50 protein-coding genes, 2 tRNA genes, 2 pseudogenes and 1 riboswitch (1 of these 55 running past the window's edge) are annotated in these 56,981 nt (G+C 70.7%); of the genes and pseudogenes, 22 read left to right on the top strand and 32 right to left on the bottom strand.

Translation table 11 applies throughout. The features are described 5' to 3' along the window. Window positions 1–1,466, bottom strand: the 5' portion of a protein-coding gene (locus tag ABT369_RS45440) for an HSP90 family protein (RefSeq protein WP_350622636.1). The gene continues 310 nt to the left of window position 1, outside the view; 1,466 of the gene's 1,776 nt are visible here — the first part of the coding sequence; its start codon is at window positions 1,464–1,466; the stop codon falls past the left edge of the window. 113 nt (window positions 1,467–1,579) lie between these two features. Here ABT369_RS45440 and ABT369_RS45435 point away from each other — a divergent pair, with 113 nt between their 5' ends. The 3 genes from ABT369_RS45435 (at window position 1,580) to ABT369_RS45425 (ending at window position 6,008) form a co-directional block, all read left to right on the top strand. Further along, window positions 1,580–2,458 carry an ADP-ribosylglycohydrolase family protein gene (locus ABT369_RS45435; protein WP_350622634.1) on the top strand — a complete coding sequence of 293 codons (879 nt, stop codon included), beginning with the start codon at window positions 1,580–1,582 and terminating at the stop codon, window positions 2,456–2,458. Between the two features lie 207 nt (window positions 2,459–2,665). Continuing rightward, window positions 2,666–5,068 (top strand): glycosyltransferase, encoded by a 2,403-nt coding sequence (locus tag ABT369_RS45430; RefSeq protein ID WP_350622632.1) that lies wholly within the window; start codon window positions 2,666–2,668, stop codon window positions 5,066–5,068. Then, the gene (locus ABT369_RS45425) at window positions 5,058–6,008 is read left to right on the top strand and encodes a glycoside hydrolase family 130 protein (RefSeq protein ID WP_350622630.1); all 951 of its coding nucleotides are present in this window, start codon (window positions 5,058–5,060) and stop codon (window positions 6,006–6,008) included. Before ABT369_RS45430 ends, ABT369_RS45425 begins: the two co-directional genes overlap by 11 nt. 19 nt (window positions 6,009–6,027) lie before the next feature. Here the strand turns inward: ABT369_RS45425 and ABT369_RS45420 are convergent, their stop codons facing one another. The 4 genes from ABT369_RS45420 to ABT369_RS45405 are packed head-to-tail and all read right to left on the bottom strand — an operon-like array spanning window position 6,028 to window position 8,742. Next, complete coding sequence (locus tag ABT369_RS45420; protein ID WP_350622628.1) at window positions 6,028–6,888, bottom strand: sulfurtransferase; 861 nt, start codon at window positions 6,886–6,888, stop codon at window positions 6,028–6,030. 41 nt (window positions 6,889–6,929) lie between these two features. Further along, a complete protein-coding gene (locus ABT369_RS45415) occupies window positions 6,930–7,355 on the bottom strand; it encodes an arsenate reductase ArsC (protein WP_350622734.1) in 426 nt (141 codons plus the stop codon). Next, complete coding sequence (locus ABT369_RS45410) at window positions 7,349–8,062, bottom strand: aquaporin (protein ID WP_350622626.1); 714 nt, start codon at window positions 8,060–8,062, stop codon at window positions 7,349–7,351. The genes ABT369_RS45415 and ABT369_RS45410 overlap by 7 nt, the downstream gene beginning before the upstream one ends. A 5-nt stretch (window positions 8,063–8,067) precedes the next feature. Continuing rightward, complete coding sequence (locus tag ABT369_RS45405) at window positions 8,068–8,742, bottom strand: arsenate reductase/protein-tyrosine-phosphatase family protein (RefSeq protein WP_350622624.1); 675 nt, start codon at window positions 8,740–8,742, stop codon at window positions 8,068–8,070. Window positions 8,743–8,828: 86 nt separating this feature from the next. Between ABT369_RS45405 and ABT369_RS45400 the strand changes: the two genes are divergently transcribed. Together ABT369_RS45400 and ABT369_RS45395 are read left to right on the top strand one after the other, a co-directional pair. Beyond that, a complete protein-coding gene (locus tag ABT369_RS45400) occupies window positions 8,829–9,431 on the top strand; it encodes a hypothetical protein (protein WP_350622622.1) in 603 nt (200 codons plus the stop codon). 85 nt (window positions 9,432–9,516) lie between these two features. After that, window positions 9,517–9,942: a CBS domain-containing protein gene (locus ABT369_RS45395; protein ID WP_223100327.1), complete on the top strand. Its 426-nt coding sequence runs from the start codon at window positions 9,517–9,519 to the stop codon at window positions 9,940–9,942. A gap of 41 nt (window positions 9,943–9,983) precedes the next feature. Here ABT369_RS45395 and ABT369_RS45390 read toward each other — a convergent pair whose 3' ends face one another. After that, window positions 9,984–10,556, bottom strand: coding sequence for a GNAT family N-acetyltransferase (locus tag ABT369_RS45390; RefSeq protein ID WP_350622620.1), 573 nt, complete (start codon window positions 10,554–10,556; stop codon window positions 9,984–9,986). Between the two features lie 23 nt (window positions 10,557–10,579). Here ABT369_RS45390 and ABT369_RS45385 point away from each other — a divergent pair, with 23 nt between their 5' ends. Then, the gene (locus ABT369_RS45385) at window positions 10,580–11,023 is read left to right on the top strand and encodes a SufE family protein (RefSeq protein WP_350622732.1); all 444 of its coding nucleotides are present in this window, start codon (window positions 10,580–10,582) and stop codon (window positions 11,021–11,023) included. Here the strand turns inward: ABT369_RS45385 and ABT369_RS45380 are convergent. From ABT369_RS45380 to ABT369_RS45370, 3 genes are all read right to left on the bottom strand, one after another. Beyond that, window positions 10,982–11,500, bottom strand: coding sequence for a YbaK/EbsC family protein (locus ABT369_RS45380; protein ID WP_350622618.1), 519 nt, complete (start codon window positions 11,498–11,500; stop codon window positions 10,982–10,984). The genes ABT369_RS45385 and ABT369_RS45380 overlap by 42 nt on opposite strands. Before the next feature lie 43 nt (window positions 11,501–11,543). After that, window positions 11,544–13,205: a substrate-binding domain-containing protein gene (locus ABT369_RS45375; protein ID WP_350622616.1), complete on the bottom strand. Its 1,662-nt coding sequence runs from the start codon at window positions 13,203–13,205 to the stop codon at window positions 11,544–11,546. A 193-nt stretch (window positions 13,206–13,398) separates the two neighbouring features. Next, window positions 13,399–14,127, bottom strand: a complete 729-nt coding sequence (locus ABT369_RS45370; protein WP_350622614.1) for an arginase family protein — start codon at window positions 14,125–14,127, stop codon at window positions 13,399–13,401. A 263-nt stretch (window positions 14,128–14,390) separates the two neighbouring features. On the opposite strand from ABT369_RS45370, the gene ABT369_RS45365 reads away from it, so the two are divergent. Beyond that, complete coding sequence (locus ABT369_RS45365; protein WP_350622612.1) at window positions 14,391–15,161, top strand: SGNH/GDSL hydrolase family protein; 771 nt, start codon at window positions 14,391–14,393, stop codon at window positions 15,159–15,161. 9 nt (window positions 15,162–15,170) lie between these two features. Here the strand turns inward: ABT369_RS45365 and ABT369_RS45360 are convergent, their stop codons facing one another. Next, window positions 15,171–15,668, bottom strand: coding sequence for a GNAT family N-acetyltransferase (locus ABT369_RS45360; protein ID WP_350622610.1), 498 nt, complete (start codon window positions 15,666–15,668; stop codon window positions 15,171–15,173). Further along, window positions 15,665–15,985 (bottom strand): ArsR/SmtB family transcription factor, encoded by a 321-nt coding sequence (locus tag ABT369_RS45355; protein ID WP_350622730.1) that lies wholly within the window; start codon window positions 15,983–15,985, stop codon window positions 15,665–15,667. The genes ABT369_RS45360 and ABT369_RS45355 overlap by 4 nt, the downstream gene beginning before the upstream one ends. Window positions 15,986–16,089: 104 nt before the next feature. On the opposite strand from ABT369_RS45355, the gene ABT369_RS45350 reads away from it, so the two are divergent. Then, entirely contained in the window at window positions 16,090–16,557 is a 468-nt protein-coding gene (locus ABT369_RS45350; protein ID WP_350622608.1) for an ArsI/CadI family heavy metal resistance metalloenzyme, read from the top strand. A gap of 617 nt (window positions 16,558–17,174) precedes the next feature. Here ABT369_RS45350 and ABT369_RS45345 read toward each other — a convergent pair. The 6 genes from ABT369_RS45345 to gyrB all read right to left on the bottom strand — a co-directional run bounded on the left by ABT369_RS45345 (window position 17,175) and on the right by gyrB (window position 22,934). Then, window positions 17,175–17,247 (bottom strand) — tRNA-Ala (locus ABT369_RS45345). A gap of 19 nt (window positions 17,248–17,266) precedes the next feature. Beyond that, the gene (locus ABT369_RS45340; protein ID WP_345120593.1) at window positions 17,267–17,395 is read right to left on the bottom strand and encodes a DLW-39 family protein; all 129 of its coding nucleotides are present in this window, start codon (window positions 17,393–17,395) and stop codon (window positions 17,267–17,269) included. A gap of 1 nt (window position 17,396) precedes the next feature. Beyond that, a tRNA-Ile gene (locus ABT369_RS45335) sits at window positions 17,397–17,470 on the bottom strand. 128 nt (window positions 17,471–17,598) lie between these two features. Further along, a complete protein-coding gene (locus ABT369_RS45330) occupies window positions 17,599–18,432 on the bottom strand; it encodes a DUF3566 domain-containing protein (RefSeq protein ID WP_350622606.1) in 834 nt (277 codons plus the stop codon). Window positions 18,433–18,435: 3 nt separating this feature from the next. Next, window positions 18,436–20,958, bottom strand: a complete 2,523-nt coding sequence (gyrA, locus tag ABT369_RS45325) for a DNA gyrase subunit A (protein WP_350622604.1) — start codon at window positions 20,956–20,958, stop codon at window positions 18,436–18,438. Window positions 20,959–20,990: 32 nt separating this feature from the next. Next, window positions 20,991–22,934 (bottom strand): DNA topoisomerase (ATP-hydrolyzing) subunit B, encoded by a 1,944-nt coding sequence (gene gyrB, locus ABT369_RS45320; RefSeq protein WP_350622602.1) that lies wholly within the window; start codon window positions 22,932–22,934, stop codon window positions 20,991–20,993. Between the two features lie 438 nt (window positions 22,935–23,372). Between gyrB and ABT369_RS45315 the strand changes: the two genes are divergently transcribed. After that, the gene (locus ABT369_RS45315; protein ID WP_350622600.1) at window positions 23,373–23,930 is read left to right on the top strand and encodes a hypothetical protein; all 558 of its coding nucleotides are present in this window, start codon (window positions 23,373–23,375) and stop codon (window positions 23,928–23,930) included. Between the two features lie 16 nt (window positions 23,931–23,946). Here ABT369_RS45315 and ABT369_RS45310 read toward each other — a convergent pair whose 3' ends face one another. The 5 genes from ABT369_RS45310 to dnaA all read right to left on the bottom strand — a co-directional run bounded on the left by ABT369_RS45310 (window position 23,947) and on the right by dnaA (window position 30,123). After that, complete coding sequence (locus tag ABT369_RS45310; RefSeq protein WP_502891907.1) at window positions 23,947–24,510, bottom strand: DciA family protein; 564 nt, start codon at window positions 24,508–24,510, stop codon at window positions 23,947–23,949. Next, entirely contained in the window at window positions 24,446–25,558 is a 1,113-nt protein-coding gene (gene recF, locus ABT369_RS45305; protein ID WP_350622596.1) for a DNA replication/repair protein RecF, read from the bottom strand. The genes ABT369_RS45310 and recF overlap by 65 nt, the downstream gene beginning before the upstream one ends. Window positions 25,559–25,560: 2 nt before the next feature. Further along, window positions 25,561–26,433, bottom strand: a complete 873-nt coding sequence (gene gnd / locus ABT369_RS45300) for a phosphogluconate dehydrogenase (NAD(+)-dependent, decarboxylating) (protein ID WP_350622594.1) — start codon at window positions 26,431–26,433, stop codon at window positions 25,561–25,563. 15 nt (window positions 26,434–26,448) lie between these two features. Then, entirely contained in the window at window positions 26,449–27,579 is a 1,131-nt protein-coding gene (gene dnaN, locus ABT369_RS45295) for a DNA polymerase III subunit beta (protein ID WP_350622592.1), read from the bottom strand. Between the two features lie 837 nt (window positions 27,580–28,416). Next, complete coding sequence (gene dnaA / locus ABT369_RS45290) at window positions 28,417–30,123, bottom strand: chromosomal replication initiator protein DnaA (RefSeq protein WP_350622590.1); 1,707 nt, start codon at window positions 30,121–30,123, stop codon at window positions 28,417–28,419. Window positions 30,124–30,664: 541 nt separating this feature from the next. Between dnaA and rpmH the strand changes: the two genes are divergently transcribed. From rpmH to ABT369_RS45235, 11 genes and pseudogenes are all read left to right on the top strand, one after another. Then, complete coding sequence (rpmH, locus tag ABT369_RS45285) at window positions 30,665–30,802, top strand: 50S ribosomal protein L34 (RefSeq protein ID WP_033360019.1); 138 nt, start codon at window positions 30,665–30,667, stop codon at window positions 30,800–30,802. A 47-nt stretch (window positions 30,803–30,849) separates the two neighbouring features. Continuing rightward, window positions 30,850–31,245 (top strand): ribonuclease P protein component, encoded by a 396-nt coding sequence (gene rnpA, locus ABT369_RS45280; protein WP_350622587.1) that lies wholly within the window; start codon window positions 30,850–30,852, stop codon window positions 31,243–31,245. After that, window positions 31,242–31,513 (top strand): annotated as a pseudogene (gene yidD, locus ABT369_RS45275) (membrane protein insertion efficiency factor YidD). Before rnpA ends, yidD begins: the two are co-directional and overlap by 4 nt. 11 nt (window positions 31,514–31,524) lie before the next feature. Further along, window positions 31,525–32,583 (top strand): membrane protein insertase YidC, encoded by a 1,059-nt coding sequence (gene yidC, locus ABT369_RS45270; RefSeq protein WP_350622728.1) that lies wholly within the window; start codon window positions 31,525–31,527, stop codon window positions 32,581–32,583. A gap of 112 nt (window positions 32,584–32,695) precedes the next feature. Beyond that, window positions 32,696–33,310, top strand: coding sequence for a Jag family protein (locus ABT369_RS45265; protein ID WP_350622585.1), 615 nt, complete (start codon window positions 32,696–32,698; stop codon window positions 33,308–33,310). A 230-nt stretch (window positions 33,311–33,540) separates the two neighbouring features. Then, window positions 33,541–33,623, top strand: a riboswitch (ZMP/ZTP riboswitch). Between the two features lie 241 nt (window positions 33,624–33,864). Continuing rightward, entirely contained in the window at window positions 33,865–34,692 is an 828-nt protein-coding gene (locus tag ABT369_RS45260; protein WP_350622583.1) for a bifunctional 5,10-methylenetetrahydrofolate dehydrogenase/5,10-methenyltetrahydrofolate cyclohydrolase, read from the top strand. 1,464 nt (window positions 34,693–36,156) lie between these two features. Then, window positions 36,157–36,924 carry a 16S rRNA (guanine(527)-N(7))-methyltransferase RsmG gene (gene rsmG, locus ABT369_RS45255; RefSeq protein ID WP_350622726.1) on the top strand — a complete coding sequence of 256 codons (768 nt, stop codon included), beginning with the start codon at window positions 36,157–36,159 and terminating at the stop codon, window positions 36,922–36,924. Between the two features lie 512 nt (window positions 36,925–37,436). Then, the gene (locus ABT369_RS45250) at window positions 37,437–38,822 is read left to right on the top strand and encodes a ParA family protein (protein ID WP_502891910.1); all 1,386 of its coding nucleotides are present in this window, start codon (window positions 37,437–37,439) and stop codon (window positions 38,820–38,822) included. Then, the gene (locus tag ABT369_RS45245) at window positions 38,819–39,853 is read left to right on the top strand and encodes a ParB/RepB/Spo0J family partition protein (protein WP_350622581.1); all 1,035 of its coding nucleotides are present in this window, start codon (window positions 38,819–38,821) and stop codon (window positions 39,851–39,853) included. Before ABT369_RS45250 ends, ABT369_RS45245 begins: the two co-directional genes overlap by 4 nt. A gap of 482 nt (window positions 39,854–40,335) precedes the next feature. Next, the gene (locus ABT369_RS45240) at window positions 40,336–41,094 is read left to right on the top strand and encodes a hypothetical protein (protein WP_350622579.1); all 759 of its coding nucleotides are present in this window, start codon (window positions 40,336–40,338) and stop codon (window positions 41,092–41,094) included. 215 nt (window positions 41,095–41,309) lie between these two features. Further along, a complete protein-coding gene (locus ABT369_RS45235) occupies window positions 41,310–41,990 on the top strand; it encodes a GNAT family N-acetyltransferase (protein ID WP_350622577.1) in 681 nt (226 codons plus the stop codon). Between the two features lie 433 nt (window positions 41,991–42,423). Here ABT369_RS45235 and ABT369_RS45230 read toward each other — a convergent pair whose 3' ends face one another. From ABT369_RS45230 to ABT369_RS45195, 8 genes and pseudogenes are all read right to left on the bottom strand, one after another. Then, window positions 42,424–43,602: an N-acetylmuramoyl-L-alanine amidase gene (locus ABT369_RS45230; RefSeq protein ID WP_350622575.1), complete on the bottom strand. Its 1,179-nt coding sequence runs from the start codon at window positions 43,600–43,602 to the stop codon at window positions 42,424–42,426. Window positions 43,603–43,844: 242 nt separating this feature from the next. After that, on the bottom strand, window positions 43,845–44,180 hold the full coding sequence (gene trxA, locus ABT369_RS45225; RefSeq protein ID WP_350622573.1) for a thioredoxin: 336 nt from the start codon (window positions 44,178–44,180) through the stop codon (window positions 43,845–43,847). Between the two features lie 30 nt (window positions 44,181–44,210). After that, a complete protein-coding gene (trxB, locus tag ABT369_RS45220) occupies window positions 44,211–45,137 on the bottom strand; it encodes a thioredoxin-disulfide reductase (protein WP_350622722.1) in 927 nt (308 codons plus the stop codon). Between the two features lie 92 nt (window positions 45,138–45,229). Next, complete coding sequence (locus ABT369_RS45215) at window positions 45,230–46,159, bottom strand: RsmA family anti-sigma factor (RefSeq protein WP_350622571.1); 930 nt, start codon at window positions 46,157–46,159, stop codon at window positions 45,230–45,232. Window positions 46,160–46,332: 173 nt separating this feature from the next. Further along, window positions 46,333–46,890 (bottom strand): annotated as a pseudogene (sigM, locus tag ABT369_RS45210) (RNA polymerase sigma factor SigM); the annotation flags it as partial. A 66-nt stretch (window positions 46,891–46,956) separates the two neighbouring features. After that, window positions 46,957–48,474, bottom strand: a complete 1,518-nt coding sequence (locus ABT369_RS45205; protein WP_350622569.1) for a protein kinase family protein — start codon at window positions 48,472–48,474, stop codon at window positions 46,957–46,959. 502 nt (window positions 48,475–48,976) lie between these two features. After that, entirely contained in the window at window positions 48,977–51,037 is a 2,061-nt protein-coding gene (murJ, locus tag ABT369_RS45200) for a murein biosynthesis integral membrane protein MurJ (protein WP_350622567.1), read from the bottom strand. Window positions 51,038–51,086: 49 nt separating this feature from the next. Beyond that, complete coding sequence (locus ABT369_RS45195) at window positions 51,087–51,506, bottom strand: hypothetical protein (protein WP_350622565.1); 420 nt, start codon at window positions 51,504–51,506, stop codon at window positions 51,087–51,089. Between the two features lie 390 nt (window positions 51,507–51,896). On the opposite strand from ABT369_RS45195, the gene ABT369_RS45190 reads away from it, so the two are divergent. Next, window positions 51,897–53,348, top strand: a complete 1,452-nt coding sequence (locus ABT369_RS45190) for a CCA tRNA nucleotidyltransferase (protein WP_350622563.1) — start codon at window positions 51,897–51,899, stop codon at window positions 53,346–53,348. Here the strand turns inward: ABT369_RS45190 and ABT369_RS45185 are convergent. Then, window positions 53,326–54,372: a peptidylprolyl isomerase gene (locus ABT369_RS45185; RefSeq protein ID WP_350622561.1), complete on the bottom strand. Its 1,047-nt coding sequence runs from the start codon at window positions 54,370–54,372 to the stop codon at window positions 53,326–53,328. The genes ABT369_RS45190 and ABT369_RS45185 overlap by 23 nt on opposite strands. Before the next feature lie 203 nt (window positions 54,373–54,575). Between ABT369_RS45185 and ABT369_RS45180 the strand changes: the two genes are divergently transcribed. Then, a complete protein-coding gene (locus ABT369_RS45180) occupies window positions 54,576–55,442 on the top strand; it encodes a hypothetical protein (RefSeq protein WP_350622559.1) in 867 nt (288 codons plus the stop codon). A gap of 2 nt (window positions 55,443–55,444) precedes the next feature. On the opposite strand, the gene ABT369_RS45175 is transcribed toward ABT369_RS45180, so the two are convergent. Continuing rightward, window positions 55,445–56,812: an MFS transporter gene (locus ABT369_RS45175; RefSeq protein WP_350622557.1), complete on the bottom strand. Its 1,368-nt coding sequence runs from the start codon at window positions 56,810–56,812 to the stop codon at window positions 55,445–55,447. Window positions 56,813–56,981: the final 169 nt, after the last annotated feature.

Raw genomic sequence — 56,981 nt, 5'->3', positions numbered from 1 at the left:
CTGGTCAGGTACATCGCCGGGACCCCCGCCGGGTCGAAGGAGCGCAGCACCACCTCGCACCCGAGGCGGTCCAGCGCGCGCTGGGCCAGCTGCACGAACGGGCGCTTGGCCAGCTCGACCTCGGGCTCGAGCGCGTCGAAGGCGGTGCTGAGGTCGCCCGGCTCGACCCGCTCGATGAGCGCGCCCGGCTCCACGTGCGGCAGCCGCTCGATGATCTCGGTGTCGTAGATGTATCCGGCGTTGACCAGCGGCAGCCCCTGCGCCGCGGCGACCGCGCCGATCTGGCGGAACTCGTCGAGCTGGGCCGAGTAGCGCACGAGCCCGTGCTGGGCCCGGAAGTCGGCGAGCGTCATCCGGCCGGTGTTGGTCTCCATCGGCCACCAGCGGTCGACCAGGCGCAGCATCTCGTCGTCGTGCAGCGCGAGCGCCTTGACCCCGAGGTGGTGCACGTCGAGGAACTCGCCCAGCCGGCGCGGGTTGCGCCCGGCGAGCTGCATCAGCCAGCCCCGCAACTGGTCGCCGAGGGCCTCGCGGGTCGCCTCCAGCAGCGAGTCCTCGTAGAGCGCCTCGCGGCTCGCGGTCGGGCGCAGCTCGCTGGTGTCGATCACGCAGCGGGCGAAGAACGCCCAGGGCGGCAGCACCCCCTCGGCCCCCTCGGCGAGCAGCATCCGCTTGAGATAGACCCGATGTCCGGCCCGAGCCGCCGGGTTGGCCGGCGTGGGCAGCACGAACGCGACCCCGGTGAGCCCGGACTCGGGCACCTTGAGGTCGATCACGTCGAAGGGAACAAAACCGAAGACTTCCCGGCAGTACTCACTGAGCCGCTCCCGGCGCCCCGCGGCCCCCGGCCGCCAGGGCAGCCCCTCGCCGCTGATCGGCACCCCGGCGATCTCGACCCGGAAGGGCAGCAGCGAGCCGTAGAGCGCGGCCAGCTCGGCGACGGTCAGCCGCTTCAGCCACTCCTCGGCGTCGCGGCGCGGGACGAGCGTGACCGTCGTGCCGATCTCGGCCCGATACTGGTTGTCGGTCTCGACGCTGTAGCGCCCGTCGGCGTAGCCCCGCCACAGCACCGCCGGCCCGTCCGCGGACCGGGTCAGCACCCGGATCTCGTCGGCGACGAGGAAGCAGGACAGCAGGCCGATGCCGAACTGCCCGAGGAAGTCGTGGCGGGCGAAGCCGAGGTCGTCGCGCTTGGAGCTGCGCCCGATGGTGGCGAGGAACTGGTGCACCTGCTCCTCGGTGAGCCCGATGCCGGTGTCGATGACCCGCAGGGTGCCGTCCCCGGTGACGTCGGGCGGCTCGATGGTGATCGCGGCCGGGGCGCCCGGGTCGGCCGAGCGGCGGGCCGTGATCGCATCGACGGCATTCTGCAGCAGCTCCCGGACGTAGACCCGGGGGCTCGCGTAGAGGTGGTGGCTGAGCAGGTCGACGATGCCGCGCAGGTCCACTTGGAACGTCCGATCCACGCGGGCACGCTACCTCGTGGGTGTGACATTTCCCGACCCGTTTCGGTCGCGGTGATCGTTCTGCTGGCGGTACACCTGGAAAATCTCCGGCCGTCATCGACTATCTTCGGCCGGTGAATCTTCCCGCCGCGGCCGCGAGCCTGACCGGTCTGTCCGTCGGGGACGCGCTGGGCGCCCCGTTCGAGATGAAGCCCGCGATGGCCGACGGCGCGGTGTTCGAGCCGCCGCCCGCGCCCTGGCGGTGGACCGACGACACGGAGATGGCCTGCACGCTGTTCGAGGCGCTGCGGCGCGACGGGCACGTGGACCAGGATCGCCTGGCCGTCGCGTTCGCCCAGCGCTGGAGCGCCGACCGCGGGTACGGCCGCGGCTCCGTCTCCCTGCTCGCCGACATCCGCGCCGGGGTGCCCTGGCGCTCGGCCGCGAGCGCGCTGTTCTCCGGGCGCGGCTCGGCGGGCAACGGGGCCGCGATGCGGGTCGCTCCGCTGGGCGCCTTCTTCCGCGCCGACCCCGATCTCGCCGCGCGCGAGGCGGTGCTGTCCGCCGAGGTGACCCACCGGCACCCGGAGGGCGTGGCCGGCGCGGTCGCGGTCGCCCTGGCCGCCGCGCACGCCGCCGGCGACCGGCCCGGGGGCACGCCGAGCCTCCTGCGCCAGGTGCTGCACCACCTGCCGCCGTCGGACGTGCGGGACGGGATCGCACGGGCGACCCGGATCGCGCCGGACACCGACTCGCGGGAGGCCGGGGCCGATCTCGGCAACGGCTCCCACGCGCTGGCGCAGGACACGGTGCCGTTCGCGCTGTGGGTGGCGGCGGCGCACCTCGAGGACTACCCGGCGGCGCTGGAGGCCTGTGTGCGGGCGGGCGGCGACGTCGACTCGGTCTGCGCGATCGTGGGCGGGGTGGTCGCGGCTCGGGTCGGTACGGCCGGCATTCCCGCCGAATGGATCGGCGCCCGTGAACCGCTTCCTGATTGGCTCCAGAGGCCGTAGTCACACTACGTGAGCAATGGGCTGTTGCGCAGGCGAATGCGATATATTGACCATTATCCTTGATTCTCTCGGGTGATATCGGGCATGAGCTGCGTAGGAGCTTGATCAGCGCGGGTCCCTCATCCCGGCGAATGAAGGTTTTTCGGAGTCGCCCGGGGTAACAATGTGCTCATGCCACACCCTGCCGCGACCTATCGACTCGGTATCGTGTCGACCTATCTGCCCCGCCAATGCGGTCTCGCGACCTACACCGCGGACCTGCGCGAGGCGCTGGGTGTCGCCACCGACGACCTGGAATCAGTCGTCGTGGCCATCGACCGTGACGGGCACACCTACGGCGACGAGGTCGTCGCCACCATCACCCAGGACCGCATCGAGGACTACTCCTCGGCGGCCCGCATGCTGCGCGAGGCCGGCGTCCAGGTCGTGCTGATCCAGCACGAGTACGGGATCTTCGGCGGGCCCGACGGCTCACACCTGCTCGAGCTCACCCGCGCGCTCAACGCGTGCGGCATCCCGTACCTGCTGACGCTGCACACCGTGCTCCCGCACCCGTCGCCGGGCCAGGCCGCCACGCTGCGCGCCCTCTGCGCCCGCGCCGCCCGCGTCACGGTGTTCACCGAGACCGCGCGCCGGGTCGCGATCCGCACCGGCATCGCCGCCGGGCACCAGCTCGTCGTGGTGCCGCACGGCGCGCCGGACGCGATGCGCCGCCCGCCGGAGCCGTCCACGCTGCGGCCGGAGCTGCGCGAGCTGCTCGACAAGGTCCGGGACAAGCCGACGCTCACCACCTTCGGCCTGCTGGGCAAGGGCAAGGGCATCGACATCGCGATCGACTCCCTCGCCGAGGTGGTGGGCAAGCACCCCGACGTGCAGTACATCGTCGCCGGCACGACTCACCCCGAGATCAAGCGGCAGGAGGGTGAGACCTACCGCGACGGCCTGCACGAGCAGGTGCGGCGGCTCGGACTGGCCGACAACGTGCACTTCGTCGACGCCTTCCTGGCCCTCGACGAGCTCTCCGCGATCCTGCACGCGAGCACGCTGTTCGTCACGCCGTACCGCCAGCCCGAGCAGATCTGCTCGGGCGCCCTCACGTTCGCGCTGGGCGCGGGGCTGCCCGCGGTCTCGACGGCGTACTCCTACGCGGAGGACATGCTGGCCGGCGGGGCCGGTCGCGTGGTGCCGATCGGCGACGGGGCCGCCCTCGCCGCCGAGATCATCGACCTGCTCAGCGACGCCCGGGCGCTCGCCGCGGCCAAGACGGTCGCCGAGGCGTGCGCGTCCTGGCTGCCCTGGCCGGCGGTCGCGGCCCGCGAGGCGGATCTCGTCGCCGACGTCGTGCGCCAGGCCGAGGCGGCCACCGCGCGCCCGGGCCACGCGACCGCGGCCGCGCCGCCGCTCAACCTCGACCACCTGAGCCGGCTCACCGACGAGATCGGCATCATCCAGTTCGCCAGTGGCCCGATCCCCGACCCGTCCTCCGGCTACTGCGTCGACGACGTGGCGCGGCTGGCGATCGTGGCCGCGGACCTGCTCGCGGTCGGCGCGGAGACGCGCCCGACCACGGCGGCGACCCGCTGGCTGCGGCAGTCGATCCGGTTCCTGACCGCGGCCTACGACCCCTCCGGGGCGATGCACAACGTGCTCAGCTACGGCGGCACCTGGCAGGACTGGCCGCACATGGGTGACCACGTCGGTCGTACGGTCTGGGCGCTGGGCGTGCTCGTGGGGACCCCGGCCGTCCCGGACGACATCCGGCGCCCGGCCGCGGCCCTGCTGGACGAGCTCGGCCCGCGCACCGAGGGGCTCGCCGGGCTGGGTCTGCGGGCGGCGGCGTACGCGCTGATCGGCCTCGCCCGCGCCGGCCGCACGGAACAGGCCGCCCCGCTGCTCTACCGGCTCGACGAGGCGCTGACGGAGACGTCGGCCGCCGACCCGGCCTGGCGCTGGTTCGAGCCCGAGCTCACCTACGACAACGCCCGCCTGCCCCAGGCCATGCTCCTGGGCGCGGCCCTGCTCGAGGACGACGCCGCGGCCGCCCGGGCCATCGCCGCCCTCGACTGGTACGTCCAGCACGTGGGCCTGGCCGACGGCACCCTGCGCTGCGTGGGCAACAAGTGGCACCAGCGGGACGAGCCCGCCGCGCACTGGGTGGCCGACGACGGCGACGAGCAGCCCCTCGACGCGGCCGCCGTGACCGAGGCGCTCGTGGACTCGTGGCAGCACACCGCCGACCCGCACCACGCGCGGCTGGCCGGCTGGGCCTTCGCCTGGTTCCTGGGCCGCAACCGGGCCGGAGCCCGGATGTACGTGGACGCGACCGGGGCCTGCCACGACGGTTTGTCTGCCACTGAGCCAAATGGGAACCAAGGGGCCGAGTCCACGCTAGCCTATTACCAAGCGCTTCTCAGCCTGCTCAGGGCCGGTTTGGCCGCGCTGCCGCATCCAGTGGCGGCTACGACCCCGGTCCCGACCTCCCTGCCGACGACCACGCTCTCCAAGCCCACCAACAAGGGCCGCGTGGTCGGGCGGGCATCGGCCGGCTTCAGCGCGACGGCCACACCGCCCCGCCTGCGCACCACGGAGGACCATTCCGATGCACTTTGACGCGGAGCTCTTCCATCGGGAAGCGAGCAACCCCCTGGTCACGGCCAGGGACTTCCCGTATCCGATCAACAGCGTCTTCAACCCGGGCGCCTGCATGCACAACGGCGACACGGTCCTGCTCTGCCGGGTCGAGGATCGCCGCGGCATCTCGCACCTGACCGTCGCCCGCAGCAAGGACGGGCGAACCGGGTGGACGGTCGAGGGCAAGCCGCTCATCGCCGACGACCCGACCGACGCCCACAGCTGCTGGGGCGTGGAGGACCCTCGGGTCACGTACGTCGAGGAGCTCGGCGGCTATGTGATCGCCTACACGGCGTACGGCCCGGGCGGCCCGTGCGTCGCGCTGGCCAGGACCGAGGACTTCCAGACCGTCGAGCCCCTCGGCATCGTGATGCCGCCCGAGGACAAGAACGCGTCGCTGCTCCCGCGGCGAATCGACGGCGACTACGTGCTGTTCCACCGCCCGGTCTCCGTCCTGTCCGCCCGCGCCGACGTGTGGCTGTCCAAGTCCAAGGACCTGCGTTCGTGGACGACGCCCGAGCCGGTGATGCAGTCGCGCTCCGGCCCCTGGTGGGACGCCACCCGGATCGGCATGGGCCCGCCGCCGATCGAGACGCCGCACGGCTGGCTCGCGGTGTACCACGGCGTGAAGCAGATGGTCGCGACGTCGATCTACCGCGTCGGGCTGGTCATGCTCGACCTGGACGATCCGACCAAGGTCATCCGCCGTACCCCGAGCTGGCTGCTCGGCCCCGACGCGGACTACGAGCGCGTCGGGGACGTGCCGAACGTGGTCTTCCCCACCGGTCTCGTCCACGACGAGGCGCGCGACGAGCTGCGGATGTACTACGGCGCGGCCGACCTCACCGTGGCGATGGCGAGCGCCCGGTACTCAGAGGTCGTCGACTACCTGGTCTCGCTGCCACCCGAAGACGAGTGACCCGAGGGGACCGCGCCCGCTACCTGGGCGCGGTCCCTTTCGCTACGGGCACCCGCACGAGGTTGCCCCACTCCGTCCACGATCCGTCGTAGTTGCGCACGTGCTCGTAGCCGAGCAGGTGGGTGAGGACGAACCAGGTGTGGGACGAGCGCTCCCCGATGCGGCAGTACGCCACGATGTCGTCGTCCGGCCGCAGCCCGAGCTCGTCGGCGTAGATCGCGCGCAGCTCGTCGGCCGGCTTGAACGACCCGTCGTCGCGGGTCGCCTGCTTCCACGGCTTGCTGAGCGCCCCCGGGATGTGGCCGCCCCGCAGCGCCCCTTCCTGTGGATAGTCCGGCATGTGGAGCAGTTCGCCGGTGTACTCCCCCGGCGACCGGACATCGACGAGCGGACGATCGGCCTTGATGTGCTCGAACACGTCCTCGCGGAAGGCCCGAATCCGCAGGTCGTCCCGCTGCGTGACCGGGTAGTCGGTGGCCTCCCGCACGGGGACGTCCCGCGTCATCGCCCGCCCCTCGGCGACCCACTTCGACCGGCCGCCGTCGAGAATGCGCATGTCACGGTGCCCGAACAGCTCGAACACCCACAGCGCGTAGGTCGCCCACCAGTTGAAGTTGTCGCCGTAGAACACGATCGTGTCGTCGGCCTTGATCCCCTTGCGACGGCAGAGCGCGGCGAAGTTCTCGGCGTCGAGGTAGTCGCGCGTGACCTGGTCGTTGAGCTCGGTGTGCCAGTCGACCTTGACCGCACCGGCGATGTGCCCGGTGTCGTAGAGCAACACGTCCTCGTCGGACTCGACCACGACGAGGCCTGGCTCTCCGAGATGTTCAGCCAGCCAGTCGGTGCTGACAACCCGCTCCGGGTGCGCGTACGCAGTCATTGTTCGATTGTCCCTCGCCCGGCGCCCCTCCGGGCTCGCCTTCAGCTCTGCGACTCCGCGGTCGGGGGTCGGCGCAGCTCGTCGAGGAGCTGCTCCACGTGGTGGCGGATCTCGTCGCGGATCGATCGTACGGCCTCGAGCTCCCGGCCGGCGGGGTCGTCGAGCTGCCAGTCCAGGTAACGCTTGCCGGGGAAGACCGGGCAGACGTCGCCGCAGCCCATGGTGATCAGCACGTCGGACGACTCGGCCGTGTCCCAGTCGAGCTTGCGCGGGGTGTTGGCGGTGATGTCGATGCCGACCTCGCGCATGGCCTCGACCGCGACCGGGTTGATCCGCTCGGCCGGGTCGGAGCCGGCCGAGCGGACCTCCACCGAGTCGCCGGCCAGGTGGCGCAGCCAGCCGGCGGCCATCTGCGAGCGGCCCGCGTTGTGCACGCAGACGAACAGGACGGAAGGCTTGCTCATGATGTGTGCTCCTGGAGTGCCGGGTGGGCGGCGATGGCGGCCGGGGCCGGGTACAGCGCGGCGACGAGCCCGACGCCGACGACGAGACCCGCGAGCTGGGCGGCGATGAAGCCGGGGACGGAGGCGGGCGCGATGCCGGCGAAGGTGTCGGTGAAGGCGCGGCCGATCGTCACGGCGGGGTTGGCGAAGCTGGTCGAGGACGTGAACCAGTACGCGGCGCCGATGTATGCGCCGACGGCGGCCGGGGCGGCCGCGGTCCGGCCCGAGCGGGCGAGCGCGAAGACGAGCAGCAGCAGCCCGGCGGTCGCGACGATCTCGCCGAGCCACAGGTGCCCGCCGGTTCGGTCCGTCGCGGACAGGTCCACCGCCGGGAGCCGGAACATGAGATCGGCGAGCACGGAGCCGCCGATCGCCCCCGTCGTCTGGGCGGCGACGTAGGCGCCGAGGTCCCGGCCGGTCAGGCCGGCGCCCGAGCGGCGGCCGAGGAACCAGTCCGCCGCCGACACGACGGGGTTGAAGTGCGCCCCGGACACCGGCCCGAGCATCAGGATCAGCGCGCCCAGCGCGAACGCGGTCGCGATCGAGTTCTCCAGCAGCTGCAGACCGACGTCGCCGGGGCTGAGCCGGGTGGCCATGATCCCGGACCCGACGACCGCCGCGACCAGCAGCGCGGTGCCGACGAACTCCGCGAGGAGCCGTCGCCAGAGCACCGCCTTCACCTCGGCACCGCCGGCGCGATGCGCTCGATGCGCCCGGCAAGGTCCGCGTAGGCCGCCTCGAAGGACTCGTCGGTGTCGGCGCGGGCCGGATCCGGAACCGACCAGTGCAGGCGCGGTGCCGCCGGGCCGGTGAGCTCCTCGTGGGCGTTGTCGCACACGGCGATGACGAGATCCCCGTCCCGGACGACGTCGCCGACGCGGGCGGTGCCGGTCGGGTCGAGGGCGAGGCCGTGGCGGTGGGCGACCCGCACGGCCCGGGGATGGACGCGCGCGGCCGGATGGGTGCCGGCCGAGGCGACGGCGCCGCCGATGCGGTCCCGCCAGAGGGCCTCCGCCAGCTGCGAGCGGGCCGAGTTGTGCGTGCACACGAACACCACCCGCTCCGCGGGGTCCAGCGCCGGCGGGGCCAGGGCGGCGAGGACCCCGGGGACGAGCCGGAGGTAGGTGCGCCGGCGGTCGCCCTCCGAGCGGGCCCGGGTGACGAGGCCGGCCTCCTCGAGGACCTTCACGTGATGCGCGACCAGGTTCGTGGACATGGCGAGGCGCTGCCCGACCTCGCCGGGGGACGCGTCGCCCAGCGTCAGGGCGTCGACGATCGACAGCCGGGCCGGGTCACCGAGCGCGGCGTGCACCCGGGCCCGCCGGTGCAGCGAGGAAAGCTCAGCATTCATTGACTCAATAGTTGCTGAGTTACTCTACGGGCGTCAAGTGGGACAATCCGGCAAGGCAATTTGATCTTCAAACGGGGGGCGTTCTGATGGGGACCAGCTACGAAACCGTGCTCGTGGCGGCCGAGTTCGACGACGTCGTCGGAGTCGTCCGGGCGACCGGGCGGGCGGCGCTCGTGGTGCCGGTGGTTGCCGGGCGCGTCGCCGTCGTCCCGCGTGAGGAGGAGTGGGGCGGGGCGCTGTTGAAGCCGATCGCGCTGCCCGTCAGCCAGGTGCTGCACTGCTCGGTGCTCACGTCCGAGGTGTTCGACTCCGACGTCGTGACCTGCCGGGTGTACGAGGACGGGCGGCCCACCCACCGGTACGTCTCCGAGCTCGAGATGATCGTCGAGTGGTTCGAGGACTCCGACGGGGAGTTCAAGGCTCGGCTCGACGGAGAGGTACTGCCGACGGATCAGCTGCCCAAGGGGCCGCTCGGGGCCGACGCCGCCGTGTTCGCGCCGTTCGCGGTCGGCGCCGCCGATCTCGGGGCGATCGATGCGGCGCTGCGGAACGTGGACGGCTCCGGCTTCGCCGAGGAGCAGCACGCGGCCATCCTCAGGGCGCTGGGGCTGCCCGTCGAGGCGCTCACCATCGCGTTCCGGCATGTGAGGCGCGACCAGTTCGCCGATGGGGTGGGCCTCAACCTGTAGGCGCCCGGCCCGACCGGATGCCGTGATCGTTAAGAGCATGGTGGGCTGGGTAACAGATCTGCATCGAGGTCGGGAGGTCTTGGCGATGACGATGCAGACGGTCCGGGATGTGATGACCACCAACGTGGTCTACCTGCCGAGCGAGACGACACTCGCCGAGGCGGCACGGACCATGCGGGAGCAGGATATCGGCGATGTGGTCGTGGCCGATGGACCCGAGCTCAGCGGGCTGGTGACCGACCGGGACATCGTCGTGCGGGCCGTCGCCGAGCGGTGCGACCCGGCGGCGACGACGATCGGGGAGATCCTCACCAAGGAGCTGGTCACCGTCCGGCCCGAGGACTCGATCCACTCCGCGGCGCTGCTCATGCGCGACCAGGCCGTGCGCCGCGTGCTGGTCTGCGACGACAACAACGGGTTGGTCGGGATCGTGTCGATCGGGGATCTGGCTGAGGAGATCGACCCCGATTCGGTCCTCGGTGGCATCAGTAAGGCCGAACCCAACAACTGAAGACCGCGCGACACGTGCACGCGCGCCTCGATCAGTCACCGTCAGTCACTGTCAAGGCGCGCGTGCAGGTGCATGTCGTGCCAGCCGTCGAGGGGCCGCAGCGCCTTGCGCTGCACGCCCTCGGCCGCGAAGCCGGCCACGGTCGCGACGCGGCACGACGCGGTGTTCTCCACGGAGTGCCGGACCTCCAGGCGGTGCAGGCCCAGCGTGCCGAAGACCCAGCCCGCCAGCGCCCCGAGCGCCCGCGGGGCGATGCGGCGGCCGCGGAAGGCGGGCAGCACCCAGTACGACACCTCGGCCTGGCCGTCGACCAACTGCAGGCTGCGGAGCGAGATCTGCCCCGCCACCTCGTCGCCGTCCGTCGTGACCGCCCAGCCGGCCCGGGTCTCGGTGCTCCAGCGCTCCGGCCACGCCGCGACCCACGCGGCCGCCTCGTCGTCGTCCATCGCGCGGCAGTGCCAGCGCTGGACGGCCGGATCGGAGTACGCCGCGAGGACCGCGGGCTGGTCGGCGAGCCGCCACGGGCGCAGCGTCAGGCCCTCGGCCGGCAGGATGGGCTGGGTGAGGGCGGCGAGGCTTCCGGGCTTCAGCACATCTGCGACAAGGGTCGGCACAGCGGTACGTTAGCAAGGTGGAGATGCCTGGCAAGCTGGCCGCGATCGTGGAGGATTTCGCCTCCGCGCCGCGGGACGTGGTGCTCGAGATGCTGCTGGAGTTCTCGGACGCCGTCCCGCCGCTCCCGCCTGAGCTCGCGGAGCACGCCGGCATGGAGCAGGTGCCGGAGTGCCAGACGCCCTTCTTCCTGAAGGCCGACGTCACCCAGCAGAAGACCGTTCAGCTGTACTTCGACTGCCCACCCGAGGCCCCGACCACCCGCGCCTTCGCCGGCATCCTGGCCGAGGGGCTCGAGGGCGCGACGGCTGACGAGGTGCTGGCCGTGCCGGCCGACCTCTACCAGCGGATGGGCCTGGCCAACGCGATCAGCCCGCTGCGGGTGCGGGGCGGCACGGCGATCCTGCAGCGGCTCAAGCGCCAGGTCTCAGAGAGCCAGGCCGTCCACGACGGTGGCGCCGGGGATTGAGGCCAGCACGGCGCCGGGCAGCACGATCTTGCTCCCCCGGATGCCGCTGCCGATCACGGCGGCGTCGACGGACTGGACCCGCGCGTCGATGTACACCGGCCAGTCGGCGGGCAGACCGATCGGGGTGATGCCGCCGTACTCCATCCCGCTGAGCCCCACCGCGTCGTCCATGGGCGCGAAGCTGGCCTTGCGGGTGCCCAGCAGCCGCCGGACCGCCCCGTTCACGTCGGCGCGGGTGGTCGCCAGGATGACGCAGGCCGCGTAGATGCCGGCCGGCTTGCCGACGACGATCACGCAGTTCGCGGATTGTTCGAGGGTGACGTCGTACGCCTCGCAGAAGGCCGCGGTGTCGGCGAGCCCGGGATCGATCGGCGCGACCTGGATCCGGTCGGCGTCCGGCAGCGCCTTCAGCGCGGTGTGCACGGGCGGGGCGAGCAGCGCGGGCGCGTCGAGCGCCGGCGAGAGATCGAGATTCAAGTACTACGCCTTTGGCTCTGGCCGAGAATCGTCCAACTGCATTTCAGCGTCCGTCGTCGAGTGCGAGGGCCTTCATGAAGATGTCCCCGATCCTAGACGGGTCGGAGGCGATGAAGACCGCGCCGCCCGTGGCGTCGACGATGCGCTGCATCTCGGCCTGGTTCACCTCGGAGCCGACGCCGATGATGATGATCTGCACCGGCTGGTCCTTCTTCTCGGCCTTGTTCAGCGAGCCGACCAGCCCGTCGAGCGACTGCCCGCTCGGGTCGTTGTTGCGGCCGCCGGTCACCACGACGACCGAGTTGCCGCGCCCGGGGTCCCAGCCCTGCTGCACCGTCTGGTAGGCGGCGAGGATGGTGTCGTACAGCCCGCTCCCGCCCTTGGGGTTGGGCTTGAGGCCCCCGAGCGCGCCCCGTAACTGGTCGCGCTGGGTCGTCAGCGGGCCGATCGGCACGAGCTCCTGATAGTCGTGGTTGCCCGCCATGGCCGTGGAGAAGCACCACAGCCCGACGGCCCACGAGTCGGGGAACAGGTCCAGGCCCCCCTGCGCCGCCTGGACCGCGACCTCCCCCTTGGTGAGCCCGCCGGCCGTGGGCACCGGCGACTTCATGGCGGCCGAGACGTCCACGACGGCGAGCATGCGTGACGGCCGCGTGATCTCGGTCCACATCTGCAGGGCCTTGGAGATCACGTTGGCGTCGGGCACCGGCGTGACCTGGCCGCCGGGCGGCGCGCTCGGGCTCAGCGTCATGCCGGTGCCGACCGTGCCGTCGTTGGCGCGCAGCTGGTGCTGGGCCAGCAGGTTGCGGAACGAGGCGCCGGCGAGCTGCTGGCGGAACGCCTCCGCTGCGGCCTCGCGGTCCGGGGCCAGGCGGGGCATCGCCGCGTACGGGAAGTCCAAGGCGATGGGGGCCGGGTCGGGGTACACGGCCACGAGCGGCACAGCCGGCCCGGCGGCGTTGTAGGCGTGCAGCGCCTGCTCGGACAGCGGCGCGAGGGTCACCGCGGTGGACAGGGTCCGGGGGTCGGCGTCGCGCGGGAAGCGCCCGATGAGGCCGGACTGCTGCTCGGTCTTGCCCGACATCAGCGACTTTACGGCGCCGACGGTCAGCGAGTCGCCCTCGGGGCCGAACTGGTCGCGCACCGAGGCCATCGCGACCAGGGTCGACACGCCGACCGAGTCGCGCTGGGGGTCCACGATGCCCGGCACGACCTGGCTGTTGCCGACGATCTGCTCGAGCACCTGCTTCCAGGTGACCTTGTTCTCGACCCAGCCGAGCTGCTTCGCGGTGGGCTCGGGCACGGCCAGCACGATGGGGCTGCGGGCCAGGGAGGGCGACGCGAGGGTCACGAGATCCTCGCGGGCCGCGCGCATGCGCTGGATCCAGATCGACGAGTCGGGGATCCAGACCTGCGGCACCTGCGTCTTGCCGTCGGCCTGGCCGACGCCGGGCACGGTCGCGCCGCTCTCGCCGGCGATCGCCGCGGCGACCTCGCCGGAGGCGACCGAGACCACGTCGACCGCGACGCACTCGTCGTTGACCCGTGGGTTGGTCTTCACCCACCGGCCCGCGACGTCCTTGATGACCGGCGCGATCTCCGGGCTGGCGGCGATGGACAGGCGCACCGTCCCCGCGCAGCCCGACGTCGACATGGCGCGGTACCCGCCGTAGACGGCACCGATGGCGACGAGGGGAAGGATCATGCCGGCCGCGAGGGCTACGAACCCGTTGCTCCTCAGGTCCGCTGCCCGATGCCGTCCTCTCACAGCTACCAATATTCCCTAGACAAGCGCTTCTCGGGTCACGCGTTCGGCCAATCGTGAAGGTGTTTCGCGGGCGCCAAATACACTGTGCTTTTGTGCGATTACTTTGGGTTCGAAACCCTTTGAGTTTGCTTTAGAGAGCCTTAGTAAGCGCGGCGACCAAGTTCCGCCGTCGTTCGTTGCCGCCGTCCGGACGCCAGGTGCAGGCGACGTCGAGCCCGGCCACGCGCCCGGTCGCCACCAGGTCGCCCACGGCGTCCAGGAGCTCGCCGGCGGAGGGCCCGCCATCGACCGGATACATCAACCCCGGGAGTTCCACCGGATCCACGACGTCGAGATCGACGTGAACGAGAAACTTACCGTCCGGGGGTCGAATTGCATTGATGTCGTACCGCATGAGACTAGCGCCGGCGAGATATTCGACCTCCGCGGGATCGAGATCCCGCGCGTCCACGAGCACCGCCCGCTCCTCGGGCACGGCCCGCAGCCCGAGCCGCTCGGCGATGAGTTCGGGGCGATACCCGACGAGCAGGCGCAAAGGCATTCCGCCGATGTACCCCGACGTCGACGTCTCCAGCGTCTGCACGTCCCCGTGCGCGTCGAACCACACCACCCCGACGTCCTCGCCGGCGCGCTGGAGCCCGGCCACGGCCGCGAGCGAGACGGTGCAGTCGCCCGAGAGCACGATAGGCGGCCGCTCGGCCCGGGCGACCTCGTCGGCGACCCGCTCGTAGAGCGCCGCGAGCCGCGTCCAGATGTCCCCGTCCGGCAGCTCCGCGGTCACCACGGTGTCGAGCGCGGCCGGAAGGTCGGCCTCGAGCCCGGCGAGGCGCTCGTCGAGGTGGTACGGGACGAGAATCATGCGTTGACCCTAGCCAGGTGAGGGCGATTCATCCACAGTGCTGACACGCGCCACCCGGCCGCACGCAATGCCGCCCTGAGCTGCCTCTTTCACCGCTCCGGGGCCTTCTTGTGCACAGCTTTATCCACATGTGCACAGGCGTCATCCACAGGCCCGCCTCGCCCTTCGTGTCAGGAAGGGTGTGGTGTGCGGCAAAGTCGCTTTCCCACGTACTTGGCCCCTGACAGGATGCCAACGGGGCAGATGACGGGGAGGAGCAGAGGGTGGCGCGGTGGTCGAGTTTCGTGGCGGTGGGCGACAGTTTCACCGAGGGCCTTGACGATCCCGAGCCCGACGGGCGCGGCTACCGAGGATGGGCCGACCTGGTCGCCGGTGTGCTGGCGGCGTCGAGCCCCGAGTTCCGGTACGCCAACTTAGCCGTCCGGGGCCGCCTGTTCGACAACATCGTGGCGGAGCAGGTGCCGCTGGCGGTCGCCATGAAGCCGGACCTGATCAGCTTCGCCGGCGGGGGCAACGACGCCTTGCGGCGAAACTGGGAGTACGACGGCATCGTCGCCCGCTTCGACCGAACCATCGAGAAGCTGCGAGCCACCGGCGCGGACGTGGTGATGTTCCGCTGGGCGGACATGACGGGCCGCATGCCCGGCGGCAAGATGCTCCGCCCCCGGGTCGACCTGTTCAACAACGCCATCGAGTCGGTGGGCGTGAAGTACGGCGCCCACGTGATCTCGCTGTGGGACGACCTGGAGTTCGCCAACCCCCGCCTGTGGGGCATCGATCGCCTGCACCTCTCGCCCGCGGGCCACCGCCGAGTGGCCGCCCACGTCCTGACGAAGCTCAACGTGCCGTGCGACCCGGACTGGCTGGCGGCCCCGCCGCCGCCCGAAGAACTGTCGTGGATGTCGCGCAAGGCGGCCGACGCCAAGTGGGCGACGCAGCACTTGGCCCCGTGGGTGAAACGCCGCCTGACGGGCAAGTCCTCGGGCGACAGGGTGACCGCGAAGCGCCCGGAGCTCGCCCCCCTCTCCGACTGACCCCTTTGGTCACCCGATGACGGGGCTGCGGCGTTCGATCAGCGTCACGTCGCGCCACGCGCCATGGTGCTGCCCGACGCGTTCGCGTGTGCCGATGGTGCGGAACCCGCACGCGGCGTGCAGGGCAAGGCTGGCGGTGTTCTCCGGGAAGATGCCCGACTGGATGGTCCAGATGCCGGCCGCCTCGGTGGACGCGATGAGTCCGTCGAGCAGGGCGCGGCCGACTCCCTGGCCTCGGGCGTCGGGGTGGACGTACACGGAGTGTTCGACCACGCCCGCGTAGACACACCGGTCGGAGACCCGACCGCAGGCGACCCAGCCGCAGACCCGATCGGCGGCGTCGAGCGCGACGAAGCGGTGTTCGAGCAGGCGACTCGCGGTGAACCTGGACCAGGCGGGCGGCTCGGTCTCGAAGGTGGCGTTGCCGGTCGCGATGCCGTGGGCGTAGATGTCGAGGACCTGAGCGGCGTGCTCGTTGGCCATCGGCGTGAGCCTCGTCCGGCTCATGCGGTCGCCGCAACGGTGATGGTGGACGTGTCGAGCAGCTGCGAAAGGGCGGCCATCCGCGAAGGGATGATCCAGTAGTACACCCACGTGCCCCGGCGCTGGCAGTCCACGAGACCGGCCTTGCGCAGCACCTTGAGGTGGTGCGAGATCGTCGGCCCGGTCAGGGTGAAGGCGTCGGTCAGGTCGCAGACGCACACCTCTCCGCCGGCCCGAGCGGCGATGAGGGACAGCAGGCGGAGACGGACCGGATCGCCGAGAGCTTTGAATCCGCGCGCGAGGTCCGCGGCGGTTTCCTCGCCGAGGGCCTCGGTGACCATCGGTGTGCAGCAGTCGTCTTGTCTCGACACCCGTCTAGTTTGACAGCTGTCTAGTCAGCGGTGCAATCTCTTACTTAGACCAACGTCTAGACAGAGGTGATGTGATGTCACGGGTACAGCTGGCGCTGCGGGTCGCGGACCTGGAGGGCTCGGTGGCGTTCTACTCGAAGCTGTTCGGAGTGGAACCGGCGAAGCGGCGGCCGGGCTATGCGAACTTCGCCGTCGAGCAGCCGCCGCTGAAGCTGGTGCTGCTGGAAGGCGAGGCGGGGCAGGAGACCGTCATGGACCACCTCGGTGTGGAGGTCTTCTCCACCGAGGAGGTCACCGCCGCCACGACCCGGCTGACGGAGGCGGGCCTGATCACGCTGGAGGAGAACGACACCGAGTGCTGCTACGCCTTGCAGGACAAGGTGTGGGTGCGCGGGCCGGGCGCGGAGCCATGGGAGGTGTACGTCGTCAAGGGTGACGCCGACCAACTGGTCAAGGACGCGGACAGCGAGTGCTGCACCGACGGCACCCTGGAGGACGACACCACCCCAGCAACCGCGACCACCGGCGGTTGCGCCTGTTGATCGACCCGACGCGAGCGCGGCCCGGTCTCGCACACCGGGCCCGCTCTAACCGCGGGAAGTGAACACCGCCGGCTTGGTCGTGCCGGACAACCGGCCCATGCTGTCGCCATGGTCCCGTCACGACCCCGGTTGCATTCCAACGTCGAGCAGCTCCTCACGGAGCTGTGCACCCAACTCGGCTTCTGCTTACCGCCCGACGACCGTCATCGGCTAGGCGAGTCTCCTCCAGCCAACGTGGACGCTTTCGCCGACGCAGTATTCAAGGCCGAGGGAATGACGTGGCCGTATGACAAGCGCCTCCGCCGCCAGGTACGCGAGCTTGTGGAGCGGCACATGACGACCTGGGAAGCAAACGGATGACACCGCGATCACCCACAACACAAACTCAAGGGTTCACAGCGCGAGACGTCGATAGGACCGACAGCCTGAAAGATCATCCACGACCGCAAGATGACGATTCACAACTGGAAGCGAAGCGCCCCAGTGGGATGCGAAGCGACCATGGGGGGTGCGGGGTGGGAACCCCCCGCCTCGAGCGAGCGAAGCGAGCGGGAAGGATCCACCGTCGCAACGGCGAACAGGGCGCAGCCCTGTGAGCAGGGTGCGCCCATCGACGGTGGAAGCGAGGGGACTCGAACCCCTAACCCCCGCCTTGCAAAGGCGGTGCTCTGCCAGTTGAGCTACGCCCCCGCTCGGGCTGGGCTACAGACTAGCGCAGGTCCGGGGCAGTCGTCGCCTCGTGCCAAAGGGCGCGCTCTTCGCTCGCGGCCTTGACGCGCTTCGCGACATAGGCGGCGGCTCCGACAACGGCAACCACCAGCAGCACCTTTTTCCACATGTGGGGCTAGCTGGAATCGAACCAGCGACCTCAGAGTTATCAGCTCTGCGCTCTAACCGACTGAGCTATAGCCCCATCAACACACCCTCGGGAAGACCTCCCCGAAGCGGTGCGAACAGAAGGTTACCGTACCCCACGCGCCCGCCCCAAACCGGTTCCCCCCTGGCGCGGCGCGCCGGGACCAGGGGGGATGAAACCGCAGGTCAGTCCTTCTCGGCGAGCGTGAGCTCGATGCCGCCGACGAGGTCGGCGCACACGTTGTAGATGAACGAGCCCAGGGTGGCCAGGGCGGTGAACAGGACCACGTTCACGACGCCCAGGAGGGCGGCGCCGCCGATGACGCCCTTCGCGGTGATGCGGAAGGTGCTGTCGGCCGAGCCGCCGGTCGAGCTGACCAGGTCGGCGAGGAGCTTGTTGATGCTCTTGAAGACGTCCATCGCGTCCAGGGCCAGGTACAGCACCGAGGTCGCGACGATCAGGACGACGAAGAGGACGAAGCTCACGGCGAAGGCGAACTTCATGACCGACCACGGGTCGATTCGCTTCAGGTGCAGCCGGGCCCGCCGTGGGCCGCGGCCCACGGCGGAGCTGACCGTCTTGCGGGCCGCCCGGACGGCCTCGGTGACGCGGGCCGAGCCGCTGACCGCGGGGGTCGGCGTGTTGATGGCCTGGGTCGCGGCCGCGGCCGGCGTGCGCACGGCGGCGCGGGCGATGGCCGAGACGCTGGCCGTGCCCGTGGCGGTCGTGCCCATGCCCGAGCCCGGGAACGAGACCGGCTGCGTCGAGCCGCCGGCGCTGGCCGGCGACTGGATCGGCACCGTCAGGGAGTCGGGCGGCGGCGCCATGCCCGGGGCACGCATGAACTTCGGCGTGCCCCCGCTCGTCGTCTCGCCGGACGTGCCGGCCCCGTTGACGGAGCCAGGCTCCCCACCGGCGGCAGGCGCCCCCGAGTCAGATCCCGTCATGGCAGCCTCTCCGGCCTTCTTGGCCTCATCGGTTGCCGAGGCGGTCCCCGACTTCGCCTGAGTGTCTGTCATCAACTAGTCCTGTTCGTCGGGCTCATCGGCGTTGCGGGCGATCGCGACGATGGTTACACCTTCGGGAAGGTCCATGAGCTTGACCCCCATTGTGTTCCGATCCCTCGTACGCCGTACAGGCTTCACGGGAGTCCGGATCACGCCACCATTTGAGGTGATGGCGAACAACTCGTCATCCGGGCTTATAACCACAGCGCCGACGAGACCACCGCGCCGCGACGTGATTTTAGCGGTGAGGACGCCCTTGCCGCCGCGCCCTTGCACCGGATACTCCTCGATGGGAGTCCGCTTGGCAAAACCACCATCGGTGGCCACCAGAACGTCCAGGTCCATCCCCTCGCGGACCACTTCCATGGCGAGCAGCTCGTCACCGTCGGTGAAGCGCATCCCGATCACGCCCGACGTGGCCCGCCCCATCGGGCGCAGCGTGTCGTCGTTGGCCGTGAACCGGATCGCCTGGGCCTGCTTGCTGACCAGCAGCAGATCGTCCTCCGGGCCGAGCAGCGCGGCGCCCACCAGCTCGTCGTCCTCGCGCAGGTTGATGCCGATGATGCCGCCCGAGCGGTTGGAGTCGAACTCCTCCAGCTTGGTCTTCTTCACCAGGCCATCCTTCGTCGCGAGGACAAGATACGGCGCCACCTGGTAATTCGGGATCTCGATCACCTGCGCGATGTGCTCTTCGGGTTGGAAGGCCAGCAGGTTGGCGACGTGCTGACCCTTCGCCGCCCGGCTCGCCTCGGGCAGCTCGTAGGCCTTTGCCCGGTAGACCCGACCTTTATTCGTAAAGAACAACATCCAGTCGTGCGTGGAGCACACGAAGAAGTGGCTGACGATGTCGTCCTGCCTCAGTGTCGCACCCGAGACTCCCTTGCCGCCGCGCTTCTGCGAGCGGTACAGGTCGACCTTGGTGCGCTTCGCGTAGCCGGTCCGCGTGATCGTCACCACAACGTCCTCCCGGACGATGAGGTCCTCCATGGAGACCTCGCCGTCGAAGGGGATGACCTGGGTGCGGCGGTCGTCGCCGCGGCGGGCGACGATCTCGGCGAGTTCGTCCGAGATGATCTGACGCACCCGCTCGGGCTTGGCCAGGATGTCCTTGTAGTCCGCGATCTCGATCTCGATCTTCGCCAACTCGTCGAAGATGCGCTGGCGCTCCAACGCGGCGAGCCGGCGCAGCTGCATGTCGAGGATCGCGGTGGCCTGGATGTCGTCGATGTCCAGGAGGTTCATCAGGCCGTTCTTGGACTCCTCGGCGCTCGGCGAGCGCCGGATGAGGGCGATCACCTCGTCGAGCATGTCGAGGGCCTTGACCAGGCCGCGCAGGATGTGTGCGCGCTCCTCGGCCTTGCGCAGCCGGTAGCGGGTGCGCCGCTCGATGACGTCGACCTGGTGGGCGACGTAGTAGCGCACGAACTGCGCGAGGTTGAGCGTGCGGGGCACGCCGTCGACCAGCGCCAGCATGTTGGCGCCGAACGTCTCCTGCAGCTGTGTGTGCTTGTAGAGGTTGTTGAGCACCACCTTGGCGACCGCGTCGCGCTTGAGCACGATCACCAGGCGCATGCCGGTGCGGCCGGAGGACTCCTCGCGGATGTCGGCGATGCCGGCGAGCTTGCCCTCCTTCACCAGGTCGGCGATGCGCTCGGCGAGGTTGTCGGGGTTGACCGCGTAGGGCAGCTCGGTCACCACGAGGATGGTCCGGCCGCGGGGGTCCTCCTCGACCTCGACGACCGCGCGCATGCGGATGGAACCGCGGCCCGTGCGGTACGCGTCGATGATGCCCGCGGTACCGACGATGAGGCCCTTGGTGGGGAAGTCCGGGCCCTTGACGATGCCGATCAGCTCGTCGAGGGTCTCGGCCTCGTCCGCGTTGGGGTTGTCGAGGCACCACTGCACGGCCGCGGCGATCTCGCGCAGGTTGTGCGGCGGGATGTTGGTGGCCATGCCGACCGCGATGCCCGTGCTGCCGTTGACCAGCAGGTTGGGGATGCGCGACGGCAGGATGGTGGGCTCCTGGGCCCGGCCGTCGTAGTTGGGGACGAAGTCGACGGTCTCCTCGTCGATGTCCCGCAGCATCTCCATGGCCAGCGGGTCGAGGCGGGCCTCGGTGTACCGCATGGCCGCGGCGGGGTCGTTGCCCGGCGAACCGAAGTTGCCATTGCCGTCGATCAGCGGGTAGCGCAGCGACCAGCCCTGGGCCATGCGGACCAGCGCGTCGTAGATCGAGGCGTCGCCGTGCGGGTGGTAATTGCCCATCACGTCGCCGACGACGCGGGCGCACTTGACGTAGCCGCGGTCCGGGCGGTAGCCGCCGTCGAACATCGCGTAGAGGATCTTGCGGTGCACCGGCTTGAGGCCGTCGCGCACGTCGGGCAGGGCTCGCCCGACGATGACGCTCATCGCGTAGTCGAGGTACGAACGCTGCATCTCGACTTCGATGCCGACCGGCTCGATACGGCTGGCGACCGCAGACCCACCCTCGGCCGGAGTCTCTTCCGGGTTCTCAGGGGTGGAAGTCGGTTCCGTCACGCTGTCTATTCCTTCTCTCTAGCCGGCCGGGATCAGATGTCGAGGAACCGGACGTCCTTGGCGTTTCGCTGAATGAACGAGCGGCGCGCTTCCACGTCTTCGCCCATGAGGACGCTGAAGAGCTCGTCCGCGGTTGCAGCGTCGTCCAAGGTCACCTGGCGGAGCATCCGGGTCTCGGGGTTCATCGTGGTCTCCCACAGCTCCGGGTAGTTCATCTCGCCCAGACCCTTGAACCGCTGGATGTCATCCGGCTTCGCGTTGGGCTTGGTGCGCTGCCGCAGCTCGATCAGCCCGTCGCGTTCCCGGTCGGTGTACGCGTACTGCGCGTCGTCACCCTTCTTGTTCCACTTGATCTTGTACAGCGGGGGCGCCGCGAGATACACGTGCCCGAGCTCGATCAGCGGCCGCATGAACCGGAACACCAGCGTCAGCAGCAGAGTCTGGATGTGCTGGCCGTCGACGTCGGCGTCGGCCATGAGGATCAGCTTGTGGTAGCGCAGCTTCTCGATGTCGAACTCGTCGTGGATGCCGGTGCCCAGCGCCGTGATGAGCGCCTGGACCTCGTTGTTCTTCAGCACGCGGTCGATGCGCGCCTTCTCCACGTTGAGGATCTTGCCGCGGATCGGCAGGATCGCCTGGACCCGCGGGTCGCGGCCCTGCTTGGCCGAGCCGCCGGCCGAGTCGCCCTCGACGATGAACAGCTCGCACAGGCGCGGGTCGTTGGACTGGCAGTCGGCCAGCTTGCCCGGCATCGAGCCGGACTCGAGCAGCGACTTGCGCCGGGCCAGCTTGCGCGCCTGGGACGCGGCGATGCGCGCCCGGGCGGCCTGCGAGGCCTTGGTGATGATGGTCTTGACCTCGGCGGGGTTGCGATCGAACCAGTCGACCAGCCACTCGTTGCACACCTTCTGCACGAAGCTGCGTGCCTCGGTGTTGCCGAGCTTGGTCTTGGTCTGGCCCTCGAACTGCGGGTTGGCCAGCTTCACCGAGATGATCGCGGCGAGGCCCTCGCGGATGTCCTCACCGGTGAGCTTCTCGTCGCCCTTGAGGAACTTCTTGTCCGCGCCGTACTTGTTCACCACCGACGTCAGCGCACTGCGGAAGCCCTCCTCGTGGGTGCCGCCCTCGTGCGTGTTGATGGTGTTGGCGAACGTGTAGACGCTCTCCCCGTACGACTCGTTCCACTGCATGGCGATCTCGACCGCGATGCCCTCGCCCTCGGCCCCGAACTCGACAACGGTGCGGTGGATCGGGGTCTTGGTCGCGTTGAGGTGCCGCACGAAGTCGGCGATGCCGCCCTCGTAGCAGAAGACGACCTCCCGCTTCTCCTCCGGCGTGTCCGGGCGCTCGTCGCGCAGCTCGATCCGAAGGCCGCGGTTGAGGAAGGCGTACTCCTGGATGCGCCGGTACAGCGTCTCGTAGACGAACGTGGTCGTCTCGAAGATCGTCGGGTCGGGCCAGAAGGTGACGCTGGTCCCGGTGCGGTCCGTCTCCTCGCCCTTCTGCAGCGGGTCCGGCTTGGAGTTGTTGTACCGCTGGCGCCAGACGTACCCGTCCTTGTGGATCTCCAGGTCGATGCGCGTCGAGAGCGCGTTGACGACCGAGATGCCGACGCCGTGCAGACCGCCGGAGACCGCGTAGGCCTGGCCGTCGAACTTGCCGCCGGCGTGCAGCACGGTCAGCACGACCTCGACCGTGGGCCGCTTCTCCTTGGGGTGCATGTCGACCGGGATGCCGCGGCCGTTGTCCACGACGCGCACGCCTCCGTCGGCGCGCAGCGTGACCTCGATCGTGTCGCAGAAGCCGGCCAGCGCCTCGTCGACGGCGTTGTCCACGACCTCCCACACCAGGTGGTGCAGGCCGCGCTCGCCGGTCGAGCCGATATACATGCCTGGCCGCTTGCGGACCGCCTCGAGCCCCTCGAGGACGGTGATCGAAGAGGAGTCGTAGGACTGTTCGGGCTTGTTTGCTGCCACCCTCGGTCGCTTTCTCGCACTGGCCGGCCGCGCTGGTGGGCGCCCCGGGTCGCGTGCGGAGTCGGTGCGTGTGCGGTGACGGAAGAAGGCACGCTGGTAGCCGACGCTCCTCTGGCAAGCGCCCTGACCTCCTGCGGCCGACCACCGCTGTGACGCACGCGCGGGATGTGATCGACTGTTCTCTGAGCCGATGCAATCCTACTGTGTCCGGGCGACAATTTCGCACCGGGACGGGCCTGTAGTCCTCGTAGCGGGCCGAACGGTGCGGGCCGAAGGTCCCCCCACGCGGGAGGGGTACTCCGGCCTGGTGGCGGGCGGCACAGGCAGTACAGCCTCCGATTCCGGCTTTTGGAGCTTCCGGGGGTCGCGCAAGGGGCCGTTCGTGCCGTATGTTCGCCGCCGCGGGGCGGGGCAGAAGTGAAAGATGAGGGGTGCGCGATGGGGCTCGACAACGTCGCCGTGCAGTGGCCGCGCACCGGCCGCTTCTATGATCCGGTGGCGCCGGCCGAGTTCGTCGACTTCGCCGACCTGGCGGAGAAGCTGCCACTGCACGCCGGGCCGGCGTCGGCCCTGGCCGATCACGTGGCCAAGACGGGCACTGTGCGCGTGACCGGGTACACCGAGCTCGTCGACCTCCTCTTCGGACTCAACGGCGTGCTCTTCGCCACAGATGCGGCCGCCGAGGACGAGGATCCCGTCATCAGCCCGGACGACTGCGCCTGGATCGCCGGCGGGCTGGAGCGGTTCGTCAACGGCCACGCCGAATACGGCGACGAGATCACGTTCGAGACCGTGAGCTCGGTGCTGCGCAAGGCCCTCGAGGGCTCCCGCCTCGCCGAGCAGCAGCTGCGCTGGCTCCAGAGCCGGCTGGACGCGCTGCGGGACGACTCCGGCAACGCGCCGCAGTGGTCGTACTCCATCTCCGAGCTCGACGTGCTGGCCAAGTTCTACCGCCGCTGCGCCCACCGGGGCTTCGCGGTCTATGCCGACTTCTGAGCAGAACTTCTAAGGCTCAGCCGTAGGTGTCGCGGGGCCCGCGGCCCCGGATGCGGCGCGGCCCGCTGCTCCACGACGGCGTGCTCGGCCCCTGGATGTGCAGGCGCTTGACCACGTTGTGACCGACCTCACGCGCGATGCCGGCCAGGAGCTTGGCCGCGAGCATCTTCAGCTGGGTCGCCCACGCGGTCGACTCGGCCTCGATGGTCAGCTCGCCGTCCTCCAGCTTGAGCGGGCGGCTGTGCGCGGCGATGTCCTCGCCGACGACCTTGGCCCACTCGCCGAAGATCCGCGCCTCGCGGGTCGGCTGCGACCAGCCCCGCTGCTTGACCAGGCGCTCGAGCACCGAACCGAAGGGCTGCGGGTCGCGGGGGTCCGGCCCCGGTCCCGTGTACCCCCGCCGGCGCGGCTGCCCGTCGAGCACGGACTTCCGGCGCGGCTGGGCACGGTGCTTGGCCAGCGCGGCCTCGACCGCCGCGCGCGCGAGCTCCGGCCCGGACTTCTCCGGATTCGCCTCAGACACGTCGAACCTCCCCGCCGCCGACCTCGAAGCGCATCCCGCGCAACGTCGACGGAACATCATCCTCCACCGCGCAGGTCACGATCACCTGGCTCGCCGAGCCGACGAGCGCGGCCAGCCGGTCGCGCCGGCCCGCGTCGAGCTCGGCGAACACGTCGTCGAGCACGAGCACCGGCTCGACGCCGTCGTCGCGCAGCAGCTCGTACGCGGCCAAGCGCAGCGCGAGCGCGTAGGACCACGACTCGCCGTGGCTGGCGTACCCCTTGGCCGGCAGCTCGCCGAGGGTCAGCGTCAGCTCGTCGCGGTGCGGCCCGACCAGCGTCACACCCCGCTCGATCTCCGACGGTCGCGATTCCGACAGCGCGGCGAGCAGGGCCGCCTCGAGATCGTCGCCGAGGGCGCACGACGCGTTGTAGGCGATCCGCGCGTCGGAGCGGCTCGCGCTGACCGCGGAGTACGCCTTGGCCACGTGCGGGGCGAGCGCTTCGACGAGATCGAGCCGGGCGCGCACCAGCTGGGCACCGTGGCGCGCCAGGTGCGTGTCCCACACGTCCAGGGTGGACAGGTCGCCGCCGCGGCTGCCGCCGGTCTTGCGCGCCAGGTAGGAGCTGCGCAGCAGGGCGTTGCGCTGCTTGAGCACCCGGTCGTAGTCGGACCGGACCCCGGCGAAGCGGGGCTGGCGGGCGACGAGCAGCTCATCGAGGTACCGTCGCCGCTCTGAAGGGTCTCCGCGAATCAGCGAGAGGTCCTCGGGCGCGAAGAGCACCAGGCGCAGGGCGCCGAGGATGTCGCGCGTGCGGGTCACGGGCGAGCGGCCGAGGCGGGCCTTGTTGGCGCGGCCGGGCTCGATCGACAGCTCGATGAGCAGCTCGCGCTCGTCGTGCACGACGGCGCAGCGGACCACGGCGCGGGCCGCGCCGAAGCGGACCAGCGGCGCGTCCGTGGCGACCCGGTGCGACTCCAGGGTCGCCACGTAGGCGAGGGCCTCGACGAGGTTGGTCTTGCCGACCCCGTTGGGGCCTACGAGCACGCACGGCCCGGGGCCCAGCTCGACGACGACCCGCTCGTAGCTGCGGAAGTCGACGAGCTCCAGGCCCCGGACGTACAAGTTCAGTCCTTCTTGACCGCGTGGCCGCCGAACTGGTTGCGCAGCGCGGCGACGGCCTTCATCGCCGGCGAGTCGTCCTGGCGCGAGGCGAAGCGGGCGAACAGCGAGGCCGCGATGACGTTCATGGGCACGGCGAGGCGGATGGCCTCCTCGACGGTCCAGCGGCCCTCGCCCGTGTCGTCGGCGTAGCCCTTGATCCCGGCCAGGTCGGGGTCCTCGTCCAGGGCGCGGTCGAGCAGGTCGAGCAGCCAGGACTGCACGACGGAGCCGGCCCGCCAGCTCTTGATGACCTCGGGGATGTTGTCGACGTACTCCGACGCCTCGAGCAGCTCGTAGCCCTCGGCGAAGGCGTGCATCATGCCGTACTCGATGCCGTTGTGGACCATCTTCGCGTAGTGCCCGGCGCCCGGCCCGCCGGCGTGGGCGAAGCCGAACTCGCCGGCCGGCTTGAGGCCCTCGAAGATCGGCATGCAGTGATCGACGTACTGCTTCTCGCCGCCGACCATCAGCGCGTAGCCGTTGGTCCGGCCCCAGATCCCGCCGGAGACGCCCACGTCGAGGTAGCCGATGCCCTTGGCGCCGAGCCGCTCGGCCCGCGGCTTGTCGTTGCTGAAGCGCGAGTTGCCGCCGTCGATCACGATGTCGCCGGCCTGCAGCAGATCCGAGAGCTCCTCGATCGTGGGCTCGGTGAACTGCACCGGAACCATGATCCAGACGACGCGCGGGGCGCCGAGCTTCTCGACGAGCTCGTTCAGGTTCGCGACGTCGGTGACGTCAGGGTGATGGTCGAAGCCGATGACCTCATGCCCGGCGGCGCGCAGCCGCTCGCGCATGTTGAAGCCCATCCTGCCCAGGCCGATGAGACCGAGCTGCATTGTCGTGCCTCCGAATCAGCTGCCGATGCGAACCGGCATGATCAAGTACCAGTACCCAGGGACGATTTCTCCATCATCCTTGGCCGGGGACATGACCGCAGGCTTCTTCGGGTCAGTGAACGACAGCACCGCGATCGGCGCGTCGAGCGCCTTGAGGCCGTCCAGCAGGTACTGGTGATTGAAGGCGATCGTCATCGGCTCGCCTTCGTACTGGCAGTCCATCGCCTCGCTGGCCTTCGCGTCCTCGCTGCCGCTGGCCTCCACGACGAGCCCGTCGGTGCTGAACGACAGCCGGACCGGGGTCTGGCGCTCCGCGACCAGGCCGACACGCCGGACCACCTCGTTGAGCGCCGCCACCGGGATCCGCGCCTGCGCGTTGTGGGTGTCGGGCAGCAGGGCCCGCACCTTGGGGAAGTCGCCGTCGAGCAGCCGGGACGTGGTGCGCCGGCTGCCGCCCGCGAAGCCGATCATGCCCTCGCCGACCTTGCCCCGCGACAGGGCGACCGACACCGATCCGCCGAGCGGGCCGAGGGTCTTCGCGGTGTCGTCGAGCGTGCGGGCGGGTACGAGCGCGGCGATGCTCATGTCGGGCTCGTCCGGGCGCCACTCGAGCTCGCGGACGGCCAGGCGGTACCGGTCGGTGGCCAGCAGCGTGAGCTTGCTGCCCTCGATCTCGATCCGCACGCCGGTCAGCATCGGCAGCGTGTCGTCCTTGCCGGCCGCGATCGCGACCTGCGACACGGCCCCGGCGAACACGGTGGCCTCGACGGTGCCCGCGGACTCGGGCATCTCCGGCAGCGTCGGGTAGTCCTCGACGGGCATGGTCGGCAGCGTGAACCGCGCGCTGCCGCACGTGATCTCGACGTGCGCGCCGACCGCGGCGAAGTCCACCGGCTTGGCCGGCAGGGCCTTGGTGATCTCGGCGAGCAGGCGGCCGGAGACGAGCGTCGCGCCGTCGGCGTCGGCCTGGACCTCGACGGTCACCTGGCTGGAAACCTCGTAATCGAAGCCGGACACCTGCAGGCGACCGTCAGCGACGCGCAGCAGAACGCCGGCGAGCACGGGCACCGAAGGGCGGCTGGGCAGGCTCTTGGCCGTCCAGGCGACGGCATCGGCGAGCGCGTCGCGCTCGACTCGGAACTTCATCGCGGTCCTCCCGCATCGTCATCGGTACTTCATGTTCGCCGCTGTTCGCGCGCCAGATGCCCTGGCCGCCGGGATTTCGCTCCGGGGCGTACGTGTGTGGGCTCGATTGTCGCCGGTGCCGGGGTCGCTCATCGAACCTTAGGGCCTCCGGAGGGCGGTCGTGCACCGACCCCGCCGAACCCGGCGGCCCGACCCGATCCACACGCTGATGATTGTTTTTCTTCTCTTCTTAAAAGAAAAACTACTCGTAATCATAGGTGGTGTGGAAACTGTGGAAAACCCGTGTTTACGCAGGTCAAGGCACTTATAGCACTGGGTATGAGCTGTGCATGAGCCGGTGGGCTCAGCCCTGTGGATTGTGGACGAACGAATATCCACAGGAGTTTTCCACCGGTTGTCCACCGGTAATCCCCAGGGTTTTCCCGTGGTTGTGGATATCGTATGGCCCGAACTCCACTCACGTTCGGTCACCTGTCCACCACTCTCCGGATGCATCCACAAGTCTTCCACACGTGCTCCCCAGGGGTTATCCACAGCCTGTGGGCAAGGCCTGTGTGCTTTCGGTAGTCACCCGGTTACTCACCCCCGGAATTTGGCACGAACGAAGTTATCCACAGGATTTCTGTGGACAGCGTGTGGAAGCTGGGGACAACTCGACCAACCCCGGGCCCTATGTGGCTGTGGATGACCAGGCAAAACCTGTGGGCGGGGTGTGGACAACGTAGGGCCACTTGGCGACTACCACGAGGTCGGCCGGGCGCGCAGGGTGTGGACAACGACTTGTCCACACCCTGTGAAGAGGGCCGGTGGACGACCGGATCACTGTGGAAAAGCGGCTCAGGTCGTCTGCTTGATGCGGTTCGTCAGCTCGGCGATCTGGTTGTAGAGCGAGCGCCGCTCCGCCATCTGCTGCCGGATCTTGCGGTCCGCGTGCATGACGGTCGTGTGGTCGCGGCCGCCGAACGCCTGCCCGATGCGGGGCAGCGAGAGGTCGGTCAGCTCGCGGCAGAGATACATCGCCACCTGACGCGCGTTCACCAGGACCCGCGAACGGCTGTGCCCGCGCAGGTCCTCGAGGCTCACGCCGAAGTAGTCCGCCGTCGACGCCATGATCTGGTCGGCGGTGATCTCCGGGCCGGAGCCGTCGGGGATGAAGTCGCGCAGGACCTCCTCGGCGAGGCTGAGCTCGACCGGGGACCGGGTCAGGTTGGCGAACGCGGTGACCCGGATCAGGGCGCCCTCGAGCTCGCGGATGGACGAGGCGATCCGCGACGCGATGAACTCCAGCACGTCCGGCGGCGCGAAGAGCCGCTCCTGGGCCGCCTTCTTCTGCAGGATCGCGATACGCGTCTCGAGGTCCGGCGGCTGGATGTCGGCGAGCAGGCCCCACTCGAACCGCGTGCGCAGCCGGTCCTCGAGCGTGGCCAGCTGGCGCGGGGAGCGGTCGGAGCTGATCACGATCTGCTTGTTGGCGTTGTGCAGGGTGTTGAACGTGTGGAAGAACTCCTCCTGGGTGCGCTCGCGGGTCTCCAGGAACTGGATGTCGTCGATCAGGAGGATGTCGACGTCGCGGTACCGCCGCTGAAACGCCTGCGTCTTGTCGTCCCGCAGGCTGTTGATGAAGTCGTTGGTGAACTCTTCCGTCGACACGTAGCGCACGAAGCGCGCATTGCCGAGCATGGTGGCGTACTGCCCGATCGCGTGCAGCAGGTGCGTCTTGCCCAGCCCGGAGCCGCCGTAGATGAACAGCGGGTTGTAGGCCTTGGCCGGCGACTCGGCGACCGCGACCGACGCGGCGTGCGCGAAGCGGTTGGACGAGCCGATGACGAAGGTCTCGAAGGTGTACTTCGGGTTGAGCCGGTTTCCGGCGGAGTCCCCGGCCGGCGTGGCGTTGCGGCGGTCCTCGCGGCCGGTGCCCGGCGTCGACGGCCGCGGCGGGGGCAGCTCCTCCCGCGTGGGCTCGTGCGGCTCGTACTTCGACGACTCGTAGCGACCGAGTTCGGCCGCGGCCTCCACGGCGGTGCCGGAGTGCTCGTTGCGCCAGGAATCCGCGGGCTTGACGTCGCCCGGGAGGTCGAACAGGCGGTCGTGCTCCGGCGGCGGTACCTGTGCGACGCCCCGGTGCTCGGTGACCCGCCGCTCGCCGAGCGGGTTGACGCGGTGCTCGGGCATCCGCTCCGTCGGCTCGTCCCCGGACATCGGGGCGCCCGGCAGCGGCTCGCGCAGCGACTGCGACGCGCCGTTGGACCAGTGCGACGCCGACGGGGCCGGCAGCGAGGGCGCGTCCTCGGGCGGCCGGACGGTCACGGCCACCTGGATGGCCCGGCCCAGCAGCCGCGAGAGCGCCTCGGTGATGACCGGGCGCAGCCGGCTCTCGATCATGTCGCGCGAGTACGGGTCCGGCACCGAGAGCAGCGCGGTGTCCTCGACGATCGCCCGCAGCCGCGTCATGCGTAGATACGCACGCTGCTGCGCCGAGTCGAGCCCGTCGGCGAGCTGGTTCGTCGCTGCGTTCCAGATCGCTGCGAGGTCGGTGTCCGTCACCGTTCGCGCACCCCCATCATCATTCGCGGCCCCCACCGCGAGTGGACGGTGCCCGGTTCTTCCCGCCGTCCCGGGTCATCATTGTCCACAGGTTTTCCACAACCTGTGTATCAACGAGTCATGTCCCATGGACGGATCGTCCTGATTCCCTCTTGTCCCGTGCTGACCGTGCGGTGATCAGCGCTTACGCAGAGGTCATGCAGGTCGGGCGCGTGTCTGCCCCCCTCGCAGAACGCCCGTCGAATCCCGGAAAGTCCAGTTTGTCCCGTCGCCGGAGTCGCGGTGTCTACCGGCAACCGGGCACGTTAACAGCGTTGTCCACAACCACTCAACCTTTGTCCACAACGAGCCTGTGGATTTCGGCCTCTACCAGGCATTTCTTTGTTCACACCCCGGCTCGCAGCGTGATCGTTGACGGTCCGTGAGGCGGCGCGTACCCTGTTTCGGTTGGAGGACCGCTCCCTGGTAAACTCCAATCACTGATCGACATCCCGTGGGCGCCTCCTCCGCGTCCCGCCAGTCACGAAGACGGAGCCCCGACGTGAGCAAGCGCACCTTCCAGCCGAACAACCGCCGGCGCGCGAAGACCCACGGCTTCCGGCTGCGCATGCGCACCCGTGCCGGCCGCGCGATCCTGTCGGCGCGCCGCGCCAAGGGGCGCGACCGCCTCTCGGCTTAGTTGTCAGTTCGAAGCCGTTTCTTCGACCGGGCCTTCCGGGAGGCAGCGTGCTGGCGGCCGCTCAGCGACTGCGGCGGCGGGAAGACTTCGCCGCCACCATTCGCAACGGACGTCGCGCCGGCCGGGGGGCAGTGGTTGTGCATTTCCTGAACCCCGGGCCGTCGCGGCCCGGGGTTTCCGGCGTTTCGGATCCTTCTGACTTGTCGCCTTCGGCCGGGTTTGTGGTCTCCAAGGCGGTGGGCAACGCCGTCGTGCGCAACACGGTGAAGCGGCGGCTGCGGCACCTCGTGCGCCCGCGCCTCGCCGACCTGCCCGCGGGCTCCGTGATCGTGGTGCGGGCGCTGCCCGAGGCGGCGACCCGGTCCTTCGACCTTCTGCAGCAAGACCTGGACTCGGCGCTGGAAGCCGCGCGCCGACCGAAGATCCGAGGTGTCCGTCGATGAACGTCGGAGCCCGGATCGTGGCAGCTCCCATCGTCGCGTACCGTCGTTGGATAAGCCCGGCGTTGCCGGCGCGTTGTCGGTTCTACCCGTCGTGCAGCGCTTATGCCCTGGAGGCGGTCGGCACGCACGGCGCGGTGAAGGGAATCGGCCTCGCGATCTGGCGGCTGCTGCGCTGCCACCCATTCCACCCCGGTGGGTTCGACCCGGTGCCACCGCGCCGGGGACACTCGCCCGAGCCCGAGTCGACGTGACTGGAGCGGTGTCGTGATTAGCAAGCTGATGGCCGGGATCTACTGGCTGATCTCAAAGGTGATGCTGTTCTGGCACACCGTCTGGGATTCGATCCTGCCGGACCACCGGGTTCTGAGCACCAACTGGCAATGGGTCCTGGCGATCGTCTTCCTGGTGATCACCGTCCGGGTCGTGCTGTTCCCGATCTTCGTCAAGCAGATCAAGTCGCAGCGCGCGATGCAGGCGATCCAGCCGAAGATGAAGGAGCTGCAGGAGAAGCACAAGGGCGACCGGGAGACCCTCCAGAAGGAGGTCATGAAGCTCTACCAGGAGGAGAAGGTCAACCCGCTCATGGGCTGCCTTCCGATGTTCCTGCAGATCCCGGTCTTCATCGGCCTCCTGCACGTGCTGCGCCACCTCCGGCCGGGCATGTCCGACCACAGCATGGAGCTCTACGGCTGGACCAAGTCGGAGTTCCTCAGCGCCGTCGACGCCCGCCTCTTCGATGCCCCGATCGTCGCCAAGTTCAGCAGCAGCACGGCCGAGCTGCTGAAGATCGATGCGAGCTCGACCACGGTGAAGATCGTCGCCGCCATCCTGGTCGCGCTGATGATCACCACGACCTACCTGACGCAGCGTCAGATGATCAAGAAGACGGGCTGGAACACCGACCCGCAGCAGCGCATGATCCAGAAGTTCATGCTCTACGGAATCCCGTTCTTCACCCTGACGTCCGGCTGGTACTTCCCGATCGGTGTCATCATCTACTGGGTCACGAACAACGCCATCACGCTGGCCCAGCAGTACTGGGTGCTGCACAAGTACCCGCCGCCGGCGAGCGCGTCGACCAGCAACACGCCGTTCAAGGGCGGCGCCAAGAAGGCCGCCGACGTCAAGCAGCCGAGCGGGTTCGGCGCGCTGTTCGCCAAGGCCCGCGAGGACGCCGCGGTGCAGCAGCGGACCAACGGCAAGGGCGCGGCGAAGGCGACCGGCGCCAAGGCCAACGGCACGGCCCCCGAGGCCGCCGGGCCGTCCCGGGCTCCGAAGCCCGGCGCCAAGCCGATCAACCCGAAGAAGGGTGGCGCCGCGAAGCGGCAGTCGGGTTGATGCGACCCCGCTGGGCCACCCCTCAACGAGCCCAGCGCGGGGCGCTCCCTGCAAGCAACCCACCCCTCACCGACGACCTGTGACGGCGCCTCGGCGCCCCAAACAAGCGGAGATGAGTTTCGTGACCGACACCACCAGTGATCTCGGCGCCGAGGACTTGGACGAGCAGACGGCTGCCGCGTCCACCGAGTCCGAGACCGAAGGCGACGAGGAGTCCTCGGCCTCGGCCAACGGCTCGGGCCGCTCGAGCGCGGACCTGTTCCGCGAGAGCGAGATCGCGGCCGACTACGTCGAGGGCCTGCTCGACATCCTCGACTACGACGGCGACATCGACGAGCTCGTCGTGAGCGGCCGGCCGGTCGTCGAGGTCGTCGAGGGCGGGGACGGCTCGGGCAAGCGGCTGCAGGCTCTTGTGGGCCAGCGGGGCGCGACCCTCGAGGCGCTGCAGGAGCTGAGCCGGTTGGCCGTGTTCCGGCAGACGGGTTCGCCGAGCCGGCTGCTGCTCGACGTGGGCGGGTACCGGGCGCTGCGGCGCAAGGAGCTCGGGGCGATCGCGAAGAACGCGGCCGAGAAGGTGAAGGAGTACGGCGAGGCTGTGCGGCTGGAGCCGATGAGCGCGTTCGAGCGTAAGTGCGTGCACGACGTCATCAACGCCCTGCCCGGGGTGGAGAGCGAGTCGGAGGGCGTGGAGCCGTCCCGCCGGATCGTGGTTCGCCCGACCGCTTGATTTTTCTGCTCTTCCTGAACCGCCCCGGCATTCGTCCGGGGCGGTTCTGTTTTTTGCCCTCGGCCTTTTGCTCTCGGCCTTTCGCCGGCCCGGTTGCCCTCGGCCTCTTGCCCTCGGTTTCGCTCACGGCTGCCTTGTCCTTATCGCCAGCCCGGTCCGGCCTTGCGTTGGCCGCTTCCGCTCTGGCCCGCGGTCCCGCTTGGACGCTCCCCCGTCGCCACGGGCATACTGGTTGTTGACGCGACTGGCGGCATCGAGGATGGGCAACCATCGGGAAGCCTCGTCGTGGGAGTCGACCGCCTGGGCTCTCACGTGTGACGAGGAGTCGTATGCCCAACTCACCAGCTTCCGCTTCCCACCTCGCCGACTCCACTCCGTCGGCCGGTTCCGCCCCGTCGACTTCCACCCCCTCGGCCGGTTCCACTTCCGCGCCTGGTTCGACTTCCGCGCTTGGTTCGACTTCCGCGCCTGGTTCCGCTGCCGGTTCCGGTCCCTCGGCGGCGCCTGGTTCCGCGCCCGTGTCCGGCTCCGCTCGCCTGCTGCCGGGTGCTCCGGTGGCGGAGAGCATCCTCGCGGACGTCGCCACGCGGGTGGCGGCCCTCCGCGCTCGAGGCATCACCCCGTCCCTGGCCACGATTCTGGTGGGCGACGACGACGCCAGCGCCGGGTACATCCGGATCAAGCAACGCCAGGCCGCCGAGCTCGGCTTCGACTCCCCGCACCGCCACCTCCCGGCGGACGCGACGCAGGCCGACCTCCACGCCGCGATCGACGAGTTCAACGCCGCCCCAGACGTGCACGCGCTCCTGATCCAGTACCCGACGCCGAAGCACCTCGACTACGACGCCGCCCTCATGCGAGTCGACCCGGACAAGGACGTCGACGGGATGCACCCGCTGAATCTGGGTCGCTTGGCGGCCGGCATCCCGGGCCCGCTCCCCTGCACCCCCGCCGGCATCGAGGCACTGCTGGCCCACTACGAGATCCCCGTCAGCGGCCGCGAGGTCGTGATCCTCGGCCGCGGCGCGACACTGGGCCGCCCCTTGGCGATGCTGCTGGCCCAGAAGCGGCCCACGGCGAATGCCGCCGTGACCGTCGTGCACACCGGGGTGCCGGACTGGCCCCGGTACACGCTGCGCGCCGACATCCTCATCGCCGCCGCCGGCGTCCCGGGCATCATCCAGCCGGAGCACGTGAAGCCAGGCGCGATCGTGATCGGCGGCGGCGTACGGTACTCCGGCCGCCGCCTCCTCCCCGACGTAGACGAGTCCTGCGAAACGGTGGCGGGCGCCATCACCCCGCGCGTGGGCGGCGTAGGCCCGACGACAGTGGCCATGCTCTTCCGCAACGCCATCGAGGCCGCCGAGCGCCGTTTCACGTGAAACGGGTCCGGAGGGGCGGGGTGCGTTTGCCGCTCCTCCGGCTCTGCTCGGTCTCGATAAGCATCGTCTCCGCGTGCCGTTTCCGCGTGCCGTTTCCGCGTGCCGTTTCCGCGTGCCGTTTCCGCGTGCCGTTCGGTGTTGTCGAGAAGAATCGAGGGCCTGGGCGTCGACGGCGCGTGAGATACCCAGTCCGTGTTTGGTGGCTCCTGGGGTCGGACTCGCCCGGTGGCTTCGATCGGCGAGGGGAAATTCGTGGCTGCGGCTTGTCGCCCGCCTACGAGGGCCCTGCGTCTGCTCGTGAGTCCGTGGTCGTTCGGCCCGTCCGCCGAGCTCGGCCGCCGATATTCAATGCGGCCCTGCGGCGGGGTGGGCGGCGGCGACGCGCACGGGTCGTTCCGCAGACGAGGGGATGTAGGAGTCGATCGACTGCCAAGCGGCTCGAGCGACAGCCGAGGAGAGTTGGCCGCCGGCCCGGTGAGGATTAAGGGGCCTGAGGTCTTGCCGGGCGGTCTTCGGCATCAGTCGCGAACTGGTGACTTCTCCGCTCGTCCGAACTCGCCAGCACGGTGCCAAGGGGGGAGGACATTGGCTCCGCGGACGAGTCCCCCGCCCAGCCAACTGACGCCTCGCGTGGCCGATTTGCTTACCCCCGCGCTAGTCCAGCCGGCCCGGTGCGTTCGTTCCCCACCGCCGTCCCGAGGCCCGCCCGCTCCAGCTGCCGCTCACGTATTGCCCCGCTCCGAGTCGGCCGGCCGCACCCGCGCCGCGCCCGCCCCGTCGCACCCGAAGCGCGCCGGCCCGTCGCACCCGAGGCGCGCCCGCCCGTCGCGCTCGGATTGCGTCCATCGGTCGCAGCGGGTCGCGCGCTCGCCAGTCGCCCCGTGCCGAGCTTCCTGGTCGCACCTTCCCGTCCGGCGGTGCCGTCGGCGCGTCGAGGGCTCTCAGTCTGCGACACCGCGCTGGACCACAACCGACTGCCGACTCGACACGGACACGCCTCCCGCAAGGCCCGGAGCAATCACGCGCTTCCGGTCGCATCCCGCATCCCAGCTCGTGCCCCAATGGCGCTCGTGCGCCAGCAGCGATGGCCACGTCGCTCGGAATGCACGCCCACGCGGCTCGGGTGCCCGGCCCACCCCTCCACGCCGGCCAAAGCGCCCAATCGGCTCCGCCGCCGCGCTTGCCTCCCCGTCGTTTAGCCGCCTCGCGTCGCGACCGCACCACTCGCGCCGTCAAGCACTCCGCACCGACCGCCAGCACTCACCGGGCAACCCGCCCCGAGCCGAGCCCGAGTCGTATCCCCCGCCCCTCCGGTAGCGCCAGCCCTGTCAGCCCCACCGGCCCCGCGGCCACCACCCACCCAAGGACCACCGCGCCCCACCGACCACGTTTCACGTGAAACACGCCCGCCCGGGTGCTCCCCGCGTCCGGGGCTCGCGAGCCGAACATGGTTTGCTTGACCTCATGGACGGTGCAGTGCCCAGCGAGATTCTCCCCGTGGCCGAGAAGGTCTTCGGCGATCGGCTCCCCGCCGCGACCCGCTTCGCGGAGTTGCTCGTTACCGATGGAGTTGTGCGTGGGCTCATTGGGCCTCGCGAAGCGCCCCGCATCTGGGAGCGGCACCTCCTGAACTGTGCCGTGGTCGCGGACCTCATTCCGTCGGGTGCCTCCGTCGTCGACGTCGGGTCAGGAGCCGGTCTCCCCGGTATGGTGCTGGCAGTGGCTCGTCCCGACCTGTCCGTCACCCTGGTCGAGCCGCTCGCACGACGTACCGCATTCCTTTCCGAAGCGGTGACGGCCCTCGGCCTCGAGCGGACCACCGTGGTCCGCGCCCGGGCCGAGGAGTGCGTCGGCAAGCTCGCGCTCGCCGACGTCGTCACCGCCCGAGCCGTCGCTCCGCTCGACCGGCTCGCCGGCTGGTGTCTCCCCCTCACCGCCATCGGCGGCCATCTGCTCGCGATGAAGGGCGCCTCCGCGGCGGCCGAGGTCGCCGAGCACGCGGAGGTCCTGACGAAGCTCGGTGCGGGTACGGCCTCGGTGCGCACGTGCGGGGACGCCGTCCTCGCCGAGCCCACCACCGTGGTCGACATCGTGCGGGAGCGAGAAGGCGTGCGCGTCCGCAAGGCCGGGGCCGCGCGCGAGCGGGAAGCCGCGCGGGCCCGAGACGCGGGAGACGCGCGGCAGCGGGAAGGCGCGCGCCCCCGGAAGTCCGGTGGGCGTCGCGGCCGATAACCGGGGGCGTGTTCCGCGACCCCCGGGCAACGGGGGAACGGGGACCACGCATGGCGGACGGCAGGGCGGTCGGCATCGGATGGCCGATGTCGCCGATACAGCGACTCGGCGGCCTGCTCCGGCGAGTTGACGGATTTCTGGTCTTTTGGCGGCCGAGTTGGGGTGAGAAGGCCAACGACGCGCCGGTGAGTCATGGCTCCGCCCGGCGAAGCGCCGTAGGCTGGCCCAGCGCCACTCTTCTGTCCGACGGAACGGCACCCGATGGGGCCGGCCTGGACGGAACGGATCCGGACGGCGAGCGCCCCGCGGGGGCGGACGACTCCGGAGCCGGTACCGCCGGGACGACCCCCAGGGCGGCGGACTCCGGCCCACGGGCGGCCCCCGGCGAACCCTCCACCGATGCGACCGACGGACTCGACACCGTCGACCACGCGGCGGATGTTCCCGAGGACCACGGGTCGGCGGACGAGGCGGCCGAGGGTGCACACCTTTCCGAGCGGGACGGGACTGACATGGTGCGCGACAGCGATGATGGTCCGGGCTACGGCGATGCAGACGGTCATGTTTCACGTGAAACGGGGATAGAGGGCTGGGGCGTACGCCCGAGTGGCCGGCCGGTGCCACAGCCCCGAGCAGAGCACGGCGACTCCTCGCGCCCGGTCGAGCCGGTGCGATTCGAGGCCCCCGGGGCACCCTCCGCGACTCCGGGGCCGGTCTCGCCGAACGTGCCTCATGCGGTACCGCCGCGAAATCCCGTGTCCGCTCCACCGCACGGCTCGCCGACGCGCTCGGATGCGGAGTCGACACGCGGGGGCACGGTGGATTTTCAGGTAGCGGGCCCGAACGAGCGCGGCGCAACCGGTACCCTTTACGGCCGGGGAGTATCGCCAACAGTCGACGCTTCTCAGGCCGAGGTGCGGCCCGAACGACGGAACCCACCATCCCCCCGGCCTCACCCGTCCGTCGTCACCGCGGATACCGAGGGCGCCATGACTGACGCGTATGTTTCACGTGAAACCGAAGACCCCCCGCTGGCACAGGAGGCAAAACGCGCCGTGGAGATTCTCAACCCGAGCGGGGAGATCACCATGCCCCGCCCACCACGGCGCCGCACGATGTGTGTGGCCAACCAGAAGGGCGGCGTCGGGAAGACGACCACCGCGGTGAACATCGCCGTAGCCCTCGCGCTCCACGGCAACCGCGTGCTGGTGATCGACCTCGACCCCCAGGGCAACGCCTCGACCGGACTCAACGTGCCCCACCACTCGGGCGTGCCGGACGTGTACGACTGCCTCATCGACGGCGCCCCTCTGGACGCGGTGACCCAGCAGGTCGAGGGCATCCCGAACCTCTGGGCGGTACCGGCGACGATCGACCTCGCCGGGGCGGAGATCGAGCTCGTCTCGGTCGTCGCCCGCGAGTCGCGACTCAAGCGCGCCATCGAGGCCGGCGGCGACAACTACGACTACATCTTCATCGACTGCCCGCCCTCCCTCGGCCTCCTCACGGTCAACGCGCTCGTCGCGGCCGAGGAGGTCCTGATCCCGATCCAGTGCGAGTACTACGCGCTGGAGGGCGTGCAGGCGCTCACGAACAACATCGAGCTCGTCCGGTCGCACCTCAACCCGAACCTCGACATCACGACCGTGCTCCTGACGATGTACGACCGGCGCACGCGCCTGGCCGACCTCGTCGAGCAGGACGTGCGGAACCACTTCGGCGAGAAGTGCCTGAATGCGGTGATCCCCCGCAACGTGCGGGTATCGGAGGCGCCGAGCTACAGCCAGTCGGTCATGACGTACGACCCCGGCTCGCGGGGTGCGGTCAGCTATTTCGAGGCGGCGCAGGAAATCGCGCTGCGCGGTGCGCAGGGCGCACAGGTGGGAGGGGTCGCATGAAGTCCAACCGACGTGGGGGTCTCGGGCGAGGGCTCGGCGCTCTCATCCCAACCGCCGCCGCGCCGGCCGAGGGTGCGACCGGCACGGCGACCGCGCTCGCCACTCCCCCGAACGTCACGAACGGCGCCCCGGCGGAGACCCCGGCGGCTCCGGCTCCGGCCCCGGCGGCCGACGCGCTCGCTCCGGTGCCGGGCGCCCGGTTCGCCGAGATCCCGGTCGGCGCCATCACGCCGAACCCGAAGCAGCCGCGGCAGGTGTTCGACGACGAGGCGATCGAGGAGCTGAAGACCTCGATCCAGGAGGTCGGCTTCCTCCAGCCCATCGTCGTGCGTGAGCTGCGGGAGGCCGAGGGTGAGAAGCAGTATGAACTCGTCATGGGCGAGCGTCGCTGGCGGGCCGCCCAGGCGCTGGGCAAGGAGGCCATCCCGGCGATCGTCCGCGAGACGCGCGACGACGCGATGCTGCGGGACGCGCTCCTGGAGAACATCCACCGGGCAAACCTGAACCCGCTCGAAGAGGCGGCCGCGTACCAGCAGCTGCTCGAGGAGTTCGGCGCGACGCACGAGGAGCTCGCCAAGCGCATCGGCCGGAGCCGCCCGCAGATCTCGAACACGATCCGGCTCCTGAACCTGCCGGCCCCGGTCCAGCGCCGCGTCGCGGCGGGCGTCCTCTCCGCCGGGCACGCGCGGGCGTTGCTCGGCCTGGAGGACTCGGGCGAGCAGGAGTCGCTGGCGACGCGGATCGTCGCGGAGGGCCTGTCGGTGCGCGCCACCGAGGAGCTCGTCCAGCTGGCCGTGGCGGAGGGCGCGCCGAAGAAGTCGGCCCCGGCCCAGCGCCGCGCCAAGCCGCACGCGCCGGCGCTGTCCGATCTGGCCGACCGCCTCTCGGACCGCTTCGACACGCGGGTGAAGGTCGACATCGGCCGTCGCAAGGGGCGCATCACGATCGAGTTCGCGACGGTCGACGACCTGGAGCGGATCGTGGGCATCATCGGCGTGCCGGAGGAGCAGTCGGCGACACAGGAGCAGTAGCGCCTCAGCGCAGAGCGAGGGCCGATCCCGTACCAATCGGGATCGGCCCTCGTGCTTTTCCAGAGATCCATGACTCGGGTCCGCGTCACGATCTGACCGTTGCTCCCGCCAGACAATGGGCGGTCCCGAGGGCCTTCGGCCGGAGGGGCCCGCCCAGCCAGGTCCGCGGTGCCAAGAGCAAGAACCGACCCCAACGGGGGCCGAAAAGTGCCATTCCGAAGCTCCGGAGGCCGAAAAGTCGGCGGGGAGAAATCTTGAGAGAACGGCTCTGAGCGAATCTTGTCCACAGGGGTTATCCACAGGCTCACCCGTTTCACGTGAAACCGAGCGCTGAATGCGTTGCAGCCCTGTGGATGAACATGGCCACACGTAGGACGACCTCGATCGCGTCATCCACAGCACAATCCACCGAGCCTGTGGATAACTCGCCCACTGTCCACAGGGTACGGACACCGGGCTCCCGGTCGGCTAGGGTCGGCTTCGTGCCCGAGTCGCCGCAGCAACCGCGAGAGCTCCCCGCCTTCACCTACTGGCCCACCTTCCCGTTCGAGGGCGACATTCGCGTCAAGCGCCTCCTCGATCCGGTGCCGATCGAGCCCCCGCGCCACGGCGACAACCCCGCCGAGTGCCGGGCCTGCGCGGCGCCGGACGACGCGTACATCTGGGTGAGCGACCGCTGGCGCGTCCGCGCGCTCGATCGCCCGACGGGCCTGCCGGCCGTGCTGATCCTCGAGTCCCGGTCGCACCTCGACCTGGGCGACCTGCCGAACATGCTCGCGGCCGAGCTCGGCGTGATGACCGTCCGCCTGGAGCGCGCGATCCGCTCGCTGGACGACGTGGCCCGGGTTCACGTGAACCGCTGGGGCGACGGCGCGGCGCACCTGCACGTGTGGTTCCTCGCCCGGCCCTATGGACGGCTCCAGCTCCAGGGCACCTTCCTCGCGCTGTGGGACGACATCCTGCCCCCGATTCCGGAGGATCGCTGGCGCGAGAACCTGGCGATGGTCGCCGCCTGGCTGGCCGAGTTCGGCGGGCGCCCGCTGGCCGAGCCGCCGCGCATCAACTGGACCGCCCCGACGAGCCTGGCCGAGCGCGAGGCCCAGACCCAGCCCGACGACGCCCTGGAGCCGGCGGCCGCCGCGGCCGAGAACGACGACGTCGTAGTCCCGGAGCCGGCCGCGGGCAACGGCGACGCACCGGACGACCCGGCCTCGCAACAGCCCTCGACCCCGACCCGCTGACCCGACGTCGGGAGCGAAAGCGCCTGCGGCACGGGCGGCAGCACCCGCGACACGGGCGCGCGGCCACGTACGGTAGCCGTCCGGCCATCGCGATCCACCCGAACGGTCGCCGGGGGGAGCGGGGATAAGGAACTGTCCGCGGATGGGTCCCACGGCGTGTCACGAGTGCGTACGATCAGGGACGAGCTAATCCCGGGTGCGGTGGAGATGGGCCAATGTCGCGACGTCTCGTCAGTCTGACGCTGGACACCCTCGAGGATCTTCCTCGATCGTGCCGTGACTGCGTGTTCTGGGAACTCGATCCCGTCTCCGCCGATCGGGCGTGTGCCAACGGCGACCCGGGCCTCGAGAAGGAGGCCTGGGTCTCGCAGACGCTGCTCGAGTGGGGCTCGTGCGGCAAGCTCGTGTACGTCGACGGAATGCCGGCCGGATTCGTGATGTTCGCGCCGCCCGCGTACGTGCCGCGAAGCATGGCCTTCCCGACGTCCCCGGTCTCACCCGACGCCGTGCTGCTCATGACCGCGCACGTCGTGCAGCCGTTCGCCGACGGCGGGCTCGGCCGCATGCTCGTCCAGGGCGTCGCGCGCGACCTGACCAAGCGCGGCGTGAAGGCGATCGAGGCGTTCGGCGACGCGAAGTTCGGCGAGGTCGACGAGGCGGGGCGCAACGAGCGCGGCTGCCTGGCGCCGGCGGACTTCTTCCTGTCGATCGGCTTCAAGACCGTACGACCGCATCCGCGCTATCCCCGTCTGCGTCTCGAGCTGCGAACCGCCCTGTCGTGGAAGTCGGACGTCGAGTACGCCTTGGAGAAGCTGCTCGGCTCGATGAGCCCGGAGTCGCTGCTCCGCCCGGTGCTTCCCGTTCGCCCGGCGACTCGAGAGATGACCTCCGGCTGAGCCGATCGAGTCCGTAAAGGCTCCCAAATACGGGCAAATCCCCGCGCCGCTTGCTGCCCGACCAACGGCCACGCAAGCCGGCGCTCCGCAGCGCCGATCGGAGGCGTCGGTCGGGTTGGCTGGCCGGGTTTCTCCGTTCCAGCAGAGCGACGTCAGGCCCGCGCCCGCGGCGCAGATCGCGGCGCCGACCGAGCGCCGCAGTGCCGACTGAGCACAGCGGCCCCGAGCAGCGCAGTAGAAAACGACCGAGCGCAGCGGCACCGACCAGAGCAGTAGCAACGACCGACCGCAGCGGCACCGGCGCCGGGTCCGCGAGGCGACCGAGGTCGAGCTGCGTTCGGAGTGAAGCTGCGATCGGCGTGCGTGGAGCCGCGTTCGGCAAACGCCGACGGCCCGGAAGCCGCACAGCCCCGGGCCAGATGTCGGATGAGCGCTACGCGGTCGGAGCGGTCGAGCCCGTCAAGGCCCGAAGCAGACTCACGTCGATCGAGCCGGTCGGGACGTCCGCCTCGACGGGGAGGTACATCCGCTGGACCGCGGCCATGATGGCCTCCACGACACGGTCGCGGAAGGCGGGGTCGATCAGCTGCCGCCGGTCCCCCGGCGACGTCAGGTAGCCCACGTCGACCCGGACGGCGGGCATCTTGGTGAGCCGGAGCAGCTCCCAGGTCTTCGGGTGGGTGTGGCAGTCGCGCAGCCCGGTGCGGACCACGATCTCGCGCTGCACGAGGCCGGCCAGCCGCTCTCCCACGACGGAGGTGGGGCCGGAGACGGAGCCGTAGTGGTAGGTGGCGACGCCGTCGGCGACGGGCGTGCCGTGGCCGTCGAGGTGGATCGAGATGAGGAGGTCGGCGCCGAGCTCGTTCGCGAGCTGCACCCGGTCACGGTCGCTCAGAGCGTTCGTGGGCTGCGGACCCCTGGTGAGGTTCACCCGCATCCCCGCGGCCGCCAGACGGCCCTCCAGGCGGGCCGCAAGGTCATACACGAGGTCCGCCTCCACCCACCGCAGCGGCCCGTCCGGCACCACGTGCCCCGTGTCGGGGCCGCCGTGGCCGGGGTCGATCACGATGCGCTTGCCGAGCAGCGTCGGGCCGGAGGCGCGGAAGGCCTCGGCCTCGCGCAGGAGCTGGGGTCGGCCGCCGATGACCTTGCGGCCGAGCCGGCGCAGGGCGCCGATCGTGGCCGGGCCGCACTCGCCGTCGGGGCGCAGGCCCACCTCGCGCTGGAACTGGGCCACGGCGTGCGCGGTGCGGCTGCCGTAGATGCTGTCGGCGCGGCCGGGGTTGTACCCCATCTCGAGCAGCCGCTCCTGGAGCTGGCGGACGTCGTCGCCGACGTAGGGGTCACCGACGGTGTGGAACAGGGCGCGCTGGCCGAGCCGCCAGCGGGCCGCGTCCAGGGCGCGCCAGGTCTCGTCGCCCACCTCACCGTCGACGGTGAGGCCCCGGCTCTGCTGGAAGGCGCGCACGGCCCGCTCGACGTCGGCGTCGTACTCTGGATCGCCCCACGACGGATCCGACGGCAGGAGATCCTCCAGCAGCTCCAGCACGACCAGAATGCCGCGGATCTCGGCAACCGCCGCTCCCCGCGCCCCGCGCCGGATAGCCCGCATGTGGTCCTCCTGAAGTGCCTGTGCCCCGCGTCGGAATCGTACGTGCCCGCCTGAGCGCGCCGTTATGGGGCGATTCACCCATGCCGAGCCGCGTCCGCGAGGCAGCGTACTCCCACCACCTCGCTGGCGCGCCCTACCGAGCACCGCACCACGGAGAAAAAGCGCCGCGGCGATCGCAGCGTTACACCGGAACCGAAATGCCCCGTCTCCGCGACGGCGGAGACGGGGCACGGAGGCTGGGATCAGGCCGGGTCGAGCGCCGACTCGATCAGCCGGACCAGCGCGCTCTTCGGGTTGGCGCCCACGACCGAGCGGAACGGCTCGCCGTCCTTGAACACGGTCAGGGTGGGCACCGAGAGGACCTGGTAGGCCCGCGCGGTCTCCGGGTTGCTGTCGATGTCGACCTTCACGATCTTGACCTTGTCGGCGAGCTCACCGGCGGCGATCTCGTTCAGCATGGTTTCGATCTTGCGGCACGGCTGGCACCATTCCGCCCAGAAGTCCACCAGAACCGGAATATCCGATTTGAGGACGTCGACCTCGAAGGTCTTGTCGCTGACGGGCTGGATGGCTCCCATGCGCTCTCCTTCTCTCCAAGCTCTCTTGCTCTACAGGGCCGCGATGAACCGCTCGGCGTCAAGGGCCGCGGCGCAGCCGGTGCCCGAGGCGGTGATGGCCTGCCGGTAGGTGTGGTCGACGACGTCGCCGGCGGCGAACACGCCCTCGATGTTGGTGCGGGTGCTCGGCGCGGCGACCTTCACGTAGCCCTCGTCGTCGAGCTCGACCTGGCCGCGGAACAGCTCGCTGCGCGGGTCGTGACCGATCGCGACGAACACGCCGGCCACCGGCAGGTCCTGCTCGTCGCCGCTCTCGGTGTTCTTGACGCGCACGGCGCCGACGCGGCCGCCGGCGTCGACGACCTCCGTCACGACGCTGTTCCAGAGGACCTCGATCTTCTCGTTGGCCAGGGCGCGCTCGGCCATGATCTTGCTGGCGCGGAACGAGTCGCGGCGGTGGATGATCGTGACCTTGGTGGCGAAGCGGGTGAGGAAGGTCGCCTCCTCCATCGCCGAGTCGCCGCCGCCCACGACGACGATGTTCTCGTTGCGGAAGAAGAAGCCGTCACAGGTGGCACAGGACGACACGCCTCGGCCGAGCAGCTCCTGCTCGCCCGGCACGCCCAGCGGGCGCCAGGCGGAGCCGGTGGCCAGGATGACGGCCTTGCCGCGGTATTCCGTCTCGCCGATCCACACGCTCTTCACCGGGCCGTCGAGCGCGACCCGGGTCGCGTCGTCGGTGATGAACTCGGCCCCGAAGCGCTCGGCCTGCTTGCGCATGTTGTCCATGAGCTCGGGCCCGTTGATGCCGTCCGGGAAGCCGGGGAAGTTCTCCACCTCAGTGGTGGTCACCAGCGCGCCACCGGAAGTAACGCCCTCGATCACCAGCGGCTTGAGATTGGCCCGGGCCGCATAGACGGCAGCCGTGTACCCGGCGGGACCGGACCCCACGATGATCAGGTTGCGGACCTCGTCCACGGTCGACTCCTCGAATTCAGCCTGTGCCAGCAAAACGTCATCCTACGAACCGGCCATTCCCGGTGGACGGTGACTCGTGTGCCACATCACCACTACGGGGCGGTGGTCCGGTACCGTTCGTCGGCGATCGCCCCGCCGAGGCCGCAGTTCGGCCCGACGACGATCACGAGACGCTTGCCTACCGCGGTCCGCGAACCGTCGACGACCACGACCAGCGCCGGCTGTCCCTCGAACGCGGCGTAGTCGACCAGCGCCACCTGACCACCGTATTCCCTCGTGATGGCGGTGAGGCACGCGGCCCGCGCGGCCGGCTCGGCGAGGCGCGCGAGTGGGCTCGGCACGGCCGCCGGGGCCTTGGCGCTGTTGTCGAACGCGCTCGGGCCGCCGTTGCCCTGCATGTCGTTGCGGGACTGCGTCTTCGGCACCGTTTCGGTGACGCCGCCGACCGTGCCCCGGGCATAGTCGCGGCCGCTGGAGATGATCGGCGAGTCGCCCGCGAACGGCAGGAACCCCGACGACCCGGGGCCGGAGTCGCCCTGGGCGCCGGTGGCGGAGCCGCGCTCGGGCCCGCCCGCGGCAATGTTGGGCACGGCGGACGAGGGCCGGTCGGACTTGGTGGCCCCGGACTCGCGCAGCACCTGCACGCCCACGCCGCCGCACACGAGCACCGCCGCGGCCGCGGTGAGCCCGGCGGTCCAGCGCATCCGGCGCCGCCTGCGCGCTTCGCGCGCACGGTTCAGGTCGACCACGGGGGCGTCCGCCGGGGGCGCGGTGACGGCCGAGGCCAGGGCCGCGTCGAGGCGTTGTTGCACATCCAGCGGTACCGGTGCCGCCTCCGCCCCCAGCGCGTGCAGCTCGTCACGCATGACCGCGTCGGCCGACACGAGCATCGCGTAGGCCTCGGCCCAGCTCTCCTCGGTGCTGACCAGGTGGCGCACGTCCTCCGCGGCCGGGGTGCCGTCCAGCGCCCCGCCGACGAAATCGGCGAGCCGGTCGAGGTCGGCTTCGGTGAAGGCCGTCACGCGCCACCCTCCTTTCCGGACGCGGATGGGACGTCTGACGCGAGCCCGGTGGGGCGGTTGTCGGTCGTCGGCCCGGCTCGGTCGTCGGCCCGGACGTCGTGCGGGACGCCGGACCGGCCGCCGTGCAGGGCGTCGGTCGGTGCGGCGGCTCGGGCGTTCGCGGCAGCGTCGGCCCGGGCCGCCTCAGATGGGACGCGGCCACCGTCGACGGGGTTCCGCAGATGACCGAGGAGCAGCGCGAGCCGGGCCCGGCCGCGCGCGCACCTGCTCTTGATGGTGCCCTCCGCGACGCCGAGCATCGCGGCGGCCTCGGCGACGGGGTAGCCCTGCACGTCCACGAGCACGAGCGCGGCCCGCTGCTCCACGGGCAGTTGTTGCAGCGCCTGGCGCACGTCCATGGCCGTGTCGCGGTCGCTCGCCGGGGCCGGTGTGATGTCCGTCTCGGGCAGCGGGACCGTCGGGCGGGCCTGGCGCCGGCGCACCCGGTCGAGGCACGCGTTCACCACGATCCGGTGCAGCCAGGTGGTGACGGCCGAGTCGCCGCGGAAGTTGCCGGCCGCGCGGAACGCCGAGAGCAGCGCGTCCTGGAGCGCGTCGGCGGCCTCCTCGCGGTCGCCCAGCGTGCGCAGCGCGACCGCCCAGAGACGGTCGCGATGGCGCCGGACGAGCTCGCTGAAGGCGTTGGGGTCGCCGCCGGAGTGGGCACGCAGCAGCCACGCGTCGTCGCGCATGTCCCGCGCGCCCGGCTCCGCAGCTTCCACGGGTCGCACCCTATCGATCGCGGCCGGTCCGTGGGGTCACTGCACCCGGACGGTTATCTCTCCGATAGCCACGCGGTATCCGCTGTTGCTCTCCTTGGGCAGCTTGGTGATCCACACGAGCAGGTAGCGCGTCTTCTGCTCCGGCCCGTTGAAGATCGTCGTGCTGCCCATGTTCTGCCGCGGCGTGCCGGCCACGGTGCCGTACTGCTGCACCGTCGCCTGGTCCTGGGACTGGCCGCTGCCGAGGTCCTGGCTTCCGGCCCGCAGCTCGCCGTCCGCGCCCGGGGTCTGGAAGTCGACCTGCACGGAGACGACCTGCTTCTCCTCGCCGAGGTCGAGCCACACGCCCATGCCGCTCTTCTTGCCGCCGAAGTCGGCCTTCGGGTAGCGCTCGGTCTTCCACACCGTGTTCGGGTCGCCGTCGACGGTCTTGTCGGCGTCCTTGACCTCGGAGCGGGTGCCCTGCGGGTCGATGATGCGGACCTTGGAGGGATCGATCTTGAGCACGACCGGCTGCCCGGCCGGCTTGGCCTGCTGCGACGCGGTCGTGCCGATCGGCGCGTTCCCGGGCGACGGAGTCTCCGGCGTGGCCGGGTCGCCCAGCACACGGGCCGCGGCCAGCGTGCCGGCCAGGGCGAGCACGAGCAGGCCGACGACGCCCACGGCGAGCTTGCGCCCGGCGGGCTTCGGCGGGGCGGTGGACTGCGCGGCGGAGTCGAACGCGGCGAAGTCGACGCGCCCGCCCTCCTCGGCCACCTCGTCCTCATCGAGGCTGCCGAACGAGGCGAGCTCGCCGGCGAGCGACTCGGCCGAGGGCAGCGGGAGGTCGGGGTTGAGCAGGTCGGCGACGAGCGAGTCGAGGGCGGCAGGCACGCCGGCGCGCACCTGGCGCGGGGTCTGCAGCGCACCGCTCGCGTCGCGGACGCCGTCGGGCACCGAGTAGGTGCCGGCCTCGGCGTGCGGCCAGTAGCCGGTCAGGGCGCAGTACAGCACGGCGCCGATCGAGCGGATGTCCGTCTCCGGCGTGGCGCTGTCGTCGGCGCGCGCGTCCGTGAGCACCACCCGGCCGTCGTGCGCGACGAGCACCGTGCCGGGGTGCACGTTCCCGTGCGCCATGCCGGTGCCGTGCAGCGCCGCGACGGCGTCGGTGACGGCCCACGCGATCGCGATCGAGCGTCCGGCGTCGAGCGGGCCCTGCGCCACGATGTCGCGCAGCGCGATGCCGTCGACCCACTCGCGCACCACGTAGGCGCGCTCGCCCTCGTCGATCGCGTCGTAGACGCCGACGAGGTGGGGGTGGACGATCCGGCTCATGGCGACCGCCGCGGCCAGCATCTCCTTGGCGCTCTCCCCGCCGGGGTAGCGCGTGACCACCGCTACCGGGCGGCGCAGGATGACGTCGATGCCGCGATAGAGCTGGCGGCCCAGCGAGTCGTTGCCGATGTGCTCTTCGAGCTGATAGCGCTCGGCAAGGATTTCACCGACGGATGGGGTGCCGAAGGTCAGAACCTGGGGAGCGCCCCCAGCCTCCAGCCCTTCGTCGAGCTCAGCCACCCGTCCTCCCTTCCGATCCGTGTGCCGACCTGTGGCGTATGTCGTAACGCGAGTCGCAGTCACTAAGCCTAAGCGCTTCGGCAGGGCGCCGGGGTTGACCTTACCTGTCGGCTCTTAGGTCTCCGACACGTCATCATCTCCAGACCACCCCGTGTGAGGCCAATTGATCACCCATGTCAGGACACGGCGGTCATTTCCCCTTCATGCACTTTTCACCGAATCGTCGCTTGCCGCCACGCTCTCTCGCGGAGCTCTCATGCGGAACTCTCATGCGGAACTCTCATGCTGAACTCTCATACAGGACACACGCCCGCGAATATGACGAATCGCCGGAGCGAGCGCGTGTCGCGCGCCGGGGACCCCGGAGTCACAGGCACCCCATGGGTCTCACGAGCACGGCCCCCATTCGGGTTCAACCGCGCCGCCAACTGAGATGACGCTCTCTGTCGAATCGCCACAAGGCACCCGCAGACGTCAATCTCGGCAAACGACGCGAACGACATCAGCGGCCGAGGCGGCGCCGGATCATCGAGGCGAACTGGTTGACCTCGGGCACCTTCAGGAACATGGCGCCGACGGCGTAGACGGCGAGCAGGACCGCGCTGCCGAGGATCAGCTGCACCACGCCCTGGGCCTTGCCGGGGTCGATGACCAGGCCGACCAGCCACGTCACGCCCAGGGCCAGCACGCCACCGGCCGCGGCGGCCACACCGAGCCGGATCAGCGTGTCCAGCAGCTTGCGCAGGCCGAGCTGGCCGAGGCGCTTGCGGAGCAGGACGTAGCCGACGACGAGGGACACGACGAAGGACAGCGCCGTGCCGACCATGAGCGAGGTCGTGACGACCGCGACCGGCAGGACGAAGTAGAAGCCCACGTCGAGGACCAGGCGCACCGCGACGCCGCCGATGTTGACCAGCGCCGGGGTCTTCGTGTCGCGCATCGCGTAGAAGACGCTCGTCTGCATCTGGCTCAGCGCGAACGGCACCAGGCCGAGGCCGGCCGCGGCGACCACCGACCCGGTGGCCAGCGACTGGTCGTAGCTGTAGCTGCCCCAGTTGAACAGCGTGACCGCGAGCGGGCGGCCGAGCACGAGGTACACGGCCCCGGCCGGGATCAGGATCACCGACGCCAGGCGGCTGGCCTGGGCGAGTTGCTCGGTGACGTCGGAGAACCGCCCGTCCGCGGCGGCGGCGGAGATGCGCGGCATGATCGCCGTGATGACCGAGACCGCGACGATGCCGTGGGCCATCATGAAGATCAGGAAGGCGTTGTTGAACACGGCCGGGCCCTCGCCGCCGCGGAGCTGGTTGTTCTTGGCCAGCGCCATGACGACGGTGATGCCCAGCTGGTACACCCCGACGTAGAGCAGCATCCAGGCACCCAGCTTCGCCAGCTCGCGCAGGTGCAGCTTGCGGAAGTCGAAGCGCCACTTCCAGCGGAACCCGGTCTTGCGCATGGCGGGCCACAGACCGGCCGCCTGCACGACGATCCCGAGCGTGGTGCCGATGCCGAGGACCAGCACCTGGGGCAGCGTGATCGTCTCCGGCGTCGGCAGCCCGCCGCCGCGCACGAGCATGAACACGCCGGCGGTGGCGATGATGACGACGTTGTTGAGGATCGGCGTCCACATCGGCGCCGCGAAGTGCCCGCGCACGTTGAGGATCGCGGCCGAGATGCCCGCGAGGCCGTAGAAGAAGATCTCGGGCAGCAACAGGTAGGCCAGCAGCGTGATCAGATCGCGGTCGCTGCTGGTGACCTTGTCGTTGCCGAGGGTATACATGGCGGTGATGAGCGGCGCGGCGACGACCACGATCAGCGTGGCGATGCCGAGCGCGACGACGGCGAGGGTGAGCAGGCGCTGGGCGTGCGCCTCGCCGCGGTCGGGGTCCTCCTTGCGGGCCCGCACCAACGTGGGGATGAGCACGCTGGCCAGGACGCCGCCGAGCAACAGCTCGTACACCTGGTTGGGCAGGTTGTTGGCCAGCGTGTAGTCGTCGCCGACCACCGCGCCGCCGATGGCCGCCGCGATGGCCGCGGCTCGGATGAAGCCCGTGGCCCGGCTGACCAGACTCAGGATGGCCATTGTGCTGCTGTTACGGACGACGGTGCCGGTGCTGTCGTCGTCGGCCGCGGACGGCGGCGCGGACTCCTCCACGACCGGCGCGTCGGCGACCACCTGCGGCCGCGGGATGATCAGCGGCATTGCGACGGTGGGCGCGTTGGCGGGGTCGACGGGCAGGCCCGCGGGGCGGCGGCCGACCTCGAGCCGGACGGTCTGCCCGGGGTCGAGGGGTCCGGCCGGGGTTTGGAGCAGCTGCGTGGGTCCCGACAGGAACTCGCCCCCACGGTCCTCCGGCGCGAGCGGCCTGGGCTCACCCGGCGGCGTGTGCGCGGGCGGCGGCGCGGCGTGCGCGGGCGGCGGTGTGTGCCCCGGCGGCGTGTGCCCGGGCGGCGGCGCGGCGTGCCCGGGCGGCGGTGTGTGCCCCGGCGGCATGGCGTGCGCGTGGGCGGGCGGAATGACCGAGGTCGGCCCGGCCGGCGAGGCCTCGGCCCACGGGGACACCGCAGGCCGCGCGGAGGACCCGTGCGCGGGCGGCACGATCTGCGTCGGCTCAGCGGGCGAGGCCTCGGCCCATGAGGGCGTCGGATGCGAGTTCTCGGCGGGTCCCGCGGGCGCGGCGGGCGTCCAGGCCGGTGACTCCGTGGCCCAGGCGGGCGGCTCCGAGGACGCCTGGGTGGGCGGCACGATCTGCGTAGCGGCCGCGGCGCCCAGGTCGGCCCACGAGGGCGGCTCGGCGGCGGGACCGGCCCACGAAGGCGTCGCGGCCGTCGACGGTGGCCCGGAAGCGGGCGGCGCGGCCCACGAAGGCGTCGCGGCCGTCGACGGCGGCCCGGAAGCGGGCGGCGCGGCCCACGAAGGCGTCGCGCCCGTCAACGGCGGCCCGGAAGCGGGCGGCGCCGATGAAGGCGGCGCGGAAGACGGCGTAGGCGGCACGATCTGCGTAGCAGCGGCGGCGCCCAGGTCGGCCCACGGCGGCGGCTCGGCGGCGGGACCGGCCCATGAAGGCGGCGCGGCGGGCGATATGACCTGCGTAGGCTCGTCGGGCGCGCGATGCGCCCCCCGACGCCGCCGCGCCGACTCGCCAATCGGGTCCGGCCAGCCGTCCTCGTCCACGGGCTGCGCGTCCGAGTCCGGTCGCGTCGACGCGGTCGGGTCATCGCTCCAGCGCCCGCGCTGTGCCGGGTCCTGCCCCGGATCCATTCGCCACATCCCAACTCGGCCGTACGTTCACGCTCGCAGCACCGACCATAGTGGCACCCCCCGACACTTCCGAGGGGCCGCCGATTATCAGGCGACCCGATGCACATCGGGCGGCTACCCTCGGTGCCTGCTTTCCCCGTCGCGATAGGCTGGCCGACCGATGCCCGAGACCACACGCGCCCTCAACGAGGCCCAGCGCCGCGCCGTGCACGAGCTGCTACGCGTCTCCCCTGTTGCCGACGAGCTCGGCCAACGCTTCGGCCGGGCCGGCAAGGAGCTGCACCTGGTCGGCGGCTCGGTGCGCGACGCGCTGCTCGGCCGCCTCGGCGACGACCTCGACTTCACCACCGACGCGCGGCCCGAGGAGACCCTGCGCATCATCGACGGCTGGGCCGAGTCGGTGTGGACCACCGGCCAGGAGTTCGGCACGATCGGCCTGGCCCGGCGCGGGCTGCGCATCGAGGTCACCACGTTCCGCGCGGACGCGTACGACCGCGTGAGCCGCAACCCGATCGTCCAATACGGCGACAACCTGAACGACGACCTGCGCCGGCGCGACTTCACCGTCAACGCGATGGCGGTCTCGGTGCCGGGCCACGAGTTCACCGACCCGTACGGCGGCCTGAACGACCTGGCCGAAGGGGTCCTGCGCACCCCGGGCCGGCCGGAGGACTCCTTCGCCGACGACCCGCTGCGGATGCTGCGCGCGGCCCGGTTCGTGAGCAAGCTCGGCTTCGCCGTCGCGCCCGAGGTGCTGGCCGCGATCACCGAGATGGCGCCCGACCTGGCCCGGATCACGGCCGAGCGGGTGCGGGACGAGTTCGTGAAGCTCATGACCGGCCAGGACCCGGTCGCCGGCCTGCGACTGCTGGTCGACACCGGCCTCGCCGAGCAGTTCCTGCCGGAGCTGACCGGCCTCAAGCTGGAGATCGACGAGCACGCCCAACACAAGGACGTGTACGAGCACACGCTGATCGTCGTACGCAACGCGATCGGCCACGAGCGCAACGGCGCCGACTTCACCCTGCGCATGGCGGCGCTCATGCACGACATCGGCAAGCCGGCGACGAAGGCGGTCGGCTCGGACGGCGGCGTGAGCTTCCACCACCACGAGATCGTCGGCGCGCGGCTGACCAAGCAGCGGATGAAGGCGCTGAAGTTCCCGAAGGACGTGATCTCGGACGTCGCCGAGCTGGTCGCGCTGCACCTGCGCTTCTACGGCTACGGCCGCGGCGAGTGGACCGACTCGGCCGTGCGCCGCTACGTCACCGACGCCGGCCCGCTGCTCGACCGGCTGCACTCGCTCACGCGCTCGGACGTGACCACTCGCAACCGGCGCAAGGCGGCCCAGCTCGCGGCCGACTACGACGCGCTGGAGGAGCGGATCGCGCGCATCGCCGCCGAGGAGGACCTGGCCCGGGTCCGGCCCGACCTCGACGGCAACGCGATCATGGAGCTGCTCGGGGTGCCGCCCGGCCCGATCGTGGGCCGCGCCTGGCGCTACCTCAAGGAGCTGCGGCTCGAGCGCGGCCCCCTCGAGCACGAGGAGGCCATCACCGAGCTGCGCAAGTGGGCCGAGGCCGAGGGCGTCACGCCACCCGGATCTCGGTGATCTGCACGGCGAGCTTGGGCGGGCCGTCCGGTCCGCCCGTCGTGGTGCCGGCGGCGGCGATCCGGTCGAGCAGGTCCATCCCGCTGGTCACGGTGCCGAAGACGGTGTAGTCGGGCGGGATGTCGCTGTCCTTGTACACCACGAAGAACTGCGACCCGTTGGTTCCCGGCCCCGCGTTGGCCATCGCGAGCGTGCCCCGCGGATACGGCGGCACGCTCGTGGGCAGGTTCTCCTCGCCGAACTGGTAGCCGGGCGTCCCGGTTCCGGTGCCGCTCGGATCGCCGCACTGCAGGACGTACAACCCATCCGTGGTGAGCCGGTGACACGGCGTGTCGGTGTAGAAGTCGTCGCGGGAGAGGTGCACGAAGGAGTTGACGGTGCAGGGCGCGCGGTCGGCGTACAGCTGAATGCCGATGGGTCCCAGGTTCGTCTGGATCGTCGCGGCCACCCGCCCGGTCAGCGTGGACTTGGGCGCGGGCGTGGCGATCAGGCGCGCGTCGCCCTCGCCGCGGTCGGCCGACGCGTAGCTGCACGGCACCCCGGCCGGGGCCTGGGTGCGGGCGCCGGTCGGCCCGACGGTGGCCCCGTCCGGCGGCGGGTTGCCCTCCGCGCCGGTGGTGATCGGGCCGCCGACCTGGGGCGCCGGTCCGCGGCCGGAGGCGATGGCCGAGACCGGGCCGCCGATGGACTCGGTCGACTCGCGGCCGGGCACCAGGGCGAGGTACGCCACGACCGCCACGACCGCGAGCGCCAGCACGGCCCCGCCGGCCAGCGGGATGAGCCGGCGCACCGGGGACGCGGGCGGCGGCTCGGCGGGCGGGGCGACCGGCAGCGCCCTGGCCTCGGCACCCGCTCCGCCATCGGTGGGCGGCGGGAATTGGGGGTCCTCTTTCGACCGCGGCGACGAGTGCCGCAGCGACTCGGGCCGGACCGCTCCGGGCACACCGGGAACGGGTGCGGGCGGCGGCAGCGGCTCGGCGAGCTCGGGCGGCCGGGGGTCGCCGGGCTCCGGTGGTGTTGACATTTCGTAATCTTACGACTACCGAAAGCAACAATCCGGGAGCCTGTTGCTTGAGATCGTCAGGTTGTCGGAACCCCGACCACCGCAGCGTCGTGCATGTGGCGTTTCGGCCGCTTCTGCGTGTAGACCGGGTCCGCTACCGTCGCTAGCACGCAACCCCCCTGAACCTGGAGGCAGTCATGCAGCCGTGTCCAACCTGCGGCGGCATGGGCATTGATGCGAACGGCTACTGCACGCAGTGCCGCACCTATCGAGGCGTCCCGCAGGCGCCCCAGCAGCCGACGAGCGGCACGCCGTACAGCGGCGGACCGTACGGCGGACAGCAGCCCTATGCCGGATACCCCACCAGCTCCGGACCGCAATATTCGGCTCCACCCTCATATAACGACCCGATCTCCGCTCCGCCCACCGCCTACGGCGCGACCTACGGCGGCGGCTCGTCGTCGTCGGGCGGCGGCCGGAACAAGTTCCTGATGCCCGTCCTGGCGTTGTCGGGCGTGCTGGTCGTCCTGGTCGTGGCGATCGTGGTGGTCGCGGCGCTCAAGGGCGGCGGCGACGACAACAAGACCAACCCGCAGGCGAACAACACGACCGGCGGGCCGGCCGCGACCGGAACCGGCAAGGCGACCGAGAAGGCCGCGATCGACGAGTGCCTGGTCGGCACCTGGACCACCAAGACCTTCACCCAGCAGGTCCCGATGGACGGCGTCGGCAACGTGCCGATCACGCTGACCAAGAACGGCTCGACGATCAAGTTCGCCGCGGACGGGAAGGTGACCGAGACGTACAAGGACACCGTCCTCAGCGGAAACCCGACCATCTCGGGCTCGGCGGTCGCGATCACGCTGACGGTCAACGCGACGGTCACCGCGAACGTGTCGACCACGAGCGGGACCATCGCCTACCAGAACCTGCAGTCGACGGGCACCATCAACACGAAGGCGCCGTCGATCAACTACGACGAGACCGAGCCGTTCCAGACGGACGACAACCCGGCGAAATACACGTGCAAGGGCAACGACCTGACGCTGAGCGGCTCGACGTTCACCAGCACCGCGACCAAGACGTCGTAGCGCTACTGATGCGCACGGCGTAGTGCCCCGCCGGGGCCGGCGATGTCGTCGCCGACCCGGCGGGCCCAGCGGCCGCCCAGAGCCGCGTATCCCGCCGCGGCCAGCACGTAGCCGGCCGCCACGACACACAGCACCGGCACCGAGCGCCCGGTCTCGGGCAGCGTGAGCGCGCCCAGGTACATCCCGGCGACGAGCGTCAGGTTGAAGGTCGTGTCGTTGATGCTGAAAACGCGGCCACGGTACTCGTCCGCGCACTCGTGCTGCAGCGAGGTATCGGTCACGATCTTGATGCCCTGCGCGGCCAGGTTCGTCACGAACACGGCCCCGAGCAGCAGCACCGGGTCGAACGGCAGCCCGAAGCCCAGGATCGCGGCCCCGGTGCCGGCCAGCACGATCACCACCCAGCGCCAGCCGCCGATCCGGCGCGCGACCGGGGGCGTCGCGAACGAGGCGATGATCATGCCGACCCCGCCGGCCAGGAACGCGTTGGCGATGGTGCCGAACGAACTGGTGACGTCCCCGCCGTGGTTGAACCCGGTGCGGAACAGCAGCAGGGAGGCGAGCAGGACGACGCCGTACAGCAACCGGAACGTCGCCTGCGCGAGCACCAGATAGGCCGCACCGCGCTTGGCCGCCAGGTGCCGGATCCCGGCAACCGTGCCGCGGCTGGTCTCCACGAGCGCAGTCAGGATCGAGCCGCCCCGCCGGTCCGCCGCGTCCGGCCCGAGCTCGTCCGGGCCGAAGCTCGCCCGGCCGATGAGCGCGGAGACGAGATAGAAGACCGCGGCGAGGGCGGCGACGAGCGCGTACCCGTGAAACGACGTGGCCAGCACGGTCTTGATGAGCGTGGCGCCCGCCCCGATGCCCAGCGAGTAGCACAGCGACCCCAGCGTGCCGGCGAACGAGTTCGCGGTGACCAGCGTCGAGTCCGACACCACGTGCGGGGTGGCCGCGGAGAGCCCGGCGAGGAAGAACCGGTTCAGCCCGATGACCACGAGGGCGATCAGGAACGGCACCGGCGACTTCTCGCCGGTCCAGACGAACGCCGCGATCGGCAGCACCAGCAGCGCGCGCACGAGGTTGGCGACGACGACGATGGAGCGGCGCCGCCAGCGGTCCAGGAACACGCCGACGTACGGGCCGACCAGCGAATACGGCAGCAGGAGGATCGCGAAGCCGGCCGCGATCGCCATGCCGCCGGCCCGCTGCTGCGGATTGAACAGCACACTGCCGGCCAGCGCGCCCTGGAACAGTCCGTCGCCGACCTGGGCGATCGCCCGCACCGCGGCCAGCCGGCGGAAGCCCCGCTGACGGAGCACGGCGCGCACGAAGTGTTTGGGCTGGCGGGGGGCGATGGTGCTGGCGAACACGGCCAAAGCCTACGGCGTACCGCACCCGTGTGACCCCGCACGAACAGAGTGGGGGGGGGCCCCCCCCGGGGGGGGGCGCCCCCCCCCCCGGGGGGGGGGGGGGGGGGGGGGGCGGCGGGGGGGGGGGGGGGGGGGGCCGCGGCGGCACGGCCGGCGGCCCCGCGCGCCC

This window comes from Dactylosporangium sp. NPDC000244 (genome assembly GCF_040300725.1).
Classification (GTDB): Bacteria; Actinomycetota; Actinomycetes; order Mycobacteriales; family Micromonosporaceae; genus Dactylosporangium.
This window is presented reverse-complemented; position numbering and strand designations above follow the sequence as displayed.

Excerpts from the sequence above, each read along its gene's own strand:
- ABT369_RS45425 (WP_350622630.1), top strand. The coding sequence starts at position 5,058 with ATGCACTTTGACGCGGAGCTCTTCCATCGGGAAGCGAGCAACCCCCTG.
- ABT369_RS45420 (WP_350622628.1), bottom strand. The coding sequence starts at position 6,888 with ATGACTGCGTACGCGCACCCGGAGCGGGTTGTCAGCACCGACTGGCTG.
- ABT369_RS45405 (WP_350622624.1), bottom strand. The coding sequence starts at position 8,742 with ATGAATGCTGAGCTTTCCTCGCTGCACCGGCGGGCCCGGGTGCACGCC.
- ABT369_RS45400 (WP_350622622.1), top strand. The coding sequence starts at position 8,829 with ATGGGGACCAGCTACGAAACCGTGCTCGTGGCGGCCGAGTTCGACGAC.
- ABT369_RS45395 (WP_223100327.1), top strand. The coding sequence starts at position 9,517 with ATGACGATGCAGACGGTCCGGGATGTGATGACCACCAACGTGGTCTAC.
- ABT369_RS45385 (WP_350622732.1), top strand. The coding sequence starts at position 10,580 with ATGCCTGGCAAGCTGGCCGCGATCGTGGAGGATTTCGCCTCCGCGCCG.
- ABT369_RS45375 (WP_350622616.1), bottom strand. The coding sequence starts at position 13,205 with ATGATCCTTCCCCTCGTCGCCATCGGTGCCGTCTACGGCGGGTACCGC.
- ABT369_RS45370 (WP_350622614.1), bottom strand. The coding sequence starts at position 14,127 with ATGATTCTCGTCCCGTACCACCTCGACGAGCGCCTCGCCGGGCTCGAG.
- ABT369_RS45360 (WP_350622610.1), bottom strand. The coding sequence starts at position 15,668 with ATGAGCCGGACGAGGCTCACGCCGATGGCCAACGAGCACGCCGCTCAG.
- ABT369_RS45355 (WP_350622730.1), bottom strand. The coding sequence starts at position 15,985 with ATGGTCACCGAGGCCCTCGGCGAGGAAACCGCCGCGGACCTCGCGCGC.
- ABT369_RS45350 (WP_350622608.1), top strand. The coding sequence starts at position 16,090 with ATGTCACGGGTACAGCTGGCGCTGCGGGTCGCGGACCTGGAGGGCTCG.
- ABT369_RS45340 (WP_345120593.1), bottom strand. The coding sequence starts at position 17,395 with ATGTGGAAAAAGGTGCTGCTGGTGGTTGCCGTTGTCGGAGCCGCCGCC.
- ABT369_RS45330 (WP_350622606.1), bottom strand. The coding sequence starts at position 18,432 with ATGACAGACACTCAGGCGAAGTCGGGGACCGCCTCGGCAACCGATGAG.
- ABT369_RS45315 (WP_350622600.1), top strand. The coding sequence starts at position 23,373 with ATGGGGCTCGACAACGTCGCCGTGCAGTGGCCGCGCACCGGCCGCTTC.
- ABT369_RS45310 (WP_502891907.1), bottom strand. The coding sequence starts at position 24,510 with ATGTTCCGTCGACGTTGCGCGGGATGCGCTTCGAGGTCGGCGGCGGGG.
- gnd (WP_350622594.1), bottom strand. The coding sequence starts at position 26,433 with ATGCAGCTCGGTCTCATCGGCCTGGGCAGGATGGGCTTCAACATGCGC.
- dnaN (WP_350622592.1), bottom strand. The coding sequence starts at position 27,579 with ATGAAGTTCCGAGTCGAGCGCGACGCGCTCGCCGATGCCGTCGCCTGG.
- yidC (WP_350622728.1), top strand. The coding sequence starts at position 31,525 with ATGGCCGGGATCTACTGGCTGATCTCAAAGGTGATGCTGTTCTGGCAC.
- ABT369_RS45265 (WP_350622585.1), top strand. The coding sequence starts at position 32,696 with ATGAGTTTCGTGACCGACACCACCAGTGATCTCGGCGCCGAGGACTTG.
- rsmG (WP_350622726.1), top strand. The coding sequence starts at position 36,157 with ATGGACGGTGCAGTGCCCAGCGAGATTCTCCCCGTGGCCGAGAAGGTC.
- ABT369_RS45250 (WP_502891910.1), top strand. The coding sequence starts at position 37,437 with ATGGTGCGCGACAGCGATGATGGTCCGGGCTACGGCGATGCAGACGGT.
- ABT369_RS45245 (WP_350622581.1), top strand. The coding sequence starts at position 38,819 with ATGAAGTCCAACCGACGTGGGGGTCTCGGGCGAGGGCTCGGCGCTCTC.
- ABT369_RS45235 (WP_350622577.1), top strand. The coding sequence starts at position 41,310 with ATGTCGCGACGTCTCGTCAGTCTGACGCTGGACACCCTCGAGGATCTT.
- ABT369_RS45230 (WP_350622575.1), bottom strand. The coding sequence starts at position 43,602 with ATGCGGGCTATCCGGCGCGGGGCGCGGGGAGCGGCGGTTGCCGAGATC.
- trxA (WP_350622573.1), bottom strand. The coding sequence starts at position 44,180 with ATGGGAGCCATCCAGCCCGTCAGCGACAAGACCTTCGAGGTCGACGTC.
- ABT369_RS45190 (WP_350622563.1), top strand. The coding sequence starts at position 51,897 with ATGCCCGAGACCACACGCGCCCTCAACGAGGCCCAGCGCCGCGCCGTG.
- ABT369_RS45185 (WP_350622561.1), bottom strand. The coding sequence starts at position 54,372 with ATGTCAACACCACCGGAGCCCGGCGACCCCCGGCCGCCCGAGCTCGCC.
- ABT369_RS45180 (WP_350622559.1), top strand. The coding sequence starts at position 54,576 with ATGGGCATTGATGCGAACGGCTACTGCACGCAGTGCCGCACCTATCGA.